Here is a 53006-nt window from a genome sequence, read left to right as displayed (position 1 = left end):
GGGCGGGCGCGGCGACGCGTCGCCGTGATCGATGCGGGAACGCCCCGGAACGCTCCGGCGGATGCGGCCTACGGGTTCATCACCAGGGACGGGACCCCGCCCGGGAGCCTCGTCTTGCTCGCGCGCCAGGATCTGGAACCGTACGGGGTGCGGTTCCTCGACGGCTCCGCGGAGCGCGCCGAACAGGCGCCGAGCAGCTGGACCGTCAGTACGGCGGACGGGGTGGCCGTGCAGGGGCGCCAGCTGCTGCTGGCGACGGGCCTCCGCGACGTCCTCCCCGTCCTGCCGGGCGCCCGGGAGGCGTGGGGTCGCGGCCTCCTGCAGTGCCCCTACTGCCACGGCTGGGAGGTCCGCGACCAGGCTCTCGGCGTCCTGGGCTCGGCCCCGACCTCCATCCATCAGGCGCTGCTCGTCCGCCAGTGGTCCGAGGACGTGACCTTCTTCCCCCACCTCCTCGGCGCGCTGTCGGAGGACGACGAGCGACGCCTGCGCAATCGTGGTGTCCGGATCGCGGAGGCGCGCGTTCGGCACCTGGCCCTGGGGCCGGATGACGGCGGGCCGCGTCCGCTGCAGGGCGTCGGCCTCGAGGACGGTTCGCTGGTTCCCTGCTCCGCGATCTTCTGCGAGCCCGGTGCCGATGCGGGCCTGCCCCTGCTGGCCGACCTCGGCTGCGAGATGCGCGACGACGGCTGCGTGTCGACCGACGACATCGGGCGTACCTCCATCGACCGGGTCTGGGCCGTCGGCAATGCCGCGGATCCCGCCGCCCAGCTGGTGCCGGCCGCGGGGGACGCCTACCGGATGGCGGTCGCCATCAACGCCATGCTGGTCGAGGAGGACTGCGAGACCTGCATGGAGGCCGAGGAAGCGGTCAGCGAGGGCGTCTGAGACCCGCCGGGCGGACCGGGGCGCGGACACGGCGAAGGCCCCGGTCGGACCGGGGCCTTCGCGCGACTGCGGCTACCTCGCGACTGCGGCTACCTCGCTGCTGCGACTACCTGTCGAGGTCGGGGCGCGTCTGCCCGTCCTGGCCCTGGAAGGGGGCGTCCTCGGTGAGGAGGGGATCCCCGCCGCTCGGGCCGAGGCCGGCACTTCCCGTGTCCATGGCGGTGACGACCGGCGGAACGTCCAGGGGGAGGTCACCGCTCGCGCCCACGTCCTTGCCCGGGTTCTGGGGTGCTGTGGCGCCGTCGTCCGACGACGATCCGCCCTTCTTCAGCTTGCCCTTCAGGGAGTCCTGCAGCGCCGGTGCCTTGCTCTTGATCGTGTCGGTGGTGGAGCTGACCCTGTCCTGCACCGTGGGGCTGTTCCACACCTTCTGGGCCCTCGTCCGCAGCTGCTCGTAGGCGCCCCGGCCTGCCCGGGTGCCGAGGACGTAGCCAACACCCATGCCCGCCCCGAAAACCAGTCTGTTCTTCACGCTGTTCTCCCTTCGGTGGATTGCCGTGCTTCCGAATCTAGACCACTGCACCAAGGGGGGCGAGGGGCATTTTCGGCGCGCGGCGCCCGGGCTCTCCGGAAGACAGCCGATCGGCCCCTGCTGCTCGACGCGCAGGGCACCTGGGGGAGCAGCGCGTTCAGGAGGAGTAGCGGCCGCCTACCGCAGACGGAAGCGGCCACCGCTCTTCTTCGAGCTGGTGGTCGCCTGCCAGTCCGTGAGGTTGTACACCGCCACCAGGACGCCGCCCATGAGCAGCCAGAAGGCACGGGCCCGGCCCTCCCGAGCCACGCCGGTGAGCAGCGGAGCCAGGGCGTAGAGGGGCGTGCTGCCCAGGTCCGCCGTGCGGTGGGCGCGGAAGCTGATCAGCGGCGCGATGGCGAAGGGCTGGTCGGTGATCGCGTTGACGGCACCCTGGGTGGCACCGAACATCGCGAAGAAAAGCCGTGCCTTACGGCTCATGCCGAAGAGCGACGGAAGGGTGAGCATCGACGCGGAGAAGCCGTAGTCGATGAGTCCGTGCTGCCGGGGAGTGATGGGCTTTGTCATGCCGCCAACGCTAGGAACACCGGAACCCTGCCACAACGGATAACCGGCACTCCGCAGCTGTTGACAAGCCCGCGACGGCTCGCCCCGGTGCCCGCGGCTCGTGTCGGCGGCGGAGGCTACTCTGTGCCCGGGACCACGGACGGAGCAGGGGAGGGATCATGCCCGAGGGGGACAGCGTCTTCCGGCTCGCGGCGAGGCTGAGGAAATCCCTCGACGGCCGCACCCTGAAGCGCGGGGACCTCCGTGTCCCCGCCCATGCCACCACCACACTGGACGGCATGCGCGTGACGGAGCATGTGACCCATGGAAAGCACCTGCTGACGCGGTTCGACGGCGGCCTCACCCTCCACACGCACCTGCTGATGCAGGGGTCGTGGACGGTGACGGCCGCAGGACGGACGCTGCCCCGCAGGCTCCTGCCCGATGCCCGCGTGATCCTCGAGGTGGAGGACGGGCCGACGGCGTACGGCCTGGACCTGCCCGTCGTCGACCTGCTGCCCACCCGTGCGGAGGGGGACGTCGTGGGGTACCTCGGCCCGGACCCGCTGCGCGATGACTGGTCCGCGGACGAAGCGGTCCGCAGGCTCGGCCGGGATCCCGCCGTGCGCGTCGCCGCTGCCCTCCTCGACCAGCGCAACGTCGCCGGGTTCGGCAACCTCTGGGTCAACGAGCTCTGCTTCCTCAGGGGCCTCCACCCGGACACGGTCATGGCCGACGTCGACGTCCCCGCCCTGGTGGCACTCGGGGCGCGGTGCCTGCGCTTCTCCGCCACCCGGCCCGGAGCGCACCAGGTCACCACGGGCACCCTCCGCAGGGGTGAGCGGCACTGGGTGGTGGGCCGGGCCGGCAGGCCGTGCCTGCGCTGCGGGACGGCCGTACGTGTTCGGGCCGAGGTGCCCGGCGACCCGGGCCGCCGTCGTACCTGGTGGTGTCCGCGCTGCCAGCCCCCGCGCTCCTCCGCCTGACGCTGCGCTCCGTCCCCGTCAGCGGCGTGCTGCGAGGCCCGCCTTGAACGCGTCGGCGGAGGCGGAGGTGCTGTTGATCCGCCAGTCCGCTTCCTTGTTGATGTGGAACCAGACGAGGGCGACGACGTCCTGCTGCGCGGACACATAGCGGAACAGGGTGGTGATCCACTGGGGCTTCGACCCGCCCACCTCGGAGGAAGCCGTCTCCGCGATCATGATCGGAGTGCCGGGGGCGAGCTGCCGCAGCTGCGTGATGCCCTCCCCGAACAGCACCTCGGGTTCCTGCCACGCGCTCCACGACTGCGAGGTGCCCCAGTTGTAGCCGTCCAGCGCCACGACGTCGACGTAGTCCCCGCCCGGGTAGAGCTGATCCAGGGGCGTCGAGCCCCAGTAGGGCACGTTCGGGTTCCAGACCCAGCTGATGTTGGTCGCGCCCGTCGACGCGACGACGTCGTGCACGTGCCGGTAGGCGGCGATGTAGTCGCCCGCGCCATTGCCGTTGACGCCCTCGGCCCACGGATACCAGTTGCCGTTCATCTCGTGCGCGAACCGGAGGTAGACGGGTTGGCCCCACTGGCCGAGCGCCGTACCCCACTCCCGGAGGTAGGCGTCGAAGTCTCCCGCCGCGATGCGGTCGAGGGAGTAGGCGGGCTGCTCCGTGCCGCCGCCCCACGTCCAGGGTTCCCAGGTCAGGAGTGTCTCGGCGCCCCGGGCCCGCACGGCGTCGAGTTCGGCGAGTGGCGCCGCCTGGTTGAAGTCCTTGTAGGACAGCACGATCGAGGGAGCCTCGCCGGCGAGGGCAGCAACCTCGTCCAGTTCACCGCCGGCGGCAGCTCCGCCGTTCGTGCCCACACCGAACCGGATGGTCCTGGTGCCGGGGGGCGCGGGAACAGGGTCGACGACGGTGAACGAGGCACTTGCGACGGCGCTGCCGGCCGTGGCCGTGACGGTCACGGTGCCCGGCGCGGTGGGCATTCCGATCGACACCTGGAACGTGCCCGTGGAGGTCGTCGTCACGGCCACCTTCGCGGTGCCGGCGACGACGGTGCCCTTTGTGCGCTTCGGGAACCCGGCGCCCGTGACGGTGACGGGGGAGCCGGCTTCCCCGGACGTGCTGCTCAGGGTGATCGTCGCTGCGGCCTGAGCGGGGGGTGTCAGTCCGAACGTGAGGACCGCCATCGCTGTGACGAGGAGGAGGAGGCGGTAGGTGGTTCCACGGGCGGAGCCGGCGGATACGCGGGAAGCTGGAAGCATGATCGGCACCTAGGTGTTCGGTAGCCCGGCTGACCGCAGGGGTCCCGTGGCTTTGCGTCCCCGGCTCGCGCCGGGTTTGCCCTTGTCGCTGGGCGGCTGCCCGAGCGGTGCGTCTCCCGCGCGGCGGGAGCCTCCTCCATTGTCCCGAGCGCGCTGCTCCGCGACGGTCTTCTGCGCCTGAAGTATGCCGAAGGATTCGTGCAGGTCTTCCGCAGGCCGTCCCGGCGCCGCGCCGACGGCACGCCGGGCTCCTCGATTCGTGCCCGGTGGCAGGACCGGAAGGGCTGCCGTGCTGGGAATTCCGTGTGTCGTGCACCACAATGGGTCCTGCCGCGGTATCGAGGCTCCCGTGGCGGGTCTAGTGAGGGGGACGGATGAATCAGGGACCGGCATTCACGAACACCATCGCCTTGCAGGTGGACGCGTTCACCCCGTCCTTCGAGGCGCAGATCGGCCCTGTGCTCGCCGAGGTGTTCGCCCGCGAGCAGCAGGACCTCCGCCGCGCCGGCCTCCCCCGGGGGGTCGCACGAGTGGGCGACACGCTACCCGACTCCTTCCTGTACGACGCGGGCGGACAGCGGACGCGGCTGAGCGAGGTGCTCGGCGCCGCGGCCGCCATCATCGTGTTCTACCGCGGTTCCTGGTGTCCCTACTGCAGCATCGCGCTGAAGACGTACCAGCGCGAGCTCCGTCCCGTCGTCGAGGCCTTCGGGACCCGACTCATCGCGATCAGTCCGCAGGAGCCGGATTCCGCGGTCCGGGCCGCCCGGGACGACGGGCTCCATTTCGCTCTCTATGCGGACAGGGGCAATGCCCTGGCCGCGCGCCTCGGGATCGTGAGTGTGCCGGGTCCCGATGTGGTGCGGGCGCAGGCAGCCCTGGGCATCGACGTGGCAGGCCTCAATATGGACGGGACCGGCGCCATCCCATTCCCCACGGTGGTCGTGGCCGACGCCACGGGCACCATCCGCCTCATCGACCCTCGGGTGGACTACACGACGCGCACGGAGGCCTGCGACATCATCGACGCCCTCGTGGCACTGTAGCCGCCCCTTCAGGGCCGGATGCCGCCGGAGCGACCTCCGCGGGGAGCTCCGACGTGATGTTACCGACGGTCGCACCGAGCGAGGCCAGCAGCGGATCCGCATCCGTGAACAGCAGATAATCCCGGGAGCCCGAGCCCATGCCGATACGGCGTCCTGGGATCCGCTCGTCGGCATAGACCGGAAGGACACTGCTGCTGCCCAGTGGCGTGATGGTCCCGGACTCGTATCCCGTGATCTCGCGTGCCGCCTCCGGTTTCACGAGGGACGCCTTGTTCACCGCCAGCAGCGACCGCAGCTTCGCCCAGTCCAGTCGCCGCGTCCCCGGGATGAGCACGAAGACCGTGGTCCCGCCGCTGACCTTGGCCACCATCGTCTTGACGCCGTCGGCACCGGAGAGGCCCTGGGCCGTCGCCGCGTCGTCGAACGTGCCGTGGTCCGTCCTGGGTACCAGGACGACGTCGAGTGCACGGGCCGCGGCATCGCGTTCTGAGGGCAGGGGGCGGGGGGCGGGAGAGTCCATGGTGCCCTATGGTAGGGCGCCGGTGCTCGATCGGGCGACGAGGTTCCCGGCAGGCATGCGGGCCGTCTGGACGGCGCCCGTGTCCAGCAGCCCCAGGAGCAGTTCCGCGGCAATCCGACCCTGCAGGCCCGGATTGCGGGCCAGTGCCGTGACGGAGGGTGAGGCCAGCTCGCAGTGCAGGGAGTCGTCCCAACTCACCAGGGCGACGTCGTCCGGGCAGCGCAGGCCCACGGCGCGCATCGCCAGCAGCCCACCCATCGACATCAGGTCGTTCCCGAAGACGAGTGCGGTGATCCCCTCCCCTGCGCGGAGGAGCGCTCCGGCTGCATCACGACCGGAATCGAGCGAATAGTCCGCCTCGTACTGGGTCACCGAGATGCCGTGCCGGCCGGCGCGGTCCTGCACGCCCCTGATCCGCGCTTCCTCGTGCAGGAAGCTGCGGGGGCCGGAGACGTGGGCGATCCGCCGATGATTGGCCCGGTGGAGATGGTCCACGATGGTGGCGGCGTCCAGCGCGTGGTCGGTCGTGGTTCCCGATCGGACAGCGGCACCTTCCGTGACCGGCGCTCCATGCAGCACGAAGGGAAGCCTCAGCCGCTCGAGCAGGGCGGGCCGGGGGTCGGCGTGGCGATGGTCGAACAGGATGACGCCGTCCACCTTGCGCTCACCGGCCCAGCGCTCGTAGGTGGCCCGCTCCTGTTCCGGATCCTTGCCCACCATCCGCAGCATCAGGGCCATGTCCCCCTCGGCGAGCGCGGTCTCGATGCCGGTAAGAAGGCCCATGTAGTACGGTTCAGTGCCGATCAGGAGGGGGTCCGCGGACAGCACCATCCCCACGGCGCCTGCCCGGGACCGGGAGAGGGCGCGGGCGGAGGAGCTGGGATACCACCCGAGTTCATCGGCGAGGTCCAGGACACGACGCCGGGTCAGCTCGCTCACTCCCGGCTGGCCGTTGAGAGCGTAGGAGACGGATGCCTTCGAGATGCCCAGGCGCTGCGCGAGACCGGCGATGGTTTCCTTGGCCATGGATTACACAATAGCCCCGCGATTCCTTGACCGGCCCTGGACTATCGCCTAGGTTCGACCCATCACCTGAACCGGTTCAGTAAGCCCGATTTCTCAGCGAGGAGAATAATCCGTGACGTACTCACTGCAGCTCTACACACTGCGGACAGCGATAGGCGAGGATCTTCCCGGCACCATCAAGCGCGTCGCCGAGCTGGGTTACACCGCCGTCGAGCCCTACAACTTCGTCGCCACCGCGGAGGAGCTGGCCGAGGCACTGTCGGCCAACGGGCTGACCGCGCCGTCCGGCCACGCGCCGCTCCTCCGTGCCGACCAGGACGAGATCTTCGAGGCAGCACGCACGCTGGGCATCGGCACCGTGATCGACCCGCACGTGGAGCGGTCCCACTGGACGTCGGAGGCCGACATCAAGGCCACGGCCGAGGCGCTCAACGCGGCAGCGCAGAAGGGCGCCGGGTACGGGATCACCGTCGGCTACCACAACCACGAATTCGAACTGGAAGAGCGCATCGACGGTGTCTCCGGACTCGAGGTCCTCGCCGGCCACCTCGACCCCCGGGTGGTCCTCGAGGTGGACACGTACTGGGCGGCCGTGGGCGGCGAGGACCCCGTGGAACTGCTCCGCCGCCTCGGTGACCGCGTGCGCTTCATCCACATCAAGGATGGTCCGCTCACGAAGAACGACAAGGAGCAGGTGGCCGTCGGTTCCGGGCGGATGCGCGTCTGGGACGTGCTGGGCGCCGCTCCCGGCCTCGAAGCCGCCGTCGTGGAACTCGACGATTTCGACGGCGACATCTTCACCGCCGTCGCGGACAGCCTGGCGTACCTGAACGAGGGGAAGAAATGAGCATCCATGCGGGGGCCCGCCGCACGGGCCCGGTCGGCGTCGCCGTCATCGGCGCCGGGGTCATCAGCAGGGAGTACCTGACCAACCTCACGAGCTTCCCCGACGTGACGGTGCACATCGTCGCCGACATGTTCGAGGAGTTCGCTGCCGCGCGGGCCGCCGAGTTCGGCGTCCCGGCATCCGGGAGTGTGCAGGACGCCCTGGACCATCCCGACGTGGAGATCGTGGTGAACCTGACCATTCCCGCCGCGCACGTGGAGGTCGCGACTGCCGCCGTGGGTGCCGGCAAGCACGTGTGGAGCGAGAAGCCCTTCTCGCTGGACCGGGAGAGCGGGATCGGCCTCCTGAAGACCGCCGACGCCGCAGGGGTCCGGCTCGGGTGCGCCCCGGACACCTTCCTCGGTGCAGGCCTGCAGACCGCCCTGCGCCTGGTGGCGCGGGGAGACATCGGCGTCCCCCTCACGGCGCTGACACTCATGCAGTCGCCAGGACCGGAGTCCTGGCACCCGAACCCCGCATTCCTCTTCCAGGAGGGCGCAGGGCCGCTGTTCGACATGGGTCCCTACTACCTGACGGCCCTCGTCCAGACCTTCGGAGCCATCACGAAGGTAGCCGGCATCGGCTCGAAATCCAGGGAGAAGCGCACCATCGGATCGGGTCCGAAGGCCGGCGAGGTCTTCGACGTCACCGTCCCCTCCCATGTCAGCGCGATCGCCCAGTTCGCCGGCGGCGGGTCGTCCCAGAGCATCTTCAGCTTCGATTCGCCGCTCAAGCGCGCGGGTTTCATCGAGGTCACCGGAACCGAGGGGACGCTCGCCTTCCCCGACCCGAACACCTTCACGGGCGACCTGCTGCTCACCCGCCCCGGAGCGGATAAACCGGAGGTGATCGCGGCAGTCGGGGCGACGTCGACGCGCGGCAGCGGTGTGCTCGAGATGGCGCGCGCACTCCGTGAGGGGCGTCCGCACCGCGCGCAGGGCGAGATGGCGTACCACGTGCTCGATGCCATGGTCTCGATCTCCGAAAGCATCGCGACGGGCGAGTTCGTCCCGCTGCTGAGCACGGCAACCGCGGCCGAGCCGCTGCCCGAGGACTGGGATCCCTACGTGTCGACTCTTGCCTGACGCCGGAGGCGCGGAGACCGGCATCTGCTGACGTCCGCACGGGCCCTGGACAGAAGTCGCCGGCCGGACTCCTGTCCAGGGCGTTGCTCCCCTAGGGTGGAGGGGTCCGGATTCATCGATGGAAGGACCGCGCAATGACCACCGATCACGACGTCTGGGACATGCCGGGGGCAGGGCATTCCTCTGAGGCCATCGAGCCGGACGAATGCTGGGCCCTCCTCAGTACCGGCCTCACGGGCCGCCTCGGGTTCCTCAGGGATGGGCGCATCTTCATCTTCCCCGTGAACTACGTGGTCCACGACCGCGGTGTCTACTTCCGCACCTCGTCGACAGGTGACCTGGGCCGCACGTCCCTCGACCGGGTGGCCTTTCAGGTCGATCACGTGGTCGCGGAGCAGATGTCCGGCTGGTCCGTCCTGGTGCAGGGATCGACCGCCGTCGTGACGGACGAGGCACTTCTGTCGGCGGTATGGGGCCGCATGGTCAGTGAACCGTGGGCCGGCGGGGATCGCCGGCAGCTCGTGCAGGTGGTGCCCACGTCGGTTTCCGGGCGCCGCGTCGGTACGGCCCGGTAGCACGGCCTCATACCGCTGCTGATACCGCTGCTGACACCGCTGCAGCGGAGCCCGCGAACGACTGGCGTAGGCTGGAAGTCTGCGGACACGTTCGCGCCACCCCAGGCGCCGTCCGCGAGGAGGCGGAATTGGTACAGCGCATGGCAGACCCCACGTATCGGGCCCAGCAATGGGAACAGCGGTACGATCCACAGATCGAGGACGTGAACCGGCTCTGCGACGCGCTGGCCGAGTCCAAGCCGGGGTCGGGCGTGCCGTACATCGATCCCATCCACGACGTCGACGGCTGCAAGATCGTCAGCCTCTTCTCGAATCCGGGAGCATCGCTGCCGTCGGGGTTCGTCTCGTTCGAAAACGACGACCCCAGTTCCATCCGCATGGCCGGGATCTACGAAGCGATCGGCCTTCGCCCCGATGCTTTCATGCCGTGGAACGCCCACCCCTGGTACCTCCCGGAGGGCAAGGAGCGCGCCCTGACGATGGAGCAGATCACCGATGGGGTGAAGCCCCTCCTGACCTTCCTGCAGCAGGTTCCCCGCGCCTCGGCACTCGTGGCGCACGGCGCCGATGCCCACAAGGCCGCGCGCCGGCTCATGAAGCTCGAGAACCGTGCCATCGCCAAGCGCGGGTTCAAGATTTACGAGGTCCGTTCACCAGGGGAGCGCGCCTTCAAGGGCACTCCCGCCAACCAGGAGCTGTGGCTCAAGGAGATCCAGTCGGCCTACACCGACGCCATGGGCAGGGCCGGGATCCGGGTCCGGCAGTCCATCTAGATCCGCAGTCCGTCTGGACCCGGCGGCCGGATGGATCCGGACGTACGGGTCGTCAAGGAGTCGGCAAGTCGACCCTTACAGCAATGCGCTGAACTTCGCCCGGGCGGAATTCAGCGCATTGTTCTGCATGTCGCCCGGTGAGGCCTCAGGCCGAGCCGGTCACCGTGCGCAAGGAGGCCCCGGCGGGGGCGGCATCATCAGCAGCGCGCCCGAGCGTGAGGCCCCGCAGGGTCGCCGAGATGTCCTCGAGGGACTGCTGTACCCAGGCGAAAGCCTCGTCGTCCAGGGCGCGCTCGCAGGGGTCGGGGATGCACGAGCGGTGCGCCAGCGCCAGGCGGGCGACGGTTCCCTCGAGTGAGTCGAGCAATCCCTCCGTCTCGGCAGCCAGGTGGTCGGCCAGTACTCCGGCGCCCGGCGCATCGCGCCCCCCGGGCATGACGAGGAGCGTGGTCCTCGTCGACCGGGAGGCGGCGGAAGGCGTGCTGACGGACGGGCGCTGCGTGCTCATATAGGTGAGACCTTTTCTAAGTCAAGAGGGCGCCCTGAAAGTCCCCATGGGCAGAAAACATTGACTGCAATAGTCTGCCACTGATTTCGCCTGTTTCCGGCGCTCCAGGCGCAAGAATTCCGCAAGTTACCGCTCGGTAGACCGACGCGGCCCCCGAGAGGTCCGGCTGCACCCCCGCGGGCCCGTGGCCATGCCCATCGGCCGGCGCGGTTCCCGCCGGCCGCTACTCCCCGTTCCGCCTGAGGTAGGTGGACCCGTCGGGGTTGCGCACCACCGTCCACTGCTGCAGTTCCTCCTGCCGGAGGCGCTGTGCCTCGTCGTCGCGGTAGACGATCGGCCCCGACGTGGTGCCCCGCTGGGCGGGGCCGAAGAACATGCGCAGCTTTCCGGTGGCCGTCATGAAACGCGCGGACAGCGGATCCTTCTTGCTCATGGGTAATCCTTCTCCTGGTGTCGTTCGTACCCCCGGGGTAGGGGGAGTTCTGATTCGTGCCTCGAGGACGGCAGCTCGGTTCCCGTCGCCCGGATGATGGCGTGCATGGCGTCGTTGAGGGTCTCGACCTGCTCGCGGGTCAGTCCCAGCCGTTCCATCATGGTCACCGGGACCTGGCGTGCCTCGGTGCGCAGCTCCCGGCCCGCTGCGGTGAGTTCGACGGCAAGGGCGCGCTCGTTGCCGGCGACCCGGGTGCGCGTCACCAGTCCCAGCGCCTCCAGTCGCTTGAGCATCGGTGAGAGGGTCGCGGACTCCATGGCGAGCGCCCGGCTGATGTTCCGCACCGTGCGTGGGCTCTCCTCCCACAGGGCGAGCATCACGAGGTACTGCGGATGGGTCAGGTTGAGTTTCTCGAGGACCGGCCGGTAGGCACCGACCACGCTGCGGGATGCCACGGACAGTGCGAAGCATAGTTGGCGCTCGAGCAGGAGGTCGTCGTCGGTCCTGGTGTCCATGGGCCCCTTCTGCGGCTGAAAGGTTCGTATACTAATTATTAGTAGCCTACCATCACGAGTCTGCACCTGGCCCACCGCCCATCACGGCACGGGTGCTACCCCGCAGGTGGTGCTGCCCGCAGACCAGATTCGTCTGGCATCCTGAGTCATGCCTTCGCCTGCGCCGCCCCTCGGGGGTCCGTTCTGGACGCTCCTCGGGTCCTCCGCGCTGTCCAACCTCGCCGATGGTGCCCTCAAGGTGGCTCTTCCCCTCATGGCGGTCGCCCTGACCACGTCGCCTGTCCTCGTCAGTGGACTGGGCGTGGCACTCAGCCTGCCGTGGCTCCTGTTCGCCCTGCCCTCCGGCGCCCTGTCCGACCGGCTGGACCGACGCCGCGTGATGGGCTCGGCCAACGCCGTCCGAGCCTGCGCCCTCCTGCTGCTGGCCGGAGCAGCGCTGGGCGGCGGCATGTCGATCTGGCTGCTGTACGCGGTCGGGTTCGTCATCGGCACGGCGGAGACGCTGTACGACACGTCCGCGCAGTCGATCCTTCCGCAGCTCATCCATCGGGACCAGCTTCCGCGGGCCAACGGTCGCCTGTTCGCGGTCGAACTGACGGCCGGCCAGTTCATCGGGCCTCCGCTCGGCGGAGCACTCGTCGCCATGGGAGCGGCACTCGCCGCAGGGGGTGCGGCGGCACTCTGGCTGGCCGCGGGCGGCCTGCTGCTGCTGCTGCCGGGGTCCTACCGCATGCCCCGAACCGGCACCACGAGCATGCGGGCAGAGGTCGCCGAGGGGCTGCGCTTCCTCTGGGCCTCCCCGGTGCTCCGGGTACTCGCCCTCATGGTCGGCGTGTTCAACTTCGCCTTCAGCGCGGCGTTCGCGATCTTCGTCCTCCACGCCGTTGGGCCGTCGTCGGCCCTAAAGCTGTCGGAGGTCGGCTACGCCGTCCTGCTCGCCATGCTGGCCGTGGGCAGCGTGGCCGGTGCCCTGGTCGCCGAACGGATCCAGGGGATCCTCGGCCGGTCACGGTCCCTCGCCCTGGCCATTCCGGCCTCGGCCCTGCTGGTCCTGGTTCCTGCCCTCACCGACAGCCTCGTGCTGATCGGGGCCACCTATGTGCTCGGCGGCCTCGCAATCGCGGTGTGGAACGTCATCTCGGTGTCCCTGCGCCAGCGCATCACCCCGGACCGGCTGCTGGGCCGGGTGAACAGTGGCTTCCGGCTGATGGCCTGGGGCACCATGCCGCTGGGTGCAGGAACCGGGGGCCTGCTGGCGGATGTCCTCGGCATCGAGGCGGTCTTCGTTCTCATGGGTGTACTGACGACGTTCCTCCTGGTGGGGCTCCTGGTCCTGACCGATACGACCATCGATGCCGCGGAGCGCGGCACGGACGACTCGACGGGATCTCCCACAGAGAGCTGACCCGAGGACGAGTGCTCGAGGGCCCGGAAATGTCGGTGCGGCCCGATATCTTGGATGCAAAGCCGCCACTCGGAAGGTCGCATGCTCCAGCCCAGCAAGCTGCTCCAAATCACTCGTATCTACGTCGAGCCGGCCGCGGCCGAGCTACCCAGGGGCAAGGAGATCCTCGCGCGCTGGCCGGAGGCCGACATCGTGGAGGTCGCGAGCCACTGGCGGATCCCCGAACTCAGCGGCGATGAGGCGAACGTCCGCCGATGGGCGCGGATCAAGACCGAGGCCCTCGTCGTCGGCGTCAAGAAGACCCTGACGGCCAAGCCCAACGGCAGGTCGGCCGACTTCATCGCGCCCTCGACGGCGAACGGCTGCGCGATGGCCTGTGCCTACTGCTACGTCCCGCGTCACAAGGGGTACAGCAATCCGATCACGGTCTTCGCGAATATCGACCAGATCAGCGGCTACCTTGAACGGCACGTCGCCCGGCAGGGCATGAAGCTGGAACCCAACCAGTGCGACGACTCCGCGTGGGTCTACGACATCGGAGAGAACAGCGACTGCTCCGTCGATGCGCTCGTCAGCGACAACGTGCGGGACCTCGTCGACCTCTACCGGGACCTCCCCACCGCAAAGCTCTCCTTCGCCACCAAGTACGTGAACCGCGACATGCTGTCGTGGGACCCGCAGGAACGCACGCGCATCCGATTCTCGCTCATGCCCGAGAGGCTCGCCCGCACGGTGGACGTGCGCACTGCTCCCGTCGCCGAGCGGATCGCCGCCATCAACGACTTCGTGGACGCGGGCTACGAGGTCCACGTCAACTTCTCGCCGGTGATCATCACGCCCGGCTGGCAGGAGGACTGGCGCGAGCTCTTCCGGCAGCTGGATGCCTCGCTCTCGCCGGCCGCGAAGCAGCAGCTCGCGGCGGAGGCCATCTTCCTGACGCATAACCAGCAGTTGCACGAGGTCAACATGGGCTGGCACCCGCAAGCCGAGGAGATTCTGTGGCGGCCGGACCTCCAGGAGACGAAACGGTCGCAGAATGGTTTCACCAACGTGCGGTACATCGCCTACGAGAAGCGGGGCTACCTCGATGAGTTCCTCCGCCTGGCCGGGGCAGAACTGCCCTACTGCCGGATCCGCTATGCGTTCTAGGGCGCAGTCCGCGTGACGACCGGCCACCAGCAGGACCCCGCCCGGTACCTCGCACCCGCGCTGCCGCGTCCCGTGATCATGGACCAGTGCTGGGCGGACGCGGTGTTCCTGCACTGGCGGATCGCCCCCGAGGTGGCAGCACCCTACCTGCCCCCGGGAGTGGTGCCCGATGAGGTGGACGGTTCGTCCTGGGTGGGGCTGATCGGGTTCCGCATGGTCGGAGCCGGGCTGGGCCGGGGCCTGCCCGTCCCCTACTTCGGGTCCTTTCCGGAGATCAACGTCCGGCTCTACTCGCGAGGGCCCGACGGCACGCGCGGCGTCGTCTTCGTGACCCTCGACGCGTCGCGCCTCGCCGTCGTCCTCGCTGCGCGCGCGGGCGGGATCCCGTACGTGTGGTCGAAGTGCTCCCCGATCCAGCGCGGGGAGGGTGCGCGGCGGGAGTACGGGTACGACGTCGTCCGGTACCGCAGGCAGGCCACGTCCCGTTTCGCCGTCCGGCCGGACACGGACCGGACGGCGGAGGACGCCCTGTCGCTGGAACTGACCGCGCGCTTCGGGCTGCACAGCACCCTGGCCGGCAGGACCCTCTACATTCCCAACACCCACACGCCCTGGCCCTTGCACCCGGCGGTGCTGACGGAGTTCGACGACGGGTTGCTGGGTGCGGCCGGATTCCGGGTCGAGGGGCTGCCGGAATCGGTCCTGTTCTCACCGGGCGTGCAGACGCAGTTCGGGCGGCCGGGCGTGGTCCACCGGGCGTGAGGGCAGCGCCGGGGCGGCGCTCAGTCCCGGCGCGAGGTCCGGCGTCGGGCCGCATCACGCCGGCCCCGCGGCGTTCGGTAGCGCCTCTCCGGACGCGAGGAAACCGTCGCCGATGCGGACACGGATCGTCCTCGTGCGGGTCTATCGTCGGTGCCATGGCTATCGCACGTTACCCCAGCACCGTCCTCGACTGCCCCGATCCCGCCGTCCTCGCAGCGTTCTACGGCGCGCTGCTGGACTGGACCGCCGACGTGTCGGAGGACTGGGCCGAGATCCGGGCCGACTACGGCCAGTCGATCTGCTTCCAGAAGGTCGAGCCCTATACGCCGCCGGAGTGGCCGTCGACGGACAAGCCCCAGCAGGCGCACCTCGACGTGGTGGTCGACGACCTCGACGAGGCCGAAGCCGCGGTGGTCGCCCTCGGCGCGGTTCGGCACGGATTCCAGCCGGGGACTACCTTCCGCGTGTTCCTCGACCCGGCGGGCCACCCGTTCTGCCTCTGCGCGGACTGACGCAGCAAACCTGCGCGGGGTATCACCCTAAGGCGATGCCCGAAGGGCGGATGCTGAGCGACTCGACCGCCGCTTCCCGCGTCGCGTCGACGGCGAGCCGCACGCCCTTCGCCACCTGGTCGGGGCGGATCCAGGCCTCGGGCCGGTAGTCCCTGCCCTCCCAGGCATGCAGTTCCTCCTGCATGTCCGTGGCCACCCTGCCGGGGTGGATGGAGCTGACCCTCACGCCGTTCGGCCGCTCCTCCTCCCGCAGCGCGTCGGTGAAGGCCCGCAGCGCGAACTTGGTGCCGCTGTACACCGCCGATCCGGCCCCGGAGGTGTAGCCCGAACCGCTGTTGATGGCGATGACCTGGCCACCCGCCGCGCGCAGTGCAGGCAGCAGGGCGCGTGTGAGGGATGCGACGGCGAAGACGTTGACCTCGAAGCTCTCGCGCCACGCGTCGTCGGACAGCTCCGCGATCGCGCCCATCCGCAGCACGCCGGCAGAGTGGATCAGGACGTCCAGGCGGGGGATGCCCGCGACCGCCGCGGCGACCTGGCCGGCGTCGCGCAGTTCGGCGGCGAACGGCTCCGCGGACGGGAACGACGACGAGAGGTGCGCCAGGGCCGTCAGGTCACGGCCGCCGAGCAGCAGATGGTGTGTCGAGCCCAGCTCGTCGGCGATGGCGCGGCCGATGCCGCGGGATGCGCCGGTGATGAGGGCGACAGGGTTCGGAGACATGGCTTCACCCTAGCAATGGGCCGCTGTCATGCGGGCGCAGGGAAGGCCGCCCTTGGGTCGCTGCCGTTGACACGGCAGAAATGCTCGCGGACACTCTGAACAACAAATGTTCACTATGGGAAAACTTCCCGTCTCGGCGAAAGGCCTGATCATGACCGGTACACACCTGACCGAGGAGGACGTGACGCGGGCGGCAGCCGTCCTCGTCGATGCCTTCCGGGCCACCGACACCCGCGCGTATTTCGACTGCTTCGCCGAGGATGCCACCTTCGTCTTCTCCACCGAGGACCGCAGGCTCGACTCGCGGGGCGCCTACGAGCAGTTGTGGGCCGAGTGGCTCGCCGCAGGCTGGCGCGTGACCGCATGCTCGAGCAGCAACCCCAGGGTGCAGCTCCTCGGGGACGTCGCGATCTTCACCCACGACGTCCGCACGACCACCTCGACCGCGGGCGTGCCGGAGACCACGCACGAGCGCGAGACCATCGTCTTCCACCGCTCCGGCGGTGCCGTCCGGGCGGTCCACGAACACCTCGGCCCTGTTCCCGGGAACGGCCGGGAGTGAGCGCGGGGCGCCGTCCTGTCCGCCGATGACGGGGCGCCTGTCGGTCCCTTCCGGAGCGGAATCACCGGCGCCTGCGGCCCCCGTGCCCGGTACATCGTGAGGTTCGAGCGCGGACGCCCGCCCTTCCGGGGAAGGGCGGGCGTCCGGTGTCTCGAGCGGGCGGGCTAGCGGGTGCCGGACAGCGTCGCGAGCTCGTCGGCCGAGAGTTCGAGCTCCGCGGCCCGGACCGAGTCGCGGATGCTCTCGGGGCGGGAAGCCCCGGGGATGGGGATGACCGTCGGCGCCAGGGAGAGTTCCCAGGCCAGGCACACCTGCTGGGGGCTGACCCCGTGCCTGTCGGCGATCTCCTGGAACGGCGTGAACTGCTCGCCGAGTCCGCCGGCCTTCTTGATGCCTCCGAGCGGACTCCACGGCAGGAAGGCGATGCCGTTCTCGCCGCAGTACCTGAGCTCGTCCTCGCTCGAGCGGAAGGCGGGCGAGAACTGGTTCTGCACCGACACCAGCCGTCCGCCGAGGATCTCGTTGGAGAGCTTGATCTGGTCCACCGTGGCGTTCGAGATGCCCGCCATGCGGATCACGCCCTCGTCGAGCAGGTCCTTCACTGCGCCCACGGAGTCCTCGTAGGGGACCTCCGGGTCCGGTCGGTGGAACTGGTACAGGCCGATCGCGTCGACACCGAGCCGCTTGAGCGAGGCCTTCGCGGCCTCCTTGAGGTAGTCGGGACGGCCGTTCAGCGTCCACGACCCGTCGCCCGGACGCAGGTGGCCACCCTTCGTCGCGACCAGCACGGACGAGCTGTCCGAGCCGTAGGTCGCCAGGGCCTTCGCGATGAGCAACTCGTTGTGGCCCACCTCGTCGGCGTCGCGGTGGTACGAGTCCGCGGTGTCGATCAGGGTGACGCCGGCGTCCAGCGCTGCGTGGATGGTGCGGATGGACCGGTCCTCATCGGGGCGTCCCTCGATGGACATGGGCATGCCGCCCAGTCCGAGTGCGCTGACCGGAGTACCGCCGAGTAGGCGTTGCTGCATTGTCGTTCTCCTCTGAATAGACGTGCAGTCGCCATGGTAAGCACGGATCCGGATTTGGTGCCATCAACAACAAATCACTGGCCAAGCGTGAAGATCCGCCGTACAACCCGTCCCTCGGCGAGAGCGTCCAGGCTCTCGTTGAGGTCTTCGATCGGACGCGTGTCCGTATGGAGGAGTTCCACGGGGAGAAGGCCCTTCCGCCACAGGTCCAGATAGGCGGGGATGTCCCGCTCGGGGACGGCGTCGCCCATATAGCTACCGAGCAGCCGCCGTCCCATGCCCGCGAACTGCAGGGCCTGCGTGGTGAGGTCCTGCTCGGGGTGCGGCAGTCCGACGGACACCAGGGCCCCGCCGCGCGCCAGCAGTTGCAGGCCCGCTTCCAGAACCCGGGCACTGCCCACGGCCTCGAGGACGACGTCGGCGCCCCCATCGGTCACCTCGGCCACCAGGCGGGCGGCGTCGTTGGGCGTTCCGGCGTGCTGAGCCCCGCAGCGCCGCCCCAGGTCCTGCTTGGCAGGAAGGGGATCGATGGCGATCACCGTGGTCCCCGGCACCTGCGCCGCCGCCATCACGGCCATCAGTCCCACAGCTCCCAGGCCGAAGACGACGACGGACTGCCCCTCGCGGAGTGCGGCGGTGTTCAGGACGGCGCCGATGCCGGTCAGCGCCGCGCAGCCGAACATCGCGGCGACGTCGAACGGAACGTCGTCGTCGATCACCACCACGGACTCGCGGGCGACGACGGCGTAGTCCGCGAACGCGGAGACGCCGAGGTGGTGGTTGATACGGTTCCCGTCGGGAGTGTGCAGCACGGCGGGCCCATGCAGGAGATCGCCGCTTCCGTTCGACTCCGCGCCCCGGTAGCAGAGCGCCGGGCGCCCGGCCGAGCAGGCCCGGCACGATCCGCACGCCGGGACGAACACCAGGACCACATGGTCACCCGTGCGGACGTCGGCGACGCCCTCGCCCACGCGCTCGACGACGCCGGTCGCTTCGTGCCCGAGGGCCATCGGCAGTGGCCGGATACGCGAACCGTTGATGACCGAGAGGTCGGAGTGGCAGAGGCTTGCGCGCGCGATCCGGACCAGCACCTCGCCCGGCCTCGGCTCGGGCACGGGAACCAGCTCGAGGGAGAGCGGCTTGCTCCCCGCATAGGGAACGGGCTGTTCGGCGGCGCGAAGCACCGCGGCGCGCATCATCGGGCTCATGGCATCCCCTCGGAGAAGTACGGACTGCGCCAGTCTAGGCGGTGGGCCTACTGGCGTCCCGCGGAGAAGATTCTGCCGATCACGCGGCTGTCGAGGACGTCGCCGAGCAGTTCCACCGGGGCACCGGGCGGGAGGGGAACCCCGGGACGGCCGGTCAGTGCGCTCACATTCACTCCTGCAAGGAAGCATGAGCCGAAGGTGTCGATGGAATGGGGACCGACGAGGTCGTCCACGGGAACCCGGACCGGGCCGGCGAACCGGTCGCTGTCCGCGCTGTCCTGCCAGACATCGGCGAAACGCGATTCAGTGGTGGACGTCCAGGAGTAGGGCGCGCGGCAGATGCGTGCATCCTCTGGCGGGCAGGTGTCGTCGATGAGTTCGTTGACCGCCTGGGAGACGAGGTCGGCGTCGTCCGGGTCGAGCTCGTACAGGCCGTGCAGGTAGGCGGTGAGCTCGAAGTAGTCGGTGGAGCCACCCATGTTGCAGTAGTGCATCCACATTCCGTAGGGGGAGAGTCCTGCGAACTCCATCGCCGTCAGGGTGTCCTCGTTCTGCATCGCGCTCAACTCCTCGTCGCGGCCCGCTGCTGAGCCTCTCCGATACTCCCGCAAGCACTTCAACTGAACATGTCGATCAGGTTCTGTTTTGGCGCAAGGGCGGGGTTCCGCCTCAAGGCCTCCCCGGGAAAAGCAGAGGATCGGGCGCACCGGATCGGTCAGCAGGTCCCCGGGGAGCAGTGACGAAGAGGTTCAGCGGGGAGGCCGCGGGCGCCGGTGTCAGCTGCCGGTGAGGAACTGCGCGGTATCGAGCATGTGCTCTTCGACCGCCCGGGCCGCGCCGACGGAGTCGCCGGTCTTGATGGCCTCGACGATGCCCGCATGGCGGTGGGGGCTCATGTTGCTGAGCGCCCGTTCCACTCCCGCGTACATGACGCTCATCCGGATGGATCCTTCGAGGGACTTCCAGGAGTGGAGGAGTGTCGGGTTCCCGGTCAGGAAGCAGAGCGCCTGGTGGAAGTCGAGGTCTGCTTCGATGCGCTCATCGAGGTCACCGTCGGACGAGCTCTCCATGCGCTGGATCGCGTCCTCGAGCTTCTGCACCACCGCGTCCCGGTCGTCCTGCTCCGACAGCATGCGCGCGGCGAGTCCTTCCAGCGCGGCACGCACCTGGAAGATGTCCCGCACGTCGCTGGCGCCCAGGTGGCGAACGGCGAGCCGCCCCCGCGCCCCCGCTGAGATCAGTCCCTCCTGCTGCAGCTGCCGCATGGCTTCCCGCAGCGTCCCGCGACTGATCTGCAGCTTGTCGGACAACTCCGTCTCCACCAGGTGCGTGCCGGGTGCGAGCTCCCCGGTCGTGATGGCCCGGCGAAGGGCGGTGAGGGCCTGCTCGCGGAGGTTGCTCCTGGCCAGCCCGCCGAGAAGTGATGCTGGTGCTGCCGTCATGGGAATCCTCCGCCGATCGCGAGTGTCGACATTTCGATGTCAACAATGATGCTACAAACCCTAGGGGATGCGGGGCCGGTCACCCGCGCCGGTGGTGACCGGCCCGCTGTCCGTCATGACAGCTCGCTGAGGACCTTCTGCACGATCCGCTCGCGGGAGAGCCCGTACTTCTCGTGGAGGGTGGGCAGGGCGCCGGCGTCGAGGAACAGGTCGGGCAGGGCGATCGGCACGATCCTGGCGCCGGCACCGTGACGGACCGCCACTCCGGCGACGGTCTCGAACAGGCCACCCACCTCGGTGTGGTTCTCGAGGGTGACGACCAGGCGGTCCTTGCCCAGCTCGCGGAGGACGGTCTCGCTGTCGAAGGGCTTGATGGTGGGGGAGTGGATGACGGCGACGTCGACATGGTGGCGTGCGAGTTCTTCGGCCGCCTGGAGCGCCCTCATGGTCATCAGGCCGCTGGAGATGAAGAGGACGTCGCGGCCCGGGCGCAGCTCCTTGGCCTTGCCGAGCTCGAACGTGTAGTCGTACTCGTCGAGGACGGTCGGCACGTTGCCCCTGAGGAGCCGGAGGTAGGTCGGTCCCTCCGACGCGGCCAGCTGGGGCACGGCCTGCTCGATGTCGACCGAATCGCACGGATCCACGATCGTGAGGTTCGGCATCCCGCGGAAGATGGCGATGTCCTCCGTCGCCTGGTGGCTCGGACCGTACCCGGTCGTCAAGCCGGGGAGTCCGCCGACGATATTGACGTTGAGGTTGGGTTCGGCGATGTCCAGGCAGAGGAAGTCGTACGCACGTCGGGCTGCAAACACGGCGTAGGTGGAGGCGAACGGGACAAGTCCGGCTTCGGCCATTCCCGCAGCGGCGCCGACCAGGAGTTGCTCGGCCATCCCCATCTGGAAGAACCGCTCAGGGAAAGCCTTGGCGAAGATGTGCATGTCGGTGTACTTGCCGAGATCTGCCGTCAGGCCCACGATGCGCGGGTCCTGTTCCGCTGCTGCGACCAGTGCATGGCCGAAAGGCGCGGGAGAGGTCTTCTGCCCGGGATCGGCGAAGGACGCGATCATCGCCGACGTCTTGAGCTTCGGCTTGACGGCTGTTGTGGTGTCGGGAGCCTCGGCGGTGGTGCTGGTGCTGGTGTTGGTGCTCATGCCTGGGCGCCTTTCGCGTGTCCTTCGGTCAGTTGGTCCCTGCAGATCTGCCATTCGTGTTCCTCGATGCGCATGAAGTGGGCCTTTTCCCGCTCTTCGAGCAGGGGTACCCCCTTGCCGACCTTCGTGTCGCACAGGATCACAGAGGGGCGCCCGGTTGTGGCGGCCTCGCGGGTGATGGTGTCGAGCGCTTCCAGGAGGGCGGCGGCGTCGTTTCCATTCACGCGCTGGGTGTACCAGCCGAACGACGCCCACTTGTCCGCGGCGGGCTCGATGCTCAGCACTGTCTTGGTCGCTCCGTCGGCCTGGAGTGCGTTCATGTCCACCAGGGCGGTCAGGTTACCGAGCTGGTGATGGTGGGCGCCCATGGCCGCTTCCCATGTGGAGCCCTCGTCGAGTTCCCCGTCGGAGAGGAAGTTGAAGACCCGTGACGGGGACTTCTGCAAGCGGAGCCCCAGGGCCATTCCGACAGCCACGCCCAGGCCGTGCCCCAGGGAGCCTCCGGAGATCTCCATGCCGGGCGTGTAGGACGCCATGCCCGACATCGGCAGCCGGGAGTCGTCGGATCCGTAGGTGTCGAGCTCGTCGACGGGGATGATGCCGGCTTCCGCGAGGGCGGCGTAGTGCCCGATGGCGTAATGGCCCGTGGAGAGCAGGAACCTGTCACGGCCGTTCCAGTGCGGGTCCTCGGGCCGGTAGCGGAGCTGGTCCGCGTAGACGGCCGCGAACATGTCGGCGGACCCCAGTGCCTGGCCGACGTAACCCTGTCCTTGGACCTCGCCCATGTTCAGGGCGTAATGGCGGGCTCGATAGGCAGCTGCTGCGACTTTCTCGACCCGGCCGCTGAAATCAGTCGGTTCTGCGTCGCGGTCCTGCGTGGTGGTGGGTGCTGATGTCGGAGTCATGGGGGTGCTCTTTCTGGTTCCCGGGAACGGTGTCGGTCAGGCGTGCTGCGCTACGGGAGTCGACTGGGCTGCTTCATCGGCGAGCCGGCGTTCCCGGGGGCCCCAGGTCTCGCGGGTCATGAGTGCCGCGATGAGGCCGATGAGGGCGTAGGTGCAGAACAGCAACGCCGGTCCCATCCAGCCGAAACGGACGAACAGGAGCGTGGTGATGAACGGGGTGAAGCCGGACACCATCGCGGAGATCTGGTAGGACAGGGACGCTCCGGAGGCCCGGGTCTTGGCCTGGAAGAGTTCCGGGAACCATGCGCCCTGGGCGCCGGCGAGCGAGTTCTGGCAGATTGCGTAGGAGATGACGATGGTGATGATGACGCAGATGAACAGGCCCGTGTTCGCCAGCAGGAACATGGGGATGCCGAAGAGGACGGCGAAGGCGCAGGACCAGATGTAGACCGGCCGGCGGCCGATACGGTCGGTCAGCCGTGCCCAACCCATGGTGGCGAAGATGCCGATGGCCGAGGCGATGCACAGTGCGGTGAGTGTCTCGGTCGGCGTCGCCAGTTCCGAACTCTTGAGGTACGAGATCATGTAGGTCACGGCCACGGCGTAGCCGGCGGTCTCGGCGACACGGAGGCAGATGCCCCGCACGATGCTGCGCCAGTCCTGGCGGATGACCTGCAGGATCGGGTTCTTGACGATGTCGCCGTGGTCCTTGACGTCCTCGAAGACCGGTGACTCCGGGACCTTGGACCGGATGATCAGGCCGACGATGACCAGGAGGATGCTCGCCAGGAAGGGGATCCGCCACGCCCAGTCACCGATGAGTCCTGCGCTGGAGAGGAAGACGAGGTTGGCCAGGAGAAGCCCGACCGGGAAGCCGGCCTGGACGATGCCGGTGTACTTGCCCTTGGACTTCCAGGGCGCGTGCTCGTAGCTCATGAGGATCGCTCCTCCCCATTCGGCGCCGAACGCGAGGCCCTGGATGATCCGGACGATGACCAGCAGGATCGGGGCGAGGATTCCCACAGTGGCGTACGTGGGCAGCAGGCCGATGGCGAAGGTCGCCAGACCCATGATGATCAGGGAGGCCACCAGGACGGGCTTGCGTCCTACCTTGTCTCCCAGGTGGCCGCCGATGATGCCACCCAGGGGGCGGGCCGCGAAGCCGACTCCGAGGGTGGCGAACGAGGCCAGGGTCGCGGTGACGGGATCGGCGCCGGGGAAGAACGCGGGGCCGAAGTAGAGGGCGGCGGCAGTGCCGAAGCCGATGAAGTCGTACGTCTCGATGACGGCGCCGACACCGGAACCGATGGCGACCTTACGGGCATCCTTCGTCCCGTGGACGTGGCCTCGCATCTGCAGAGCTTCGTTGCTCATGATCGATCCTTTGCTGGGAGTGGGTTTGTCGACTGTTAACAGTGAACTGGTTCAAGTGTGACGCGAAGCACATCCACTGTCAACAGTCGACGAAGGGGTATCTCGTAGGAGGGAATCGGGGGTGCAGGACGCGCGCCCGCCGGCTGCGGTCCAGCCCGCCGTCAGTGGATGTGGCTGCCGCCGTTGATGTCGATGGTGGTGCCGGTGAGGTACGAGGAGTCGTCGGAGGACAGGAAGGCGATGACTCCTGCAATCTCCTCCGTGGTCGCGGTGCGGCCCAGGGGGATGTCCCGTGCCAGTGCCGCTTCCTGCTCCGGTGTGCTGCCGACGCGGATGTTGGTGTCCACGGCACCGGGAGTGACTGCGTTGACGGTGACTCCGCTGTCCGCCAGCTCTCGTGCCAATGCCTTGGTGAACCCCAGGATCGCTGCCTTGGCTGCGGAGTAGGGGACCTTCCCGAACACGCCACCACCGCGCTGTGCGGACACGGAGGACATATTGACGATCCGTCCCCAGCCGTTCTCGAGCATGGCCGGCAGGAAGGCCTTCGTCACCAGGTAGGTGCCGGTGGCGTTGACGGCCATGACCTTGTTCCAGAGCTCGAGCGTCGTCTCGAGGAACGGTACGGGGGAGGTGATACCTGCGATGTTCGCCAGTGCCCCGACGGGAGGCAGGTTGCCGGCGGAGACCTCGGCCGCCACGGCGCTCTGTGCTTCGGTCACGGAGGCCTCGCTGGTGACGTCGATCGCGTAGCCGAAGCTGGGGACACTGAATTCATTGCCGATGTCCGTTGCCACCTTGGCGGACGTCTCTCCGTCGAGGTCGAGGACGACGACGGCCCAGCCATTCCTTGCGTAGCGGCGGGCCGTGGTTACACCGATTCCGCGGGGGGAGGTGGCTCCGGTGATGACGGCGGTTCGTTGAATGCTGGACATTACTTCTCCTAGTGCGGGTTCTGGTCGCCGGTGCCGGGTAGGACGCCGGACGTGCTGCTGGTGATGAGGTGGGAGACGAAGCGCGCGGCCGCTGCCGTGGCTTCCGGTCGTTGATCGTCGGTGACGTCCCGCGTTTCGAGCTCGAGGGCGAAGCGCCCCTGGTACCCGGCATCGGCGAGGGCCTGGAGGCCGCCGGCGAAGTCCGCCTGCCCGTTGCCGATACTCAGATTGATGTTGCCGGGTACCGCATCCCGAAGGTGGACGTGGCGGATGCGGTCGGAGAAGAGCGGAGCGAATTCCACCGGGTCCCCTCCGGACGCGACGATGTGGCTGAAATCCATGACGAGGCCCACGGACTCCTGCGGCACCCTGTCCAGCAAGTGCCGGGTGCGGTCGATGTCCCAGCAGAGGCGGAAGAAGTGGGGTGCTTCCACCCAGATCTCGACGCCGGCCGCGGCTGCGCGGTCGGCCGCCTCGGTCAGGGCCGCAGCGATGAGGTCCAGATCCTCGTCGAATGACACGAGCGGATCGTGCGACTGGGCACCGCAGGGCAGGACCAGTGCAGTCGCGCCGATGTTCGACCCAAGCGCCAGGAGCATGTCGAGGTGTTTGTCTCTGTCGGCCCGCTCGGTTCGGGTCAACCGGGCGTTGAGGTCCCCGATATCACCGTTGACCGAACGCACGCCCATGCCCGAGCGCAGAACGTCCTGGCTGACCTCGTCGACGGCCTGGGTATCCAGGACGAACGGGACGTGGTTGCACACTCCAGGAAGGGCACCGAGATCCAGCTCCCCGAACCCCAGTCCCTGCATGGTTCTGAGTGCCGTCGGCAGATCCTGGTGCCGGAAGCTGATGGATGAGCACACCACGCGGGGATGGAACATCGTCGTTGACCCTCACTCTTGCTGAACGTGACGTCAAGCACATTACGCACTCCAGTGTTGACAGTCAACATTAACGCGTGAGCGCCCCCTGAAGGGATTCTGTCTCGTTGACAGTCACCGGCCGCAGGGAAACACTGAAGAACAGGACGTGGTCCACCGATCGCGGCAGCGGATGCTGACAGGAGAGAAGGAATGGAACCACTACGACTGGTGATCGGCTGTGACGACGCGGGACTGCGCTACAAGGAGGAGCTGAAGCGACTCCTCGAGTCGAGCGACCAGGTGGACGCCGTGCTGGACGTCGGGGTCCAGGCAGATGAAGATACCGCCTACCCCAGCGTGGCCTTCGCGGCAGCCGGCGAGATTGCTGCGGGACGCGCCGACAGGGCCCTGCTGATCTGCGGCACGGGCCTCGGTGTCGCCATCAGCGCCAACAAGGTGTCGGGCATCCGTGCTGTGACAGCCCATGACTCCTTCTCGGTGGAACGCGCAGTGCTCTCCAACAACGCGCAGGTCCTGTGCCTCGGGGAGCGGGTGATCGGACTCGAACTGGCCAAACGGCTGGTTCGGGAGTGGCTCGGCTACCGTTTCGACGAGCAGTCGGCGTCCGCGACCAAGGTCGCGGCGATCACCGAGTACGAGAAGCGGAACGGCGCGCCGGACTGACCAGGACACGTGCTCGTCGGGCCGGAGCGCGTCCTGCCGGCAGCGAGGCCGGCACCGAGCAGGACGGCGGGCAGGACGGCGCGCAGGGCTGCTAGTGGACCAGCTTCAGCCCGATCACACCGCCCACGATCATGAGGAGGAACACGACCTTCAGCAGCGACGCGGGTTCGCCTCCGGTGGCCATCGCGTAGAGAACGGTCAGGGCGGCACCGATGCCTACCCAGACGGCATAGGCCGTGCCGATCGGAAGGGTGCGCATGGCGTAGGCGAGTCCGGCCATGCTGGCGATGATGGCCACGGCGAACACGAGGGTCGGCGCCGGCTTGCTGAAGCCGTCGGACCTGCCCAGGGCCGTGGCCCAGACGGCCTCGAGCACTCCGGAGACTACGAGGACGATCCAGGCCATGACTCTCTTCTCCGGGCCGACTTGCTGAAGACCGGGTACGGCACCTCGTCCGGGAGGCGGCTGATGCCCGCCTCGCCTCCCATGGTGCCACGGAACGACAGGCGCGCAGTTTCAGCCGACGGTGACCCGTCCGTCCTCGACCTGCCAGCGCCCATCGAGCCGGACGTTCTCGAGGAGCCTGCGGTCATGGGTGACGAGCAGGAGTGCGCCCGTGTAGGCCTCCAGGGCTTCCTCGAGCTGTTCGATGGCCGGAAGGTCGAGGTGGTTCGTCGGTTCGTCCAGCACCAGGAGGTTGACCCCCCTCGCCTGGAGCAGCGCGAGCCCCGCCCTCGTCCGCTCACCGGGGGAGAGGGAGCCGACGGCGGCACGCACCTGGTCCGCCTTGAGCCCGAACTTCGCCAGCAGGGTCCGCACCTCGCCCTGTGCCAGCTCCGGCACGAGGGCTTCGAAGGCCTCACCGAGGGGGAGGTCCTCGTCGAGTTGTCCCCGCGCCTGGTCGATCTCGCCGACCGCCACGGTGGAACCGAGGGAGGCAGCGCCGTGGTCGGGCTCCTGGTGTCCCAGCAGGAGGCGCAGCAGTGTCGACTTCCCGGCGCCATTGGGGCCGGTGATGCCGATCCGCTCGCCAGCGTTGACCTGGAGTGACACCGGACCGAGGGTGAAGCCTCCCTGGGTGGTGGACGCGCTGCTCAGCGTGGCGACGACGGAGCTCGACCGGGGAGCGGATCCGATGGTGAACTGCAGCTGCCACTCCTTGCGCGGCTCCTCGACCTCCTCCATGCGCGCGATGCGGGATTCCATCTGGCGCACTTTCTGTGCCTGCTTCTCGGAGGATTCCATGCTCGCCCTCCGCCGGATCTTGTCATTGTCCGGGCTCTTCTTCATGGCGTTGCGCACGCCCTGCGAGCTCCATTCACGCTGCGTCCGGGCACGCCCCACGAGGTCCTGCTTCTTGTCCGCATACTCCTCGTAGGCCTCGCGGGCGTGGCGCCGTGCCACCGCGCGTTCCTCGAGGAAGGCGTCGTAGCCGCCGTCGTACACGGCCACCTTGTTCTGCGCGAGGTCCAGCTCGACGACGGTGGTCACGCAGCGCGCGAGGAACTCGCGGTCGTGGGAGACGAGGACGACGCCGCCGCGCAGGTTCTGGATGAAGCCCTCGAGCCGTTCGAGCCCGGCGAGGTCCAGGTCGTTGGTCGGCTCGTCGAGGAGCACGATGTCGAAGCGGCTCAGCAGCAGCGCTGTGAGCGCGACCCGCGCGAGCTGGCCCCCCGAGAGGGCTGCGGTCGGGGTACCCGGATCGATGCCGCCGGCGACGTCGGCCAGCACTCCGGGCATGCGGTCCTCGAGGTCCACCGCCCCCGACGCCATCCAGTGGTCGAGCGCCGCCGCATACGCGTCGTCGGCGCCCTTGTCCCCGCTGCCCAGCGCTGCTGCGGCGTCCTCCATGGCGAGGGTCGCCGACGTCGTTCCGGTGCGGCGACCGATGTAGCCGGCGACCGTCTCCGCCTCCAGGCGTTCGTGCTCCTGGGGCAGCCAGCCGACGAAGGCGTCGGGCGGGGTGGTCCGGACGGTTCCGCCGAGGGGCGTGTCCGCTCCGGCGAGCAGTCGCAGGAGCGTGGTCTTCCCGGCGCCGTTGGCGCCCACCACGCCGACGACGTCGCCCGGGGCCACCGTGAGGTCCAGCTTCGAGAAGAGGGTGCGGTGGGCGTGGCCCCCGGACAGGTCCTTCGCCACGAGGGTTGCAGTCATTCCTCCAGTCTAGGAGGGGCAAGCTCCCCGCCGGTCAGGCGGCTCACGCGCCGAGCTGCCAGATGCTGTACTCGTCGAGGTGGAGGATGGCCCGGTGCCCTGCCATGTCGTCGCGGATCCAGACGACGCCGAGGCCCGGAGCGGTGTCCTCGACGCACCCGCGGTAGTGCACCTCGTTCTTGCGGCGTGCCTCGACGACGGTCCCGGCGCTGAGGACGCCGAGGTCGAGGATGCGGGCGGTGCTGGGGGTGGCCATGACGGTCATCGGTGCTCCTTGAGAGTGCGGCCCGCTGAGACTTGCGGGCTGATGACTCCATAGTCGGGGAGCGGTGTTGCCGGGATATTTCCGGAAGGTTATCTTTCCGGGGCCCGCGGAAGTGTTACCCGGGGTGCACAGGAAACTCGTCCGCCTGCCGATCGTGCCTAAGCTACTGCGATGAGCGAACCCACCGAGCCGGACCGGGCCTACCTGCAGTCGATCGACGAGCGGACCCTCAGGCTCCGAGCCGGAGCGGTGCCGGATCCTTCGCCGTTCGGCGGAGCGCCGGCCGGCCTGTCCTCGGACGTCGAGGGGCACGTGGACGGGCTGGCCCCGGACCTGCGGCGGGTGGTCCGCGAACTGCACGACCATCCCGAGACCGCGTTCCGCGAGTACCGCAGTGCGGCGTTCCTGCAGGAGACCCTCGCTGCCCACGGCGCGGACGCGGTCCTCGGCGAGTACGGCGTCGAGACGTCGGTGCGGGCGGCGGCGGGCCGCGTGGATCGGGGCCCGACCATCGCGATCCTCGCCGAGTACGACGCGCTTCCCGGGATCGGCCATGCCTGCGGACACAATGTCATCGCGGCAGCGGCGCTGGGTGCCTTCCTGGCGCTGTCCTCGGTGGCGGACCGGTTGCCCGGACGCGTCCTGTTCCTCGGCACGCCGGCGGAGGAGGGCCACTCCGGCAAGGAGGTCCTGGCCCGCAACGGGGCGTTCGACGACGTCGACGCCGCCATCATGGTCCACCCCTACGGCTACGACCTCGCGGACCAGGTCTGGCTCGGAAGGCGACTGCTCACCGTCGCCTTCACCGGTATCGAGGCGCATGCCTCCGCGCAGCCCTTCATGGGCCGTAACGCCCTCGACGCCGCGAACCTCGCCTACCAGGGCATCGGGCTGCTCCGCCAGCAACTGCCGCCGTCCGACCGCGTCCATGCGACCATCACGGAGGGCGGGACGAGCCCCAACATCATCCCGGGCCGCGCCGTCCTGAAGCTCTACGCGCGCTCCCAGCAGCCCGCCACCCTCAGGGACCTCAGTGCGCGGCTCGAGGACGTGGCGCGGGGTGCTGCCCTGATGACGGGAACGGGGGTGGAACTGCACTGGGACGAGCACCCGCCGTCTCTCCCCATCCGCACCAACAAGGCCCTCACCGGCCGGTGGATCGTGTCCCAGCAGCGGCGCGGACGTGCTCCGCTTCCCCTCGGGGTGGTTTCGGAGACCCTTGCCGCCTCGACGGATTTCGGGAACGTGAGCTATCGCATTCCCGGTATCCACCCGCTGATCCGCATCGCCGACCCGGCCACGGCCCTGCACACGCGCGGGTTCGCCGCAGCGGCCAGGAGCGAGGATGCGGAGCGGGGGGGCGCTCGACGGCGCCGTCGGCCTCGCCCTCACCGCGCTCGACTACCTCTGCGACGATTCCCTGCGCAGGGCGGTGCATGAGGAGTTCCAGCACCAGGGCGGCGCCATCGACGTGCCGTCCTATTTCGCCTGACCCTCCCGGGGCGGCGCGCCGTCGTCGGTGCGGTTCCGCGTGGCACTGCCGTTCGGAGGGGTGGTCAAGGCTCCGCCATCGGGGTCAGGATGGTACAGAGTCGATTCGGCCGTTTCCGGTGCCCTTCCGGGCGACATGCCGGAACGCCGACCGGGCGGCGTGCAGGGGATCTACCAGGGGGAGGACGCAGTGGTCGACGACGACGATGATTCCGATGCACCGCGGCAGACGCCGCCGGGGGCGGGCGCTCGCGGGTCGGGGGTGAGGATGGCCCTGCTGGTCGCGATCGCGGTCTTCGCCGTATCCATCGCGTTCGTCCTCGTCTACGCCACCAGCCTGTCCTGGCCCATGGCCGTCCTCATCACCGTCGTGCTCGCCGGCGGCCAGGCCTACGCCCTGCGGGGCACCCTGTTCGGCGGAGCCGGAACGGGGGACAACGGCAGCACCGGAGGCGAGGGCGGAGCAGCGGACCGCTAGTCTGGCCTCTATCTCCACTGCATCTCCACTGCCGATCGGAAGGACCTCCGTGACAACGGTCTACGCCCTGCACGAGAACCCCGAGTGGTTCCCGCCCTTCGCCCGCGCCTTCGAGGCCGAAGGCATCGAGGTGGTGGAGTGGCTGCTCACGGACGGCGTGCTGGATCTCGACTCCGTCCCCCCGGAAGGGATCTTCTGGTCCCGGATCAGCGCCTCCGCCCACACGCGGGACCACGGCCTGTCCAAGGACTATGCCCGCTCGGTCCTGTCCTGGCTCGAGGCGCACGGCCGCCGTACCGTCAACGGGCGGCGGGTGCTCGAACTCGAGATGAGCAAGGTGGACCAGCTCACCGCACTGAAGGCTGCGGGCATCGACACGCCGCGCACCGTTGCCGCCGTCGGGCGGGACCGCATCCTCGAAGCGGCCGAGGGATTCGGAACGCCGTTCATCGTCAAGCACAACCAGGGTGGCAAGGGCCTCGGCGTGCGCAGGTTCGACTCGCACGGGGAACTCGCCGACTATGTCGCCTCGAGCGCGTTCGAAGAGCCGCAGGACGGCATCACCCTGGTTCAGGAATTCATCCAGGCCGCCAAGCCCTTCATCACCCGGGCGGAGATCGTGGGCGGCAGGTTCGTGTACGCCATCGCGGCGGACACGGCGCGCGGCGGCTTCCAGCTGTGCCCGGCGGACGCCTGCGCGATAGATCCGGAGACCGGCAGGCCCATCATGCCGCCCGGCGCCACCATCGCCCCCGAGCCGGGCCAGCAGCTCTTCAGCCTGCGCGAGGACTTCGACCACCCCGTCATCGTCCAGTTCGAGGAGTTCGCGCGGCGGAACAACCTGGAGGTGTGCGGCATCGAGTTCATCGAGACCGCGGACGGCCGCGTGCTGACCTACGACGTCAATACCAACACCAACTACAATGCGGCCGTGGAAGCGGTAGCGCCGAAGTCCGCACCCCGCGAACTGGTCCGCTACCTCGCGACGCTCGGCTGACGGGCGGTAGCGTTCTCGTACCGGCACTGCGGGCCCGCAGGGGCCGGCACAACCTCCCGGAAGGATGCCGCGATGTCCCGTTTCACGAAGGACGGCAAGGTCAAAACGGACACGCTCCCGAGCACGCTGCAGCGATCCGGCGAGAAGGCCCAGGACACGTTCGCGGCGACGCTGGACGCCGCGGAGGAGCAGTACGGCGACGGGGAGCGCGCCCGACGGACGGCCTTCGCCTCGCTCAAGCACGGCTTCGAGAAAGTGGGGGACCACTGGGAGCCGAAGGAGAAGAAGGGCCCGTCCGACGCGCAGGCCGCGGGAGGAGGCGGCCAGGCCGGACCGACGGCGGGTGGTGTCGACGCGAACTCCTCGAAGAAGCACCTCTACGACCTCGCGAAAAAGCTTGACGTGCCGGGCCGCTCGCGGATGTCGAAGGAAGAGCTCGTCGAGGCACTGCAGAAGGCGAACGATCGGGAGACGCGCAGGGCGCGCGAACAATAGCTATTACGCAACGAAAGCATTTCCTAATTGACTCGCGCTTAGGCTAGCCTTACTTCTATCCCGTCCCCCAGGCCTCCGCGAGGCCGTAGAAGCCAAGGAGCCTCATGGCCCCCTCCCGCCTGCGCAGCCTGTTCGCCGCTGCTGCCATCGCCGTCCTGTCCCTCTCCGCCTGTTCCACCGGCCCGGCCAACAGTGGAACCGCAGCTACCGGCGGCACCAGCGCCTCCGCCGACGCCTTCCCCGTCACGATCGAGCACGCCTTCGGTGAGACCACCCTCGCCGAGAAGCCCGAGCGCGTGGCGACGGTGTCCTGGGTCAATGCGGACGTGTCCCTCGCCCTCGGCGTCGTTCCTGTCGGCATGCCCGCCGACTCCTACGGCGGCAACGAGAACCAGTCGACGCCGTGGAAGGACGCCAAGCTCGAGGAGCTGGATGCGGCGATCGGGACCGAGAACGCCCCCGTGCAGTACTCCGAGACCGACGGCATCGCCTTCGACGACATCGCGGCCACGAACCCCGACGTCATCCTCGCCGCCTACTCCGGACTGTCCCAGGAGGACTACGACACCCTGAGCAAGATCGCGCCCGTCGTGGCCTACCCGGAGGTGGCCTACGGGACCGCGTGGCAGGACTCCACGCGCATCATCGGGAAGGCGCTCGGCCTGTCCGCGGACGCCGAGCAGCTGGTGTCGGAGACGGAGCAGGCCATCGCGGACGCTGCTGCCGAGTACCCGCAGCTCGAGGGCAAGACCTTCATCTACGGCAACCTCGAGCCCGGCAGCGCGGACGGTGTCAGCGTCTACACGGCGAACGACAACCGGCCGAGGTTCCTGGCCGAGCTCGGGATGGTGCAGGCAGACGTCGTCACCGAGAACACGAAGGGGTCCGAGGAGTTCTTCATCCCCTGGTCCGCGGAGCGCGCCAACGAACTGGACTCGGACATCTTCGTCACCTGGGTCGCGGACGAGGCCACCAAGGATGCCATTGCCGGCGATGCGCTCCTCGGTCAGATCCCGGCCGTGGAGAAGGGCGCGCTGGTCGCGGACAGCGACAACACCCTGACGCTCTCCATCTCCGCTGCCAACCCCCTGAGCCTGGTCTGGGCGCTGGACCGCTTCCTGCCGATGCTCGGCGAGGCCGCGGACAAGGCCTGACGCAACCTGCCGATTGCCCTCCGGCTGCATCTGGGCTGGAATGGACGATGAACCGACTCTTGGTGCGATGAAAGGGAATTCCAATGGCTCAGGCGGAAATCAACAAGCTCCAGGCCGCGACGGCGTGGGACAGCAACGGCAAGAAGCTCGGTGACGTCAACCAGGTGCACCTCGAGAAGGAGTCGGGCATCCCGGCCTGGGTCACGGTGTCCACCGGACTGCTGAATTCACGCAAGCACTATGTGCCCCTGGCGAACTCGCACTTCGAGGGCGACGCCCTCCATCTCGCGTGGACGAAGGACCAGATCACCAATGCGCCGGGCGCCCTCAGCGATATCGAACTCTCGGCGGAGGAGGAGTCGGCGCTGATCGACTACTACCGGCTCCGCGACGGCGCCGAGGCACCCTAGGCGCCTCGGCTGGACCACGAAGCCCCCGTCCGCTCCGGCGGACGGGGGCTTCGTGTAGTGCCGGAAGACCTAGAAGAGGTTGACGATTCCCACGATGTAGCCGACGAAGTAGAGCAGCGCCAGCACGACCACGATCCCGATGATGGTGACCCAGAGTGCCTGGCGGCCCTTCGAGGTCTTCTCCTCGTCCGCATGTCCCTGCTGCTGCCACGCCGTGCTGGACTCTGCCGGCGGCGTTTCGCCCGGCGGCACACCGCCACCGGGCTCGAGGCCGGTGATATGGCTCTCCAGCGGGTCGGGATTTCCTGCATTTAACGGGTCCGGGCGTTCACTCATGCTGTCCTCCGCGTGGCTGGTCGGGTCGTTCCCCTCACCATACCCCGCAGAAACTAAGGCTGCTTAGCGATACGGGGGCTGTCCCCCACGCCGCGTCGGTGTTACTGGCCCAGTCCCGCGGTGCTGCCGCCCGTCGGGTCGAACCGCTGGCCGAAGGCGCTGTGCGGATCGTCGTCACCCGATTCGTCGCCGTCCGCGCTGTCGCCAGCTGGAAGCGCCGGCGGCACCGTGCCCTGCTCGCGAGGGGTCCAGGACATCGTGATGTTCACGCCGTCCTCTGTGTCCTCCACGAAGAGGTGGAGGTCTTCACCGATCAGCGCTTCGTGGTGCACGGGGTCGCCGGCTTCCCGCGCCATGTCCGCGAGCCGGCAGATGGCAACCGCCATGGCGCGCCCCCAATCATGCGGGTGCTTGCTCGTCGACTCCTCGGTGGCGGTGAATTTCCTGTCGGTCGTCGCCATCGTCCTACCTCCCGTTGGGGAACCAAGTACCCTTTCCTTCCGGGTGACAGCCACTGTAGCAGTGCGTTCCGTAGGGCAGCACGTGGTATCCGGTTAACAATAAGCATCGATACGCCCCGGCCGCAGGACGCAGAAGAACGTAGCGCGAGGGCCGCCGTCAGTTGCTCCCGACGCTGAGCAGCCGCCACTCGTCGCGCCGGGCGTCGAAGCGGATCCTGAAGTGCAGGACGGGGGAGGCTGGCCCGGTCTGGGCGGTGAACAGCCAGGCGGGCGGCGTAGCGGTCCGGGCACGGGCTACGGGTTCGGGGACGGGGTCGCCGACGACCTGCCAGATGGAGCCGTGCCACCGCAACGCGAGGGGGCGAGCCGCCGACGTGAAGCGGACCGCCGCCGGCTCGTCGAGTGCCCGCGGTGCATCGTCGCCTGCGCCAACCGCCTGTGCTGCCATGCCCGGTGTCCTTCTGTCCGTCTCCTGCGTACCGACCAAGAATAGAACATGTATTCGATGATCGGGATGCGTGGTGTTCCTCCGCGGCACCTGCTGTTCCGGGGCGGAATGTCACGGGGGGCTTCATTGTTGTGCGACACGAGGCTCAACGGTGCGCCGTCGAACACGTACGGATCAAGCACAGGAGCACGCATGACACTCGGTTCTGCCATCACCACCCGCAGCGCGGATACCCGCGTTCCCATCCTTCCCGAGCTGGCCGAGCGCTGGAGCCCGCGGTCCTTCGACCCGCAGGCCACCGTCTCGGAGGACCAGCTGGATGCGCTGCTCGAAGCGGCGCGCTGGGCGCCGTCGGCGAGCAACAACCAGCCCCGCCGCTTCATCGTCGCCCGCCGCGGGACCTCAGCCTTCGACACGATCGTCTCGGCCCTCGTGGGCTTCAACGCCGCCTGGGCGCACAACGCCTCGGCCCTGATCGTGGGAATCGCCGAGACGTCCTCCGTCGAGGGCGACGTGCGCCCCTACGCGGAGTACGACCTCGGGCAGGCAGTGGCGCACCTGAGCGTGCAGGCGGAGGCGGAGGGCCTCGTGACGCACCAGATGGCAGGGGTCGAGTGGGACAGGATCGTCGCCGCGTTCGACCTGCCCGACAACATGAAGCCCATGACCATCACGGCGGTGGGCACGGTCGACGAGGCGGACAAGCTCCCCGAAGCCCTGGCCGAGCGCGAGACCGCACCCCGCAGGCGTCTTCCGCTGGAGGAGCTGGTGCTCGTCCGCAGCTAGGGTTGCACCTGACCGTGCAGGGCCGACCTCGCCGCCTGCCCGATGACCGCGCTGTACGTGGGGTAGGCGAACTTCACGCGGGCGAGCGTCGCGAGGTCGGTGCCGGCCGCCATGGCGGAAGCCACAGCGGTAATGACCTCGACGGCGTTCTCGCCGACGGCGTGCGCGCCGAGGATCAGCTCGCGGCGCCGGTCGACGACCAGCTTGAGGAAGCCCTGCTCGCGATCGTCGATGATGGGCCGTTCGACGGCGGCGTACGGGACCGTGACGGCGTGGCACTCCGCGTCCCGTTCCCTCGCCTTCGCCTCGGTGAGCCCCACTCCCGCGTAGTCCGGGTCGGTGAAGCCACCCTCGGGCAGGAGGTGGTGCGGCGTGGTGCGCGTGGCACCCAGCACGGCGTTCTCGGCTGCGGTCTCGCCCTCGAAGACGGCCGCCTGGACCAGCATGCTGCTGCCGTTGGCGTCGCCGGCCACGAAGATGTGCGGGACGTTGGAGCGCAGGTACTCGTCCACCGGGATGAAGGAGCGCGCGGCCTGCACCCCGGCCGCGTCGAGGCCGAGCCCTGCGAGGTTCGCCGGCCACCCGGCCGCCATGAGAACCGCGTCCACCCGCCGGGACTGCGGCTCGCCGTCGCGCCGCCAGGCGTGGCTGAGGCCGTCCGCCTCCTTCCGGATGCTGTCGATCCCGCCGATCCCGGTCTCCACCCGGATCCCCTTGCCCCTGAAGCTCGCGGTGACGGTCGCCGCGACGTCCTCGTCCTCCGTCATCAGGATCCGGGGTGCAAGGTCGAGCAGGAGGACGTCCGAGCCCATCGCATCGAAGATGGTGGTCAGCTGCGCGCCGGTGTGCCCGCCGCCGATGATGGCCACCGAGCCTGGCAGGCTCTCCAGCGTCAGCACTTCGTGGGGCAGCACGGCGTGCTCGGCCCCGTCGATCGGCAGGCGCCGGCCGCTGCCGCCGATGCAGAGGATGATCGACGCGGCCGTGACCTCCCGCCCGCCCACGGAGACGCTGTGCGCCCCGGTGAGTTCGGCGTCGCCCTCGATCAGTTCGATGCCCAGGCGCTCCATGGTGGGCCCGTACCCTTTGGCCTCGAGGACCCGCGCGACGGTGGAGCGCACCCGCTGCACCGTCCGGTCCCAGTCGACACTGGGCTCGGCCACCACGATTCCGTAGTCGTAGGCCGTGCGGACCTCGCGGAACAGGCGGGCGGTCTTGGCGAGCACGCGCGTGGGGACACAGCCCGAGTTCACGCAGGTGCCGCCGAGTGCCGAACGCTCGACGACGGCGGTGCGGGCTCCGAGTTCCGCCGCACGGGTGGCGGCTGCCATGCCCGCCGGGCCACCACCGATGACGAGGACGTCGAACAGGTAGTCCATGAGAAGCTCCTTCAGTCCGTCCGGGTGTCTCCTGCCATCCTCCCCGCCCACGGCAGGACCCACAACGCCGGCGTCGCAAGCCCTCGCGGAACTCCCGCTCCCGCCCCATTTCGTCCTAGGGTGGTTCGGTCAGCGAATCAGTAGGACGACCCCGTCCGGCTGGACAGCGGTGACGCGCGGGCCCTGGGACCGGTAGCGCCCCGCTCGTTGCCACCGATCCTCCAGGAGGAACCCATGAAGACCGTCAACGCCTATGCCGCCCCGTCCGCAACGGATCCGCTCGTACCGACCACCATCGAGCGCCGCGACGTCGGACCGAAGGACGTGCTGATCAGGATCGCGTACGCGGAAATCTGCCACTCCGACATCCATACCGTGCGGGGCGAGTGGGGACCCCAGCAGTACCCGCTCACCGTCGGTCACGAGATCGTCGGCGTCGTCGAGGAGGCCGGTAGCGAGGTCACCCTGCACACGGTCGGAGACCGTGTGGGTGTCGGCTGCATGGTGGATTCCTGCCGCACCTGCGCGAACTGCCGGCAGGGGGAGGAGCAGTACTGCCTGAACGGCAACACCGGGACCTATGCCGGAGTGGACCGCGACGGCTCGATCACCCAGGGCGGCTACTCCACCCACATCGTGGTCGTCGAGGACTTCGTGCTGTCGGTCCCCGAGAGCATCCCCTACGAGGCCGCCGCGCCCCTCCTGTGCGCGGGTGTCACAACCTACTCGCCGCTCGCGCACTGGAACGCGGGACCGGGAAAGAAGGTCGCCGTCGTGGGACTCGGCGGACTCGGGCACATGGCCGTCAAGATCGCGCACGCCATGGGCGCCGAGGTCACCGTCCTGTCCCAGACCCTCAGCAAGGAGGACGACGGCAAGCGCTTCGGGGCCGAGTGCTACTACGCCACGAGCGACCCCGACACCTTCAAGCAGCTCGCGAACACCTTCGACCTCATCATCAACACCGTGAGCGCGAAGATCGACCTCGACGCCTACCTCTCGCTCCTCGGCCTGGACGGGACCATGGTCAACGTGGGGGCCCCGGCGGACGCCCTTCCCCTGCACGTGTTCACGCTGTTCAACCAGCGGCGCTCCTTCGCGGGATCCGGGATCGGCAGCATCCGGGAGACCCAGGAGATGCTGGACTTCTGCGCCGAGCACGGCATCGCGCCCGAGATCGAGCTCATCCCGGCCGATGCCATCAACGAGGCCTACGAGCGCGTGCTCGCCTCCGACGTGCGCTACCGCTTCGTGATCGACGCGGCCACCCTCGCCTGATCCGCACTCACGGGGCGCGGCGCCGGCGGGCGCCCCGCCCCGCGGGGGAGCACACGCAGGAAGGTACCAGCCAGTAAGCTGAGCGGCGGTGGCCAATTCCGGCCCCGCGCCGCCGGTTCCGGTCAGACCGCGGCAGGATTCTTCTGAACGGGTAAGGGCATGGGCGTGGGGCGGATGCAGGCGGTCGCGGGGAGACTGGCAGCGTTGTCCCCGGCGACCCTCCACGTCCTGTTCGCCCTGATGCTCGCCATGGCCGCCGTCTTCGGACGCCACAGCACCCTCGAGTCCTCGGGTCTCGCCCTCGTGTGGCCTGCAGCGGGCATCAACTTCCTCTGGGGGTTGTGGGCCTCCAGGTCGCGGCGCGACCTCACCATTGCACTGACCGCCACCGTTCCCGTCCTTGCCGCGGTCAACCTCTCGACCGGCCTCAGTGTCGCCCTTGCCCTGGCCGTGGCGCTGGGGAGTGTGGCGCAGACCGCTGTCGCCGCCTACTTCTTCCGTCGGCTGGTCCCGGCCCTGCGCGTGCAGAGTGTGGGGGAGTACCTCCGTCTGGGTGTCATAGCCCTCGGCGCCTGTTCGGTCGGCGCGCTGTTCATCGTCGTCGGCGTCGCCCTGGAGGGCTCGGTGGAGCCGTTCTCCGCCTTCGTCCCATGGCTGGTCCGCCACGCGGTGTCCCTGACCGCGATCGGCTCCCTCGGGATCGTGGCGGCTTCGAGCATCAGAAGCCGCGCGACGGGCGGTCCCCGCCCGCCCCTCACCGTCGCGCAACGTGGCGAGTACGCACTCCTGGTCCTGGCCTCCGTGATCCTCTACGTCGCCACGTTCGGGGCGAGTGCCACCCTGCCCATCGCCTACACGACCATCCCCGCCCACATGTGGGCAGGTCTCCGGCTCCGGTCCGGATGGGCCATGCTGCACGGCCTCGTATGCGGCGCGTTCCTGGTCTTCTTCACCCTTGCGGGTCGTGGGCCCTTCCAGGACCTCGATGCCGACGTCTCCGCCTACGTGGCGCAGTCCTTCATGTTCATCGCGTTCTCGCTGTCCGCCGTCCTGGCGCTCAGCATGGACGAGCGGCGTCGCCTCATCGACCGCCTCTACAGTGCCAACGAGGAGGCGCGGGCCGCGGCGGACCTCCGCGACCTCGTGATCGGCAGGATGAACGACGGCGTCCTCGTCGCGGGACCGGACAAGCGGCTGATCTTCCAGAACGCGGCGAGCGAACGCTGGCTGGGCCCGGGGACCGCCCGCCCCGGTGAGGTGTGGCGGCGGGACTACGAGGCCACAACCCCCGGCGGAGGGCAGATCGACGAGGCCGACAATCCCCTGCTTCTCGCACTGGACGGGACGGTGACGGAGCGGATGGACATCGACCTCACGCACTGTTCCGGAGAGGTACTGCACCTGTCCGTCGACGCGATGCCCCTGCCCGGTGAGCGTGGCGCGGTCGTGGTGATGCGCAACGTCACCGAAGAGCGCGCGTACCAGCGCGACCTCGGGCGCTTCGCGTCCGTCGTCGCGCACGACCTCCTGACGCCGCTCACGGTCTTCGACGGGTGGCTCGAGATGCTCGAGGATCCGAACCTGCCGCCGGCCGAGCGGCAGGCCAGCATCGAGCGCCTGCAGCAGGCGAGCGTCCGCATGCGCAATCTCATCCGCAACCTCCTGGCCTACAGCCTCGCCAAGGAGGAGAAGCTCACGGCCTCCCGCGTCGACGTGGCCCGCGTGGTCGAGGGCATCTTCGACCTGCGGGCGGTGCTCCCGGGCACGCAGCTTCCCGCTGTCCGGTTCGACGTCGATGCGACGCGCCCCGTCTACGCCGACGAGCGCCTCTTCCTGCAGCTCATGGAGAACCTCGTGGGCAATGCCATGAAGTACGGGCGGACCGACGGCACGGGACGGGTCAGTGTGGCGACGTCGGCCGACCCGGCCACCGGCAGGACCCTCGTCCAGGTGCGCGACAACGGCATCGGTATCCCCGAGGGCGATCTCGATCGCGTTTTCGAGGAGTTCCACCGCTCGGAGAACGGGCTCGGCCAGGCCACGGGGACGGGCCTCGGCCTTGCCATCTGCCGCCGCATCGCCGAGAGCCATGGCGGCTGGATCAGGGTCCGCAACGTGGAGGAGGGCGGCGCCGAATTCACTGTCAGCCTGCCGGGGTCGCCGGATCAGCTACCCGAGGGCATCCCACTGGTCGACGCGGACGACGCCCCCCGGGTCCCGGCGCCGTAGGCTGCGCTCCGCCGTCGGAGGCTTCCCGGCTGCCGCGGCGTCAGGTCGCGTCCGGGGCCCGGCGCGGGTACATCTTGGGAGAGCCGGCGTGGCCCCTGCCGCTGCGTATCCCGGCCAGGATCTCGGCCATCGCCTCACGCGAGGAATGCTGTGCCTCCCACCCCAGCTGCGTCCTGGCCCTGGTGGTGTCCAGGACGGGGCTCTGTGCCGCCAGGTCGATCCAGCCCGGGTCGGTGCGCTGGATGTGGAGCCTCCAACTCGCGCCGACGATCCACCGCAGCAGGCGTGTCGGTAGTCCGATCACTCGGCGCGCGCCGAGCAGGTCGGCGAGGCGCTCCGGTGTCAGTTCGGGCTCGGCGGCGATGTTGAACGCTCCGGACGCGCGCCGCGCCACCACCCGCCAGTAGGCCTCCGCGATGTCCGCGGCGTGGACGGCCTGGAAGATGAAGCTCGACGGGATCGGCAGGAGGGGCAGGGGCAGGCCGCCGAGCAGGATCTTCGGGACGAGCGGCCCCAGGAAGTAGCGGCCCACCTCGCTGCCCGCGGGGTCCTGGAAGATCAGTGAGGGGCGCAGGCGTGCCACGGGGATCTCGGGGTGGTCCCGCTCGAAGCCGTCCAGCAGGCGTTCCTGCTCGGCTTTCTGGCGACTGTACTGGGAAGACTGCACACCGTCGGTCGGCCAGGACTCGTCCCTGCGGGTGTCCTTGTCCGAGGGGGAATAGGCGGCGACGGAGGACGCACACACGAAATGACGCACGCCGGCGGTGCCGGCGGCATGGAGCGCGTTAGCCGTACCGGTGACGTTGGTACGGCGCATGGCGGCCTCGTCCCGGTTCGGTTGGATAGCCCAGGCGAGGTGTATTACGGCGTCCACCCCCGCGAGCGCGAGCGTCAGGGCATCCCGGCCCTCGTCCGTCCCGACGTCGATGGCGTGCCAGTCCACGCCGTCGTAGGGTTCCTGAGCGGTATCCGGGATGGTACGGGCGATCGCGGTGAGCGAGATGCCGCCCGCGTCCTCCGCCGTGTCGTAGCCGGACCGCTGGATCGCCTCCCGGTCGCGGGCTGCCCGCTGGAGGCGGGAGAGGACCGCCGTGCCCACGTTTCCGGTGGCGCCGATGACTGCGATGCGCATGCTGTACTCCTGGCGGGCGGTTGCGGGAGATGGGGTGTGTGCTGATCCGAACTGGACTACTAAGTAAGCTTATGGTGCAGTGGAAGGAAACGTACAGCCGTCGATGGCGGCTGACATCGATGTCAGGGCCTGACCGGGAGGAATCCGTGAGCAGTAACAGCAGGGTAAGCAGCGACCCGCAGAGTGAGGCGGGCAAGAAGGCGCAGGCCGCGCCCGACCCCAATGATCCCCGCAAGCCCGACGATCCGGGTGACGTCGCGAAGCCGGCCTGGAAATACATCTTCAAGCGGTCGCTCAACGAGTTCGGCAAGGACCAGTGCACCGACCTGGCCGCCGCGCTGACCTACTATGCGGTGCTCGCGATCTTCCCGGGCATCCTCGCCCTGCTGTCCCTCCTCGGTCTGTTCGGTCAGGCCCAGAACACGACGAACCAAGTCCTGGAGATCGTCGGCCAGTTCGCCCCGGCCGACGCCGTGAAGACGATCAAGCCGACGATCGAGGGCCTCGCCTCCAACCAGGCGGCCGGGCTGACCTTCGTGATCGGCCTCCTGGGTGCCATCTGGTCGGCCTCGGGGTATGTCAACGCCTTCTCCCGCGCCATGAACCGGGTGTACGAGGTGGAGGAGGGCCGTGGCTTCTTCAAGCTCCGCCCGCAGATGCTCCTCATCACCGTCGTCGTGCTCGTGCTGATCGTGATCATGGGCCTCATGCTCGTCCTGTCGGGTCCGGTTGCCGAAGCGGTGGGGAACACCATCGGCCTCGGTGGAACCGCACTCACCATCTGGAACATCGCCAAGTGGCCCGTCATCGTGTTCTTCGCCGTGCTCATGATCGCCGTGCTGTACTACGGTGCACCGAACATCAAGCAGCCCAAGTTCCGCTGGATGAGCCTGGGCGGTTTCATCGCCCTGCTCGTCCTCGCGATCACCACGGCGGCGTTCTCCCTCTACGTCGCGAATTTCGGCAACTACGACAAGACGTACGGCGCCATCGCCGGCGTGATCGTCCTGCTCCTCTGGATCTGGCTGGCGAACCTGTCGCTCCTGTTCGGTGTCGAGTTCGACGCCGAGACGGAACGCGGCCGTGAACTTCAGGCAGGCCTCGAGGCCGAGGACAGCATCCAGCTGCCGCCCCGCGACAGCAAGGCCGCCGAAAAGAAGCACGAGAAGCACCGCAAGCTCGTCAACGCGGGACGCGAGCTGCGCGAGAAGTACGGTCGCGAGGCCGCCGGACGGTAGGCGACCCTCGACGCACAGGAGGCCCGGACGTGTCAACGGCCGGGCCTCCTGCATGTCCGCCGTCCTAGACTGGCGGTATGTCCGACACCCAGCAGGCTGACACGTCCGAGCACAGCACCAAAGGGTCCTACGTGACCTCCGGGGAGGAGTTCACCCGCGACACCCAGTACATCGAGACGAGGATCACGCGCGACGGCGCCGACGGCTACCCGGTTGAGGCCGGGCGCTACCGCCTCATCGCTGCTCGGGCCTGCCCCTGGGCCAACCGCGCCATCATCGTCCGGCGGCTCCTCGGACTCGAGGACGCCATCTCCCTCGGCACGCCGGGGCCCACGCACGACAGCCGCTCCTGGACCTTCGACCTCGACCCGGACGGCCGCGACCCTGTGCTCGGCATCGAGCGGCTGCAGGAGGCGTTCTTCAAGCGCGATCCCGGCTACTCGCGCGGCATCACGGTCCCGGCGATCGTGGACACCACCACGGGTGCGGTGGTGACCAACAACTTCCCGCAGATCACGCTCGACTTCTCCAGCGAGTGGAAGGACTTCCACCGCGAGGGCGCGCCGGACCTGTACCCGGAGGAGCTCCGCGGGGAGATCGACACCGTCAACAGGCGGGTGTTCACCGAGGTGAACAACGGCGTGTACCGCTGCGGTTTCGCGGGCTCCCAGAAGGCCTACGACGCCGCCTACGACCGGCTGTTCACGGCCCTGGACTGGCTCGAGGGCCGCCTGTCCACGCAGCGGTTCCTCGTCGGGGACACCATCACGGAGGCCGACGTCCGACTGTTCACGACACTGGTCCGCTTCGATCCCGTCTACCACGGCCACTTCAAGTGCAACCGGAACAAGCTCACTGAGATGCCCGCGCTCTGGGGGTACGCCCGGGACCTGTTCCAGACCCCGGGGTTCGGTGACACGATCGACTTCGAGCAGATCAAGAAGCACTACTACATCGTCCACGAGGACATCAATCCGACCGGGATCGTGCCCAAGGGGCCGGACCTGGCGGGGTGGACCACGGCGCACGGCCGGGAGTCCCTCGGCGGACGGCCCTTCGGGGACGGGACGCCGCCCGCCGGCGCGTAGGGCTGCCGCGGCATTCGCGGCGGCCCTGCCGCGGGGCATTAGGGAACAAACTCGTTTCTTAATGGCACGGAGCATAGGCTAGCCTTACTTCAGACCGATCGTCCGTCTGAGGGAGGCTCCATGGCAGTCCAGGCCTCCTCCCTGCGCCCCGCGCCCGCCGGGGATTCCCGCCCCGCCGTCCGCCGGTCCTCAACGCGGCGGGCCCTGGTGAAACTCCTTCTCGCGGCGGTGGTCCTCCTCGCATGCTGCCTCGCCTCGCTCACCATCGGGGCCCGTTCCGTGGGCCTTCCCACGATGATCGACGCCGTCACCGCCTTCGATCCCGCCAACGGCGACCAGGCCGTCGTGCTCTCCCGCGTCCCCCGGACCGTCATCGGGCTGCTCGTCGGCGCAGCGCTGGCGACCGCCGGCGCCGCCCTGCAGGGCATCGCCCGGAACCCGCTCGCGGACCCCGGCATCCTCGGGCTCAACGCCGGGGCCTCGCTCGCGGTCGTCGTCGGCATCTACCTCTTCGGGCTCAGCAGTGCCTCCGGCTACATCTGGTTCGCCTTCGCCGGCGCGGGCGCCGCGGCGCTCGCCGTCTACGCCGTGGCGAGCCTAGGCCGTGAGGGCGCGACGCCGGTGAAGCTCGCCCTCGCCGGCGCCGCACTGGCGGCGGGACTCGCGAGCCTCACGAACGCCGTCCTCGTCTCGAGCCAGGAGACCCTGGATGCCTTCCGCTTCTGGCAGGTCGGCACGCTGTCCGGGCGGGGGTGGGACGTCATCGCCGCCGTGGCCCCGTTCCTCCTCGGAGGACTCGTGCTGACCCTCGGAACGGGCAAGGTCCTCAACAGTCTGGCGCTGGGCGACGACGTCGCGCGCGGACTCGGCCAGAACGTGCACCTGGCGCGTGGCGTCACAGCACTGGGCGTCGTGGTCCTGTGCGGCGCGGCAACGGCCGCTGCCGGACCGGTCGCCTTCGTGGGCCTCGTGATCCCGCATATGGTGCGGCTCGCGGTCGGGGCGGACTACCGCTGGATCCTGCCGTTCTCCGCACTTCTCGGACCCGTCCTGCTGCTGGGGGCCGACATCCTCGGCCGGGTCATCCTGCCGCCGGGCGAGGTGCAGGTGGGCATCATGACGGCCGTGGTCGGCGCCCCCTTCTTCATCTGGCTCGTGCGCCGGCGAAGGATGGCGCAGCTGTGAGCACCTCGCTCCACCGCAGCCCCGGTTCCCCGTTCACTCCTCCGGCCGCCCCGGCCGCCCGGCTCGCGCTCGTCCGCGCGCGCCGCCGACGGAGCAACGGTGTCCGCGTCGGTGCCGCCGCGGGCGTCGTCGTCGTGCTGTTCGCCGTCACCGTCCTGCTCGGCTCCTACACTGTGACCATCCCCGACTTCTTCCGGATCCTCGGCGGCGCCGACATCCCCGGGGCCAGCTTCATCGTCCTCGAGAACAAGCTGCCCCGCGCCGTGACCGGCGTCCTGGTGGGCCTGGCCTTCGGCGTCGCCGGCGCGGTCTTCCAGACGATGCTGCGGAACCCGCTGGCGAGTCCGGACATCATCGGCATCAGCTACGGGGCGAGCGCCTCCGCCGTCACGGCCATCGTCCTCTTCGGGGCCGCGGGCGCCGCGGTGTCACTCTCGGCGCTCACCGGCGCGCTGGTGGTCGCCGCGGCGATCTACCTCATCGCACGCCGCGGGGGAGTGGCCGGCTACCGGCTCATCCTCGTCGGCATCGGGTGCGCGGCGCTGATGCACGCGCTGGTGAGTTTCCTGATCACCCGCACCGATCTCCGCACGGCGACCGAAGCGCTGCTCTGGCTCACCGGCTCGCTCAATGCGAGCAACTGGGACCGCGCCACCGTGCTGGCTGCCGCCCTGGCGTTCCTCCTGCCCGCCACGGCCGTCCTCTCGCGCAGCCTGCAGGGCCTGGAGCTGGGCGACGACGCCGCAGCCGGTCTCGGGGTACGCGTCGAGGCGTCGCGGCTGGGACTGATGTCCACCGCCGTCGCCCTCGCGGCGGTCGCCACCGCCGCGGCCGGGCCGATCGCCTCCGTCGCCTTTCTGTCCGGGCCGATCGCACGCCGGCTGCTCGGCAACCGACCGTCGCTGACGATGGCGGCCCTCGTGGGTGCCGTCATCGTCCTCGCGGCGGACTTCGTCGCCGCGAACCTCGTTCCCGGGACGTCGCTGCCCGTCGGCGTCGTCACCGGCGCGCTCGGGGCGCCGTTCCTGCTGTGGCTGCTCGCCACGGCGAACCGATCAGGCCAGGGAGGCTGACAATGGCTCCGCGCCAGGACCCCGGAGCGGCGGCACTGTCCGCCGAGGACCTCACGCTTGCCTACGACGAGCGCACCGTCGTCGACGCCCTCTCCGTCGACCTGCCGCCCGGACGGGTCACGGTGATCGTCGGCGCGAACGCGTGCGGCAAGTCGACGCTGCTGCGCGGGCTCGCACGGCTGCTCAAGCCGGCCGGGGGCACCGTGGTGCTCAACGGGTCGGACATCCAGGAGCAGTCCACGAAGGCCGTCGCACGCGTCCTCGGGCTTCTCCCGCAGACCCCGGTCGCTCCGGACGGCATCAGCGTCGCCGACCTCGTGGGTCGGGGCCGGTACCCCCACCAGGGCTGGTTCCGCCAGTGGACGCCCGAGGACGACGACGCCGTGGCGAGCGCCCTCGAGGCCACGGGCACGCTCGCCCTCGCCGACCGTACGGTGGACGAGCTGAGCGGCGGGCAGCGCCAGCGCGTGTGGATCGCCATGGCCCTCGCCCAGCAGACGGGGATCCTGCTCCTCGACGAGCCCACCACCTTCCTCGACGTCACGCACCAGATCGAGGTCCTCGACCTGATCACCGACCTCAACCGGCGTTCGGGCACCACCGTCGTCATGGTGCTGCACGATCTCAACCTGGCCGCGCGCTACGCCGACCACCTGATCGCCATGCGGGACGGCCGGATCGTGGCCGAGGGGCCGCCGGCCGCCGTCGTCACCCAGGAGACGGTGTCCGGCGTGTTCGACCTGGAGTGCCGGGTCGTCGAGGATCCCGTGTCCGGCACACCCATGGTGGTTCCCATCGGCAGGTACCACGGCCCGTCGCCCGTCCGTGCCCGGACGTCCCCCGCCGGCGAGCAGGCCCGGGGCTACCGACCCAATCCCCAGGACACCGTTCCGGCCCCCGTGGAGGCAGCATCATGACCGAGATGACCCGGCGCAGCGCGCGGCGTACCGCCGCCGACACCGAACCGATGGTGCTGGCGTTCGACGTCGTCGTCACGGCCGTGCAGGACCTCGGTGCCACCTTCCGGCGCATCACCTTCGGCGGTGCGTGCCTCGAGGCGTTCGGGGTGGCCGGGGACAGCCTCGACCTCCGGATCAAGGTCATCATCCCGTCGGCCGGCCGGCAGTGCCCCGATATCGCAGGCCTCATGGAGCGCGGGAACGCATCGAACTGGTACCAGCTGTGGCTCGGCATGGAGGCGGAGGAGCGCGGGTTCATGCGCACCTACACCGTGCGCACCGCGCGCCGGCGGGGCCCGCGGACGGAGATCGACGTCGACTTCGTCCTGCACCTCGACGACGACGGTCGCGGCGGCCCGGCGTCGGAGTGGGCCGCGGCTGCCCGGCCCGGCGACCGGGTCTGCATGATCGGCCCCAACGCGTCAGCGGCGCAGTGCAGGACGGCGGGTGCGTACGGAGGCATCGAGTGGAGCCCCGGCCTCGCCCAGCACGTCCTCCTCGCCGGGGACGAGACGGCAGTACCGGCCATCAGCGCCATCCTCGAGGCACTCCCCGAGGACATCAGCGGCTCCGCGTTCCTCGAGGTCCCGGACCTGCAGGACGTCCAGCCGATCGCGACGCGGTCGGCGGTGACCGTCACCTGGCTGGCCCGGGCGGGGAAGCCGCACGGCGAATTGCTGGAGGCAGCCGTGCGGGACGCGGTGCGCGTGCCGGGATGGGTGTCGCTCTCGGGCCCGGATGTCCAGGGGGGAAGCGAGCCCGAGGATGTCGATGTCGACGGGACCATCCTCTGGGAGACCCCGCAGCTGCTCGACGCGGCCGTCGTGCAGTCGACGGTCAATCCCGGGCGCCCCTCCGGCACGCAGCCCTTCTACGCGTGGATCGCCGGTGAGGCTGCCGTCGTGCGCGGGCTGCGGCGCTACCTGGTGCGGGACGTGGGCGTGGACCGGAAGCAGGTCGCGTTCATGGGCTACTGGCGCAAGGGGCGCGCGGAACTGGCCTGATCCAGCCGTCGAACCGTTCCGGACCGCTTCCTGCACCACGTCGGGTATCGGGCGACCTTTATCACATTTATCCCCAGATGCGATAACGAAATTGTAACATCGTGCGCTCTGACCTACTGTTTTAAGCAGTCAAAGCTGGATTCCAGATCCAGGTCCGTACGCCTAACCCTGTCAGCGGACCGCCTGAACACACTGTGACAGGGGTGGAGGACCCACGTTCCGGCGGCTTGAACCGCCTCGGGGTGAAGCCCTTCCATGCTAGTCCGGCCCCGCCTGCGGCATTCCCGCGGTGGAGGGCCGCGCAGAGGGGCCGAGTCAACTCTTGCTCGAATCCGACAGCTAACTTCGCCGGCGTTCCAGAGAGGTAAGCAGTTGCTCCATACCGTTCTGCCCGAGCGCCATCGCGCCTCCGACGATCGCGCCCTTCAGTGGGTTTCGCAGCCGACGCGCCGCGACCTCCGGCACGAAAGAGCCGGAGGTACGACGGCGTTCGCGCGACTGCGCGGAAACGCCGCTACGGCCGGCCTCTTCATTGCCTCGGCGGGACTGCTGCTGGGTGCCGTCGCACCCTCGGCAACGACGGCGGCCACCCCTGCAGCAGGCATGCAGGCCGTCACGGCTGCTGCGGAAGCGCCGGTGACCTTCACCCTCGAGGGTGCCGGTCGGGCGGTGGAGGGTGTCGCCCCGGCCATCGCGAGTGCCCGGGCCCTCTCCGCCGAACTCACTCCCGCGCTCCAGGACCGCAAGGCCTTCGGGGCTCCGGTGGACAACCCGGTCGTTGCCTCCACCTTCGGCTACCGCGTCAACCCCGTGAGTGGGGCCTCGGACGAACTCCACGAGGGCCTGGACTTCGCCGGCGCCTGCGGGACGCCGGTCAAGGCAGCGGATGCCGGCACCGTCGTCGACTCCGGCTGGCATGCCTACGGCGGGGGCCAGCGCATCGTGGTCGACCACGGCGACGGCCTGAAGACCACCTACAACCACCTGAGCGCCCTCGACGTGCCAGCCGGCACCACGGTGAAGCGCGGGGAAGCCCTCGGGGCGGTCGGCAGCACCGGGAACTCCACCGGCTGCCACCTCCACTTCGAGGTGATGGTCGACGACAAGAAGGTCGACCCGAAGCCCTGGCTGTAGCCGGCCGATCCTCCCCTGCTAGGGCAGCGGCTCACTGACGACGGCGGGGTCCTTGTACCCCAGCGGCATCCGCAGGCGCAGCGAATCCGGCTTCACCTCGAACGCCATGTGCGTGGCCTTGCCGAGGGGATCGCCGTCGAGCTGCACCTCCAGCGGTTCGTGCAGCGTGACCTCGGCCGTGCGGCACTGGAAGTACTCCAGGGACGGGTCCTTGCCCTTGCCGCGGGTGAACAGCTTCCCGGCGACGGCGAGCCAGCCGAACTTCCCCCGGGGTGCCAGGGTCATGAGGTCCATCAGGCCGTCGTCGATCTTCGCGCCCGGGAAGATCTCGAGGCCGCCCATGATCTTGCCGCAGTTGCCGCCCATCACGCTGCGCAAGCGGCGCTCGAAGGACCTGCCGCCGTCCACCGAGATGGTGGTGCGCGCCGGCCTGCCCGGCAGGTTGCGGATCCCGGCGTCGACGTAGGCCAGCCAGCCCACCTTGTCCTTCAGGTCGTCGCGCGTGTCCGACATGATGGCGGCGTCGTACCCGATGCCGGCCATGACCAGGAACACGTGCGCGTCCTGCGCCCGGTCCACCGTCACGTGCACCACGTCGATGGTGCGCTCGGTCCCGCGGAAAGCGGCCTCGACGGCGGCATCCGGATCGTCGATGGCGATGTCGAGGTTGCGGGCCAGCAGGTTGCCGGTGCCCAGCGGGACGAGGGCCATCATGGTGCCGGTCCCCGCGAGTTCCTCGGCCACGCAGCGCACCGTGCCGTCCCCGCCTGCCGCGATCACGAGGTCCACTCCGGCGTCGAGGGCCTCGCGTGCCTGGCCGTGCCCGGGGTCGTCCGCGGTGGTCTCGATGACCAGGGGCTCCTCCCAGCCGTCCTCGGCGGAGATGCGCTGGACAGCGCCCTGCACGTCGACGGTGGTGACCTTGATGGGATTGATGATGAGCGCGGCACGTCGGCCGCGCGATCCGGTGTCCGGAGCCGTGTCCGGAGTCGCGTCCGGAGTCGCGTCGGGGGATGCGTCGGGCATGATGTCCTTCGTGCGGGTGTCAACGGATGGCTCCGTCGAGCTTATCCCGGGGGCCGTCGGTGCCGAGGGTAATCTTTGACGGTGACCTTTCCCCAGCGTTATGTGGCCCTTGGCGATTCCTTCACCGAAGGGGTGGGTGACTGGGACCCGGGGTCCCCCAACGGTGTCCGTGGCTGGGCCGACCGGGTGGCCGAGCAGCTCATCCTGGCCGACGAGTCCTGGGGCTACGCGAACCTCGCCATCCGCGGCAAGAAGATGCGCCAGATCCTCGACGAGCAGGTCGACGCGGCTTTGGCGCTCGAGCCGACGCTCGTCACCCTCTACGCCGGCGCCAACGACATCCTGCGCCCCCGGGTGGACATCGACCGGCTGATGTCCTCCTACGACGACGGCATCGGCAGGCTCCGCGACGCGGGAGCCGACGTCGTGCTCTTCACCGGCTTCGATACCTCGGGGTCGGCCGTCTTCGGCAAGACCCGCGGGCGCACCGCGGTGTACAACGAGTGGGTGCGTGAGATCGCGGACAGGCGCGAGGCCACGATCGTCGACTACTGGCGCCTGCGCGAGTTCCAGGACTGGAGGTACTGGGACGTCGACCGGATGCACATGTCCACGGCGGGACACACGCTCATGGCCGCCCGGGTCCTAGAGGCCATGAAGGCCTCGCATGCCATCGACCTGCCGGAGCTCGATGCGCGCCCGGCCCTTCGGCGGATGGAGCAGCTGCGGGCGGACGCGCAGTGGGCGCGCGAATACGTCACGCCGTGGGTCGGCAGGCGCCTGCGCGGAGTCTCCTCCGGAGATGCCCTGACCGCGAAGTACCCCGTCCCGGTCCACCCGCACCGGGCATCCACCCGGGTCTGAGGGCCTGCGCGAGTACGGTCCCCGCCCCAGCCGCAACCCGGCGAGGGGGCCGGAGGCCCTCTACGGGGCAGGGGAGGGCGTGTGCCAGAATGAGCGGATGGCGGCGCAATGGCTCACACCCGACGAGCGGCGGGCATGGCTGGCTCTCTACGCGCTGACGGCCCTGCTCCCGGCATCCCTCGACGCCCAGCTGTTCCGTGAGGCCCGGATCACCCTGTTCGACTACCACGTGCTGGCGATGCTCTCCGAGTCGGAAGGGACGCGCCTGCCCATGAGCGAACTCGCCGCCCGCTCGGCGGCGTCGCTCTCACGCCTGAGCCACGTGGTGAAGAAGCTGGAGGCCCGGGGCTGGGTCACGAGGCTGCCCTCCGACTCCGATGGGCGCGTGACCACGGCCTCGCTCACCCCTGCAGGGCTCGAGACGCTGACCGAACTCGCCGTGTCCCACGTCGCGCAGGTCCGCTCCACGGTGTTCGACGCCCTGGACGGACAGGACGTCGCGGACCTGGAGAGGGTGGGCCGCAAGATCCTCCGGGGTATGGACGGCGCCCACTGGATCCTGTCCGACGGCGAAGCGGCGGCCGAGGCCGCCGTTCTGGGTCCCGCGTCCCCCTCCCTCCACGGGGGACCGGCCTCCGATCATGAGGCACTCACCACCGGGCAGTGACCCGGCAGGACAAGGACGGCAGATGGACCAGCGCGCACAGTTCGGGCACCAGCCCCGCATCCTCGCGATCGTGCTGGCGGGTGGAGCGGGAGGGCGCCTCGGCGCCCTGACCCACCACCGGGCCAAACCGGCCATGCCCCTGGCCGGCAGCTTCCGGCTGATCGACGTCTCCCTGTCGAACCTGCACCACAGCGGGATCTCCGATGTCTGGGTCATGGAGCAGTACCAGCCCAAGACCATCAACGACCACCTCCGCAACGGCCGGCCCTGGGACCTCGACCGTACGCGCGGCGGGCTGCTGGTGCTGCCTCCCTTCAGCGGCCACGAGGGGGAGGGATTCGCCGAGGGGAACGCCGACGGCCTGCTCCGCCAGGCCGCCTTCATCCGCGACTTCGCGCCGGATCTGGTCCTGGTGCTGAGCTCCGACCACCTGTACCGCCTGGACTACCGCGACGTCGTCGACACCCATCTCCGTACGGGGGCGGCCCTGACCATGGTCACGGTCGATTTCGACGGCGACGCCTCCAACCACGGCGTCGTCGCGGTGGACGACGACGGCAGGGTGACAGGTTTCGCCTACAAGCCCGAGGAGCCGCAGACGAGGATCGTCGCGGCGGAGGTCTTCCTCTACACGGCAGCGACGCTCCTCGATGCGCTCGGGCACCTGCAGGACGACCGGGACGGGCTCGGGGACTACGGTCACCACCTCGTGCCGCACCTCGTCGAGCGGGGATCCGTCGTCGAGCACAGGCTCGAGGGGTACTGGCGGGACCTCGGCACGCCGGCAAACTACCTGCGGGCCCACCTCGACCTGGTGGACGGCAAGGGCCTGGACCTCGCGGACCCGGACTGGCCCATCCTCACGGAGCCCCCGCAGGTGGTTCCGGCCTTCCTCGGGGAGGGCGCCGTCGTGGCCGATTCCCTCCTGGCCCCCGGCGCGGCGGTGTACGGGACCGTCCGCAGGAGCGTGATCGGCTCCGGGGCCACGGTCGAGGCC

The 53006-nt window shown here is 69.3% G+C and carries 59 protein-coding genes and 2 riboswitches (2 of these 61 only partly in view); of the genes, 32 read left to right on the top strand and 27 right to left on the bottom strand.

Translation table 11 applies throughout. The annotated features are described in order from the left end of the window. Positions 1–888, top strand: partial view of an NAD(P)/FAD-dependent oxidoreductase gene (locus ACX80J_RS03965; RefSeq protein ID WP_459346879.1) — the 3' portion only. Its footprint begins 81 nt before the window's first position; the window shows 888 of its 969 coding nt (coding positions 82–969); its start codon lies off the left edge, out of view; its stop codon occupies positions 886–888. A 106-nt stretch (positions 889–994) separates the two neighbouring features. Here ACX80J_RS03965 and ACX80J_RS03960 read toward each other — a convergent pair whose 3' ends face one another. After that, positions 995–1420, bottom strand: coding sequence for a hypothetical protein (locus tag ACX80J_RS03960; protein ID WP_459345341.1), 426 nt, complete (start codon positions 1418–1420; stop codon positions 995–997). Positions 1421–1597: 177 nt separating this feature from the next. Beyond that, positions 1598–1987 (bottom strand): hypothetical protein, encoded by a 390-nt coding sequence (locus ACX80J_RS03955; RefSeq protein ID WP_459346878.1) that lies wholly within the window; start codon positions 1985–1987, stop codon positions 1598–1600. A 158-nt stretch (positions 1988–2145) separates the two neighbouring features. On the opposite strand from ACX80J_RS03955, the gene ACX80J_RS03950 reads away from it, so the two are divergent. Continuing rightward, positions 2146–2952 (top strand): DNA-formamidopyrimidine glycosylase family protein, encoded by an 807-nt coding sequence (locus ACX80J_RS03950; protein WP_459346877.1) that lies wholly within the window; start codon positions 2146–2148, stop codon positions 2950–2952. Between the two features lie 18 nt (positions 2953–2970). Here the strand turns inward: ACX80J_RS03950 and ACX80J_RS03945 are convergent, their stop codons facing one another. Next, positions 2971–4206 (bottom strand): glycoside hydrolase family 26 protein, encoded by a 1236-nt coding sequence (locus ACX80J_RS03945; protein ID WP_459346876.1) that lies wholly within the window; start codon positions 4204–4206, stop codon positions 2971–2973. A gap of 16 nt (positions 4207–4222) precedes the next feature. Then, positions 4223–4297, bottom strand: a riboswitch (cyclic di-GMP riboswitch). 283 nt (positions 4298–4580) lie between these two features. Between ACX80J_RS03945 and ACX80J_RS03940 the strand changes: the two genes are divergently transcribed. Next, positions 4581–5252 carry a peroxiredoxin-like family protein gene (locus ACX80J_RS03940; protein ID WP_459345337.1) on the top strand — a complete coding sequence of 224 codons (672 nt, stop codon included), beginning with the start codon at positions 4581–4583 and terminating at the stop codon, positions 5250–5252. Here ACX80J_RS03940 and ACX80J_RS03935 read toward each other — a convergent pair. Beyond that, positions 5227–5772 carry an aminoacyl-tRNA deacylase gene (locus ACX80J_RS03935; RefSeq protein ID WP_459346875.1) on the bottom strand — a complete coding sequence of 182 codons (546 nt, stop codon included), beginning with the start codon at positions 5770–5772 and terminating at the stop codon, positions 5227–5229. The genes ACX80J_RS03940 and ACX80J_RS03935 overlap by 26 nt on opposite strands. 6 nt (positions 5773–5778) lie before the next feature. Beyond that, positions 5779–6798, bottom strand: a complete 1020-nt coding sequence (locus ACX80J_RS03930) for a LacI family DNA-binding transcriptional regulator (protein ID WP_459345336.1) — start codon at positions 6796–6798, stop codon at positions 5779–5781. Between the two features lie 112 nt (positions 6799–6910). Between ACX80J_RS03930 and ACX80J_RS03925 the strand changes: the two genes are divergently transcribed. The 4 genes from ACX80J_RS03925 (at position 6911) to ACX80J_RS03910 (ending at position 10117) form a co-directional block, all read left to right on the top strand. Then, positions 6911–7645: a sugar phosphate isomerase/epimerase family protein gene (locus ACX80J_RS03925; RefSeq protein WP_459345335.1), complete on the top strand. Its 735-nt coding sequence runs from the start codon at positions 6911–6913 to the stop codon at positions 7643–7645. Next, complete coding sequence (locus tag ACX80J_RS03920) at positions 7642–8769, top strand: Gfo/Idh/MocA family protein (protein WP_459346874.1); 1128 nt, start codon at positions 7642–7644, stop codon at positions 8767–8769. The genes ACX80J_RS03925 and ACX80J_RS03920 overlap by 4 nt, the downstream gene beginning before the upstream one ends. Positions 8770–8903: 134 nt before the next feature. After that, the gene (locus ACX80J_RS03915) at positions 8904–9344 is read left to right on the top strand and encodes a pyridoxamine 5'-phosphate oxidase family protein (protein ID WP_459345333.1); all 441 of its coding nucleotides are present in this window, start codon (positions 8904–8906) and stop codon (positions 9342–9344) included. 140 nt (positions 9345–9484) lie between these two features. After that, entirely contained in the window at positions 9485–10117 is a 633-nt protein-coding gene (locus ACX80J_RS03910) for a uracil-DNA glycosylase family protein (protein WP_087074068.1), read from the top strand. A 145-nt stretch (positions 10118–10262) separates the two neighbouring features. On the opposite strand, the gene ACX80J_RS03905 is transcribed toward ACX80J_RS03910, so the two are convergent. The 3 genes from ACX80J_RS03905 to ACX80J_RS03895 all read right to left on the bottom strand — a co-directional run bounded on the left by ACX80J_RS03905 (position 10263) and on the right by ACX80J_RS03895 (position 11573). Further along, the gene (locus ACX80J_RS03905; RefSeq protein WP_459346873.1) at positions 10263–10625 is read right to left on the bottom strand and encodes a hypothetical protein; all 363 of its coding nucleotides are present in this window, start codon (positions 10623–10625) and stop codon (positions 10263–10265) included. Positions 10626–10848: 223 nt separating this feature from the next. Continuing rightward, on the bottom strand, positions 10849–11058 hold the full coding sequence (locus ACX80J_RS03900) for a hypothetical protein (RefSeq protein ID WP_301225212.1): 210 nt from the start codon (positions 11056–11058) through the stop codon (positions 10849–10851). Next, positions 11055–11573, bottom strand: a complete 519-nt coding sequence (locus ACX80J_RS03895; protein WP_459346872.1) for a MarR family winged helix-turn-helix transcriptional regulator — start codon at positions 11571–11573, stop codon at positions 11055–11057. Before ACX80J_RS03895 ends, ACX80J_RS03900 begins: the two co-directional genes overlap by 4 nt. Positions 11574–11721: 148 nt before the next feature. On the opposite strand from ACX80J_RS03895, the gene ACX80J_RS03890 reads away from it, so the two are divergent. From ACX80J_RS03890 to ACX80J_RS03875, 4 genes are all read left to right on the top strand, one after another. Beyond that, positions 11722–12978, top strand: a complete 1257-nt coding sequence (locus ACX80J_RS03890; RefSeq protein WP_459346871.1) for an MFS transporter — start codon at positions 11722–11724, stop codon at positions 12976–12978. An 81-nt stretch (positions 12979–13059) separates the two neighbouring features. Beyond that, the gene (locus tag ACX80J_RS03885; RefSeq protein WP_459346870.1) at positions 13060–14127 is read left to right on the top strand and encodes a spore photoproduct lyase family protein; all 1068 of its coding nucleotides are present in this window, start codon (positions 13060–13062) and stop codon (positions 14125–14127) included. Between the two features lie 78 nt (positions 14128–14205). Further along, positions 14206–14889: a YqjF family protein gene (locus tag ACX80J_RS03880; protein ID WP_459346947.1), complete on the top strand. Its 684-nt coding sequence runs from the start codon at positions 14206–14208 to the stop codon at positions 14887–14889. A 155-nt stretch (positions 14890–15044) separates the two neighbouring features. Beyond that, positions 15045–15401, top strand: a complete 357-nt coding sequence (locus ACX80J_RS03875; protein WP_459345328.1) for a VOC family protein — start codon at positions 15045–15047, stop codon at positions 15399–15401. 22 nt (positions 15402–15423) lie between these two features. Here the strand turns inward: ACX80J_RS03875 and ACX80J_RS03870 are convergent, their stop codons facing one another. Then, positions 15424–16122, bottom strand: coding sequence for an SDR family oxidoreductase (locus ACX80J_RS03870; protein WP_459345327.1), 699 nt, complete (start codon positions 16120–16122; stop codon positions 15424–15426). A gap of 151 nt (positions 16123–16273) precedes the next feature. On the opposite strand from ACX80J_RS03870, the gene ACX80J_RS03865 reads away from it, so the two are divergent. Then, complete coding sequence (locus ACX80J_RS03865; RefSeq protein ID WP_459346869.1) at positions 16274–16684, top strand: YybH family protein; 411 nt, start codon at positions 16274–16276, stop codon at positions 16682–16684. Between the two features lie 164 nt (positions 16685–16848). Here ACX80J_RS03865 and ACX80J_RS03860 read toward each other — a convergent pair whose 3' ends face one another. From ACX80J_RS03860 to ACX80J_RS03820, 9 genes are all read right to left on the bottom strand, one after another. Beyond that, positions 16849–17712 carry an aldo/keto reductase gene (locus ACX80J_RS03860; protein WP_459345325.1) on the bottom strand — a complete coding sequence of 288 codons (864 nt, stop codon included), beginning with the start codon at positions 17710–17712 and terminating at the stop codon, positions 16849–16851. Positions 17713–17786: 74 nt separating this feature from the next. Further along, the gene (locus tag ACX80J_RS03855) at positions 17787–18908 is read right to left on the bottom strand and encodes an alcohol dehydrogenase catalytic domain-containing protein (RefSeq protein ID WP_459346946.1); all 1122 of its coding nucleotides are present in this window, start codon (positions 18906–18908) and stop codon (positions 17787–17789) included. 59 nt (positions 18909–18967) lie between these two features. Continuing rightward, entirely contained in the window at positions 18968–19477 is a 510-nt protein-coding gene (locus ACX80J_RS03850) for a hypothetical protein (RefSeq protein ID WP_459345324.1), read from the bottom strand. A 219-nt stretch (positions 19478–19696) separates the two neighbouring features. Next, a complete protein-coding gene (locus tag ACX80J_RS03845) occupies positions 19697–20362 on the bottom strand; it encodes a GntR family transcriptional regulator (protein WP_459346868.1) in 666 nt (221 codons plus the stop codon). A 113-nt stretch (positions 20363–20475) separates the two neighbouring features. Then, the gene (locus tag ACX80J_RS03840) at positions 20476–21513 is read right to left on the bottom strand and encodes a transketolase family protein (protein WP_459346867.1); all 1038 of its coding nucleotides are present in this window, start codon (positions 21511–21513) and stop codon (positions 20476–20478) included. After that, positions 21510–22418 (bottom strand): transketolase, encoded by a 909-nt coding sequence (locus tag ACX80J_RS03835; RefSeq protein WP_459346866.1) that lies wholly within the window; start codon positions 22416–22418, stop codon positions 21510–21512. Before ACX80J_RS03835 ends, ACX80J_RS03840 begins: the two co-directional genes overlap by 4 nt. A gap of 36 nt (positions 22419–22454) precedes the next feature. Then, positions 22455–23792 (bottom strand): MFS transporter, encoded by a 1338-nt coding sequence (locus ACX80J_RS03830; protein ID WP_459346865.1) that lies wholly within the window; start codon positions 23790–23792, stop codon positions 22455–22457. Positions 23793–23953: 161 nt separating this feature from the next. Continuing rightward, the gene (locus ACX80J_RS03825; protein WP_459346864.1) at positions 23954–24727 is read right to left on the bottom strand and encodes an SDR family NAD(P)-dependent oxidoreductase; all 774 of its coding nucleotides are present in this window, start codon (positions 24725–24727) and stop codon (positions 23954–23956) included. Positions 24728–24735: 8 nt separating this feature from the next. Then, positions 24736–25611: a sugar phosphate isomerase/epimerase family protein gene (locus tag ACX80J_RS03820; RefSeq protein WP_459346863.1), complete on the bottom strand. Its 876-nt coding sequence runs from the start codon at positions 25609–25611 to the stop codon at positions 24736–24738. A 192-nt stretch (positions 25612–25803) separates the two neighbouring features. Here ACX80J_RS03820 and ACX80J_RS03815 point away from each other — a divergent pair, with 192 nt between their 5' ends. Then, the gene (locus tag ACX80J_RS03815; RefSeq protein ID WP_459346862.1) at positions 25804–26277 is read left to right on the top strand and encodes a ribose-5-phosphate isomerase; all 474 of its coding nucleotides are present in this window, start codon (positions 25804–25806) and stop codon (positions 26275–26277) included. 91 nt (positions 26278–26368) lie between these two features. Here ACX80J_RS03815 and ACX80J_RS03810 read toward each other — a convergent pair whose 3' ends face one another. The 3 genes from ACX80J_RS03810 to ACX80J_RS03800 form a co-directional block, all read right to left on the bottom strand. Continuing rightward, positions 26369–26683 (bottom strand): DMT family transporter, encoded by a 315-nt coding sequence (locus ACX80J_RS03810; protein WP_459345317.1) that lies wholly within the window; start codon positions 26681–26683, stop codon positions 26369–26371. 111 nt (positions 26684–26794) lie between these two features. Then, positions 26795–28432, bottom strand: a complete 1638-nt coding sequence (locus ACX80J_RS03805; RefSeq protein ID WP_459346861.1) for an ABC-F family ATP-binding cassette domain-containing protein — start codon at positions 28430–28432, stop codon at positions 26795–26797. Positions 28433–28475: 43 nt separating this feature from the next. Next, a complete protein-coding gene (locus ACX80J_RS03800) occupies positions 28476–28697 on the bottom strand; it encodes a hypothetical protein (protein ID WP_459345315.1) in 222 nt (73 codons plus the stop codon). A 171-nt stretch (positions 28698–28868) separates the two neighbouring features. Between ACX80J_RS03800 and ACX80J_RS03795 the strand changes: the two genes are divergently transcribed. From ACX80J_RS03795 to ACX80J_RS03770, 6 genes are all read left to right on the top strand, one after another. Continuing rightward, positions 28869–30137 carry a M20 family metallopeptidase gene (locus ACX80J_RS03795; protein WP_459346860.1) on the top strand — a complete coding sequence of 423 codons (1269 nt, stop codon included), beginning with the start codon at positions 28869–28871 and terminating at the stop codon, positions 30135–30137. 187 nt (positions 30138–30324) lie between these two features. Then, on the top strand, positions 30325–30666 hold the full coding sequence (locus ACX80J_RS03790) for a hypothetical protein (RefSeq protein ID WP_459345313.1): 342 nt from the start codon (positions 30325–30327) through the stop codon (positions 30664–30666). Between the two features lie 49 nt (positions 30667–30715). After that, positions 30716–31663: an ATP-grasp domain-containing protein gene (locus ACX80J_RS03785; protein WP_459346859.1), complete on the top strand. Its 948-nt coding sequence runs from the start codon at positions 30716–30718 to the stop codon at positions 31661–31663. 72 nt (positions 31664–31735) lie between these two features. After that, entirely contained in the window at positions 31736–32158 is a 423-nt protein-coding gene (locus ACX80J_RS03780) for a ChaB family protein (RefSeq protein WP_459346858.1), read from the top strand. Between the two features lie 104 nt (positions 32159–32262). Then, the gene (locus ACX80J_RS03775; RefSeq protein ID WP_459346857.1) at positions 32263–33312 is read left to right on the top strand and encodes an iron-siderophore ABC transporter substrate-binding protein; all 1050 of its coding nucleotides are present in this window, start codon (positions 32263–32265) and stop codon (positions 33310–33312) included. Positions 33313–33395: 83 nt separating this feature from the next. After that, a complete protein-coding gene (locus tag ACX80J_RS03770) occupies positions 33396–33722 on the top strand; it encodes a PRC-barrel domain-containing protein (RefSeq protein ID WP_459345309.1) in 327 nt (108 codons plus the stop codon). A gap of 69 nt (positions 33723–33791) precedes the next feature. On the opposite strand, the gene ACX80J_RS03765 is transcribed toward ACX80J_RS03770, so the two are convergent. From ACX80J_RS03765 to ACX80J_RS03755, 3 genes are all read right to left on the bottom strand, one after another. Further along, positions 33792–34058, bottom strand: a complete 267-nt coding sequence (locus tag ACX80J_RS03765) for a DUF6480 family protein (protein WP_459345308.1) — start codon at positions 34056–34058, stop codon at positions 33792–33794. A 101-nt stretch (positions 34059–34159) separates the two neighbouring features. Beyond that, entirely contained in the window at positions 34160–34519 is a 360-nt protein-coding gene (locus tag ACX80J_RS03760) for a hypothetical protein (protein WP_459345307.1), read from the bottom strand. 157 nt (positions 34520–34676) lie between these two features. Continuing rightward, positions 34677–34967, bottom strand: a complete 291-nt coding sequence (locus ACX80J_RS03755; RefSeq protein WP_459346856.1) for a hypothetical protein — start codon at positions 34965–34967, stop codon at positions 34677–34679. Positions 34968–35159: 192 nt separating this feature from the next. Between ACX80J_RS03755 and ACX80J_RS03750 the strand changes: the two genes are divergently transcribed. Continuing rightward, positions 35160–35753, top strand: a complete 594-nt coding sequence (locus ACX80J_RS03750; RefSeq protein WP_459345305.1) for a nitroreductase family protein — start codon at positions 35160–35162, stop codon at positions 35751–35753. On the opposite strand, the gene ACX80J_RS03745 is transcribed toward ACX80J_RS03750, so the two are convergent. Beyond that, entirely contained in the window at positions 35750–37132 is a 1383-nt protein-coding gene (locus ACX80J_RS03745; RefSeq protein WP_459346855.1) for a dihydrolipoyl dehydrogenase family protein, read from the bottom strand. The genes ACX80J_RS03750 and ACX80J_RS03745 overlap by 4 nt on opposite strands. Positions 37133–37366: 234 nt before the next feature. On the opposite strand from ACX80J_RS03745, the gene ACX80J_RS03740 reads away from it, so the two are divergent. Both ACX80J_RS03740 and ACX80J_RS03735 read left to right on the top strand, forming a co-directional pair. Further along, the gene (locus ACX80J_RS03740) at positions 37367–38410 is read left to right on the top strand and encodes an NAD(P)-dependent alcohol dehydrogenase (protein WP_459346854.1); all 1044 of its coding nucleotides are present in this window, start codon (positions 37367–37369) and stop codon (positions 38408–38410) included. Between the two features lie 159 nt (positions 38411–38569). Further along, positions 38570–40639 carry a sensor histidine kinase gene (locus ACX80J_RS03735; RefSeq protein WP_459346853.1) on the top strand — a complete coding sequence of 690 codons (2070 nt, stop codon included), beginning with the start codon at positions 38570–38572 and terminating at the stop codon, positions 40637–40639. 40 nt (positions 40640–40679) lie between these two features. Here ACX80J_RS03735 and ACX80J_RS03730 read toward each other — a convergent pair whose 3' ends face one another. Beyond that, entirely contained in the window at positions 40680–41771 is a 1092-nt protein-coding gene (locus ACX80J_RS03730; RefSeq protein WP_459346852.1) for an NAD-dependent epimerase/dehydratase family protein, read from the bottom strand. Positions 41772–41890: 119 nt separating this feature from the next. On the opposite strand from ACX80J_RS03730, the gene ACX80J_RS03725 reads away from it, so the two are divergent. The 7 genes from ACX80J_RS03725 to ACX80J_RS03695 all read left to right on the top strand — a co-directional run bounded on the left by ACX80J_RS03725 (position 41891) and on the right by ACX80J_RS03695 (position 49452). Further along, on the top strand, positions 41891–43009 hold the full coding sequence (locus ACX80J_RS03725; protein ID WP_459345300.1) for a YihY/virulence factor BrkB family protein: 1119 nt from the start codon (positions 41891–41893) through the stop codon (positions 43007–43009). 77 nt (positions 43010–43086) lie between these two features. Continuing rightward, positions 43087–44097: a glutathione S-transferase family protein gene (locus ACX80J_RS03720; protein ID WP_459346851.1), complete on the top strand. Its 1011-nt coding sequence runs from the start codon at positions 43087–43089 to the stop codon at positions 44095–44097. A gap of 120 nt (positions 44098–44217) precedes the next feature. Beyond that, a complete protein-coding gene (locus ACX80J_RS03715; RefSeq protein WP_459346850.1) occupies positions 44218–45282 on the top strand; it encodes a FecCD family ABC transporter permease in 1065 nt (354 codons plus the stop codon). Between the two features lie 134 nt (positions 45283–45416). Next, positions 45417–46355, top strand: coding sequence for a FecCD family ABC transporter permease (locus tag ACX80J_RS03710; RefSeq protein WP_459345430.1), 939 nt, complete (start codon positions 45417–45419; stop codon positions 46353–46355). Positions 46356–46357: 2 nt separating this feature from the next. After that, on the top strand, positions 46358–47272 hold the full coding sequence (locus ACX80J_RS03705) for an ABC transporter ATP-binding protein (RefSeq protein WP_459346849.1): 915 nt from the start codon (positions 46358–46360) through the stop codon (positions 47270–47272). Then, entirely contained in the window at positions 47269–48318 is a 1050-nt protein-coding gene (locus tag ACX80J_RS03700) for a siderophore-interacting protein (RefSeq protein WP_459346848.1), read from the top strand. The genes ACX80J_RS03705 and ACX80J_RS03700 overlap by 4 nt, the downstream gene beginning before the upstream one ends. 170 nt (positions 48319–48488) lie before the next feature. After that, positions 48489–48687, top strand: a riboswitch (cyclic di-AMP (ydaO/yuaA leader). Between the two features lie 3 nt (positions 48688–48690). Next, complete coding sequence (locus tag ACX80J_RS03695) at positions 48691–49452, top strand: M23 family metallopeptidase (protein ID WP_459345295.1); 762 nt, start codon at positions 48691–48693, stop codon at positions 49450–49452. A gap of 18 nt (positions 49453–49470) precedes the next feature. Here ACX80J_RS03695 and ACX80J_RS03690 read toward each other — a convergent pair whose 3' ends face one another. Continuing rightward, positions 49471–50478, bottom strand: coding sequence for a diacylglycerol/lipid kinase family protein (locus ACX80J_RS03690; RefSeq protein WP_459345294.1), 1008 nt, complete (start codon positions 50476–50478; stop codon positions 49471–49473). Between the two features lie 81 nt (positions 50479–50559). On the opposite strand from ACX80J_RS03690, the gene ACX80J_RS03685 reads away from it, so the two are divergent. From ACX80J_RS03685 to ACX80J_RS03675, 3 genes are all read left to right on the top strand, one after another. Continuing rightward, the gene (locus ACX80J_RS03685; protein WP_459346847.1) at positions 50560–51342 is read left to right on the top strand and encodes an SGNH/GDSL hydrolase family protein; all 783 of its coding nucleotides are present in this window, start codon (positions 50560–50562) and stop codon (positions 51340–51342) included. Between the two features lie 97 nt (positions 51343–51439). Further along, entirely contained in the window at positions 51440–52009 is a 570-nt protein-coding gene (locus tag ACX80J_RS03680) for a MarR family winged helix-turn-helix transcriptional regulator (protein ID WP_459345292.1), read from the top strand. Positions 52010–52031: 22 nt separating this feature from the next. Then, positions 52032–53006: the 5' portion of a glucose-1-phosphate adenylyltransferase family protein gene (locus ACX80J_RS03675; protein ID WP_459346846.1), read on the top strand. 168 nt of this gene lie beyond the right edge of the window; only the first 975 of its 1143 coding nucleotides appear in the window; the start codon lies at positions 52032–52034; its stop codon lies beyond the right edge, outside the window.

Source organism: Arthrobacter rhamnosi (assembly GCF_054510975.1).
This window is presented reverse-complemented; position numbering and strand designations above follow the sequence as displayed.

What these genes read in the sequence shown, in the direction of transcription:
- ACX80J_RS03905 (WP_459346873.1), bottom strand. Translation starts at nt 10,625, where the DNA reads ATGAGCACGCAGCGCCCGTCCGTCAGCACGCCTTCCGCCGCCTCCCGG.
- ACX80J_RS03810 (WP_459345317.1), bottom strand. Translation starts at nt 26,683, where the DNA reads ATGGCCTGGATCGTCCTCGTAGTCTCCGGAGTGCTCGAGGCCGTCTGG.
- ACX80J_RS03910 (WP_087074068.1), top strand. Translation starts at nt 9,485, where the DNA reads ATGGCAGACCCCACGTATCGGGCCCAGCAATGGGAACAGCGGTACGAT.
- ACX80J_RS03715 (WP_459346850.1), top strand. Translation starts at nt 44,218, where the DNA reads ATGGCAGTCCAGGCCTCCTCCCTGCGCCCCGCGCCCGCCGGGGATTCC.
- ACX80J_RS03895 (WP_459346872.1), bottom strand. Translation starts at nt 11,573, where the DNA reads ATGGACACCAGGACCGACGACGACCTCCTGCTCGAGCGCCAACTATGC.
- ACX80J_RS03900 (WP_301225212.1), bottom strand. Translation starts at nt 11,058, where the DNA reads ATGAGCAAGAAGGATCCGCTGTCCGCGCGTTTCATGACGGCCACCGGA.
- ACX80J_RS03845 (WP_459346868.1), bottom strand. Translation starts at nt 20,362, where the DNA reads ATGACGGCAGCACCAGCATCACTTCTCGGCGGGCTGGCCAGGAGCAAC.
- ACX80J_RS03740 (WP_459346854.1), top strand. Translation starts at nt 37,367, where the DNA reads ATGAAGACCGTCAACGCCTATGCCGCCCCGTCCGCAACGGATCCGCTC.
- ACX80J_RS03890 (WP_459346871.1), top strand. Translation starts at nt 11,722, where the DNA reads ATGCCTTCGCCTGCGCCGCCCCTCGGGGGTCCGTTCTGGACGCTCCTC.
- ACX80J_RS03700 (WP_459346848.1), top strand. Translation starts at nt 47,269, where the DNA reads ATGACCGAGATGACCCGGCGCAGCGCGCGGCGTACCGCCGCCGACACC.
- ACX80J_RS03765 (WP_459345308.1), bottom strand. Translation starts at nt 34,058, where the DNA reads ATGAGTGAACGCCCGGACCCGTTAAATGCAGGAAATCCCGACCCGCTG.
- ACX80J_RS03920 (WP_459346874.1), top strand. Translation starts at nt 7,642, where the DNA reads ATGAGCATCCATGCGGGGGCCCGCCGCACGGGCCCGGTCGGCGTCGCC.
- ACX80J_RS03760 (WP_459345307.1), bottom strand. Translation starts at nt 34,519, where the DNA reads ATGGCGACGACCGACAGGAAATTCACCGCCACCGAGGAGTCGACGAGC.
- ACX80J_RS03800 (WP_459345315.1), bottom strand. Translation starts at nt 28,697, where the DNA reads ATGACCGTCATGGCCACCCCCAGCACCGCCCGCATCCTCGACCTCGGC.
- ACX80J_RS03865 (WP_459346869.1), top strand. Translation starts at nt 16,274, where the DNA reads ATGACCGGTACACACCTGACCGAGGAGGACGTGACGCGGGCGGCAGCC.
- ACX80J_RS03935 (WP_459346875.1), bottom strand. Translation starts at nt 5,772, where the DNA reads ATGGACTCTCCCGCCCCCCGCCCCCTGCCCTCAGAACGCGATGCCGCG.
- ACX80J_RS03815 (WP_459346862.1), top strand. Translation starts at nt 25,804, where the DNA reads ATGGAACCACTACGACTGGTGATCGGCTGTGACGACGCGGGACTGCGC.
- ACX80J_RS03825 (WP_459346864.1), bottom strand. Translation starts at nt 24,727, where the DNA reads ATGTCCAGCATTCAACGAACCGCCGTCATCACCGGAGCCACCTCCCCC.
- ACX80J_RS03820 (WP_459346863.1), bottom strand. Translation starts at nt 25,611, where the DNA reads ATGTTCCATCCCCGCGTGGTGTGCTCATCCATCAGCTTCCGGCACCAG.
- ACX80J_RS03915 (WP_459345333.1), top strand. Translation starts at nt 8,904, where the DNA reads ATGACCACCGATCACGACGTCTGGGACATGCCGGGGGCAGGGCATTCC.
- ACX80J_RS03885 (WP_459346870.1), top strand. Translation starts at nt 13,060, where the DNA reads ATGCTCCAGCCCAGCAAGCTGCTCCAAATCACTCGTATCTACGTCGAG.
- ACX80J_RS03690 (WP_459345294.1), bottom strand. Translation starts at nt 50,478, where the DNA reads ATGCCCGACGCATCCCCCGACGCGACTCCGGACGCGACTCCGGACACG.
- ACX80J_RS03850 (WP_459345324.1), bottom strand. Translation starts at nt 19,477, where the DNA reads ATGCAGAACGAGGACACCCTGACGGCGATGGAGTTCGCAGGACTCTCC.
- ACX80J_RS03745 (WP_459346855.1), bottom strand. Translation starts at nt 37,132, where the DNA reads ATGGACTACCTGTTCGACGTCCTCGTCATCGGTGGTGGCCCGGCGGGC.
- ACX80J_RS03720 (WP_459346851.1), top strand. Translation starts at nt 43,087, where the DNA reads ATGTCCGACACCCAGCAGGCTGACACGTCCGAGCACAGCACCAAAGGG.
- ACX80J_RS03940 (WP_459345337.1), top strand. Translation starts at nt 4,581, where the DNA reads ATGAATCAGGGACCGGCATTCACGAACACCATCGCCTTGCAGGTGGAC.
- ACX80J_RS03830 (WP_459346865.1), bottom strand. Translation starts at nt 23,792, where the DNA reads ATGAGCAACGAAGCTCTGCAGATGCGAGGCCACGTCCACGGGACGAAG.
- ACX80J_RS03930 (WP_459345336.1), bottom strand. Translation starts at nt 6,798, where the DNA reads ATGGCCAAGGAAACCATCGCCGGTCTCGCGCAGCGCCTGGGCATCTCG.
- ACX80J_RS03880 (WP_459346947.1), top strand. Translation starts at nt 14,206, where the DNA reads ATGGACCAGTGCTGGGCGGACGCGGTGTTCCTGCACTGGCGGATCGCC.
- ACX80J_RS03855 (WP_459346946.1), bottom strand. Translation starts at nt 18,908, where the DNA reads ATGCGCGCCGCGGTGCTTCGCGCCGCCGAACAGCCCGTTCCCTATGCG.
- ACX80J_RS03795 (WP_459346860.1), top strand. Translation starts at nt 28,869, where the DNA reads ATGAGCGAACCCACCGAGCCGGACCGGGCCTACCTGCAGTCGATCGAC.
- ACX80J_RS03950 (WP_459346877.1), top strand. Translation starts at nt 2,146, where the DNA reads ATGCCCGAGGGGGACAGCGTCTTCCGGCTCGCGGCGAGGCTGAGGAAA.
- ACX80J_RS03945 (WP_459346876.1), bottom strand. Translation starts at nt 4,206, where the DNA reads ATGCTTCCAGCTTCCCGCGTATCCGCCGGCTCCGCCCGTGGAACCACC.
- ACX80J_RS03870 (WP_459345327.1), bottom strand. Translation starts at nt 16,122, where the DNA reads ATGTCTCCGAACCCTGTCGCCCTCATCACCGGCGCATCCCGCGGCATC.
- ACX80J_RS03955 (WP_459346878.1), bottom strand. Translation starts at nt 1,987, where the DNA reads ATGACAAAGCCCATCACTCCCCGGCAGCACGGACTCATCGACTACGGC.
- ACX80J_RS03680 (WP_459345292.1), top strand. Translation starts at nt 51,440, where the DNA reads ATGGCGGCGCAATGGCTCACACCCGACGAGCGGCGGGCATGGCTGGCT.
- ACX80J_RS03725 (WP_459345300.1), top strand. Translation starts at nt 41,891, where the DNA reads ATGTCAGGGCCTGACCGGGAGGAATCCGTGAGCAGTAACAGCAGGGTA.
- ACX80J_RS03860 (WP_459345325.1), bottom strand. Translation starts at nt 17,712, where the DNA reads ATGCAGCAACGCCTACTCGGCGGTACTCCGGTCAGCGCACTCGGACTG.
- ACX80J_RS03840 (WP_459346867.1), bottom strand. Translation starts at nt 21,513, where the DNA reads ATGAGCACCAACACCAGCACCAGCACCACCGCCGAGGCTCCCGACACC.
- ACX80J_RS03730 (WP_459346852.1), bottom strand. Translation starts at nt 41,771, where the DNA reads ATGCGCATCGCAGTCATCGGCGCCACCGGAAACGTGGGCACGGCGGTC.
- ACX80J_RS03755 (WP_459346856.1), bottom strand. Translation starts at nt 34,967, where the DNA reads ATGGCAGCACAGGCGGTTGGCGCAGGCGACGATGCACCGCGGGCACTC.
- ACX80J_RS03780 (WP_459346858.1), top strand. Translation starts at nt 31,736, where the DNA reads ATGTCCCGTTTCACGAAGGACGGCAAGGTCAAAACGGACACGCTCCCG.
- ACX80J_RS03790 (WP_459345313.1), top strand. Translation starts at nt 30,325, where the DNA reads ATGCCGGAACGCCGACCGGGCGGCGTGCAGGGGATCTACCAGGGGGAG.
- ACX80J_RS03875 (WP_459345328.1), top strand. Translation starts at nt 15,045, where the DNA reads ATGGCTATCGCACGTTACCCCAGCACCGTCCTCGACTGCCCCGATCCC.
- ACX80J_RS03750 (WP_459345305.1), top strand. Translation starts at nt 35,160, where the DNA reads ATGACACTCGGTTCTGCCATCACCACCCGCAGCGCGGATACCCGCGTT.
- ACX80J_RS03805 (WP_459346861.1), bottom strand. Translation starts at nt 28,432, where the DNA reads ATGACTGCAACCCTCGTGGCGAAGGACCTGTCCGGGGGCCACGCCCAC.
- ACX80J_RS03835 (WP_459346866.1), bottom strand. Translation starts at nt 22,418, where the DNA reads ATGACTCCGACATCAGCACCCACCACCACGCAGGACCGCGACGCAGAA.
- ACX80J_RS03705 (WP_459346849.1), top strand. Translation starts at nt 46,358, where the DNA reads ATGGCTCCGCGCCAGGACCCCGGAGCGGCGGCACTGTCCGCCGAGGAC.
- ACX80J_RS03770 (WP_459345309.1), top strand. Translation starts at nt 33,396, where the DNA reads ATGGCTCAGGCGGAAATCAACAAGCTCCAGGCCGCGACGGCGTGGGAC.
- ACX80J_RS03735 (WP_459346853.1), top strand. Translation starts at nt 38,570, where the DNA reads ATGGGCGTGGGGCGGATGCAGGCGGTCGCGGGGAGACTGGCAGCGTTG.
- ACX80J_RS03775 (WP_459346857.1), top strand. Translation starts at nt 32,263, where the DNA reads ATGGCCCCCTCCCGCCTGCGCAGCCTGTTCGCCGCTGCTGCCATCGCC.